The sequence below is a fragment of the Pseudoalteromonas sp. SWXJ133 genome, from assembly GCF_015864365.1.
Lineage (GTDB): Bacteria > Pseudomonadota > Gammaproteobacteria > Enterobacterales > Alteromonadaceae > Pseudoalteromonas > Pseudoalteromonas arctica.
In genome coordinates, this window is record NZ_JADYXJ010000033.1 from 1 (window position 1) to 44,518 (window position 44,518).

The 44,518-nt window shown below is 40.4% G+C and carries 39 protein-coding genes and 1 pseudogene; 21 read left to right on the forward strand and 19 right to left on the reverse strand.

Annotation, left to right across the window (positions count from 1 at the left end; genetic code table 11):
• Positions 1 to 175: 175 nt before the first annotated feature.
• Entirely contained in the window at positions 176 to 841 is a 666-nt protein-coding gene (locus tag I6F40_RS18335; RefSeq protein ID WP_166379189.1) for a hypothetical protein, read from the reverse strand.
• A 181-nt stretch (positions 842 to 1,022) separates the two neighbouring features.
• The gene (gene typA, locus I6F40_RS18340) at positions 1,023 to 2,846 is read right to left on the reverse strand and encodes a translational GTPase TypA (RefSeq protein ID WP_010554793.1); all 1,824 of its coding nucleotides are present in this window, start codon (positions 2,844 to 2,846) and stop codon (positions 1,023 to 1,025) included.
• A 507-nt stretch (positions 2,847 to 3,353) separates the two neighbouring features.
• Between typA and glnA the strand changes: the two genes are divergently transcribed.
• From glnA to I6F40_RS18365, 5 genes are all read left to right on the forward strand, one after another.
• The gene (gene glnA / locus I6F40_RS18345; protein WP_010554792.1) at positions 3,354 to 4,760 is read left to right on the forward strand and encodes a glutamate--ammonia ligase; all 1,407 of its coding nucleotides are present in this window, start codon (positions 3,354 to 3,356) and stop codon (positions 4,758 to 4,760) included.
• A gap of 113 nt (positions 4,761 to 4,873) precedes the next feature.
• Positions 4,874 to 5,395: a DUF4124 domain-containing protein gene (locus I6F40_RS18350; RefSeq protein ID WP_166379187.1), complete on the forward strand. Its 522-nt coding sequence runs from the start codon at positions 4,874 to 4,876 to the stop codon at positions 5,393 to 5,395.
• A gap of 82 nt (positions 5,396 to 5,477) precedes the next feature.
• The gene (gene glnL, locus I6F40_RS18355; RefSeq protein ID WP_010554790.1) at positions 5,478 to 6,548 is read left to right on the forward strand and encodes a nitrogen regulation protein NR(II); all 1,071 of its coding nucleotides are present in this window, start codon (positions 5,478 to 5,480) and stop codon (positions 6,546 to 6,548) included.
• A 14-nt stretch (positions 6,549 to 6,562) separates the two neighbouring features.
• Positions 6,563 to 7,948: a nitrogen regulation protein NR(I) gene (gene ntrC, locus I6F40_RS18360; protein ID WP_007582175.1), complete on the forward strand. Its 1,386-nt coding sequence runs from the start codon at positions 6,563 to 6,565 to the stop codon at positions 7,946 to 7,948.
• 29 nt (positions 7,949 to 7,977) lie between these two features.
• Positions 7,978 to 8,436, forward strand: coding sequence for a cyclic nucleotide-binding domain-containing protein (locus I6F40_RS18365; protein WP_010554789.1), 459 nt, complete (start codon positions 7,978 to 7,980; stop codon positions 8,434 to 8,436).
• A 1-nt stretch (position 8,437) separates the two neighbouring features.
• Here the strand turns inward: I6F40_RS18365 and I6F40_RS18370 are convergent, their stop codons facing one another.
• Together I6F40_RS18370 and I6F40_RS18375 are read right to left on the reverse strand one after the other, a co-directional pair.
• The gene (locus tag I6F40_RS18370; RefSeq protein ID WP_166379185.1) at positions 8,438 to 9,103 is read right to left on the reverse strand and encodes a hypothetical protein; all 666 of its coding nucleotides are present in this window, start codon (positions 9,101 to 9,103) and stop codon (positions 8,438 to 8,440) included.
• Positions 9,104 to 9,159: 56 nt separating this feature from the next.
• Complete coding sequence (locus I6F40_RS18375) at positions 9,160 to 9,447, reverse strand: hypothetical protein (RefSeq protein WP_007582180.1); 288 nt, start codon at positions 9,445 to 9,447, stop codon at positions 9,160 to 9,162.
• 245 nt (positions 9,448 to 9,692) lie between these two features.
• Between I6F40_RS18375 and I6F40_RS18380 the strand changes: the two genes are divergently transcribed.
• From I6F40_RS18380 to I6F40_RS18395, 4 genes are all read left to right on the forward strand, one after another.
• Complete coding sequence (locus I6F40_RS18380; protein ID WP_010554787.1) at positions 9,693 to 10,076, forward strand: RNA-binding S4 domain-containing protein; 384 nt, start codon at positions 9,693 to 9,695, stop codon at positions 10,074 to 10,076.
• Positions 10,077 to 10,177: 101 nt separating this feature from the next.
• A complete protein-coding gene (locus I6F40_RS18385) occupies positions 10,178 to 10,606 on the forward strand; it encodes a hypothetical protein (protein WP_166379183.1) in 429 nt (142 codons plus the stop codon).
• A gap of 202 nt (positions 10,607 to 10,808) precedes the next feature.
• Positions 10,809 to 13,553, forward strand: a complete 2,745-nt coding sequence (acnA, locus tag I6F40_RS18390) for an aconitate hydratase AcnA (protein WP_166379181.1) — start codon at positions 10,809 to 10,811, stop codon at positions 13,551 to 13,553.
• 136 nt (positions 13,554 to 13,689) lie between these two features.
• Positions 13,690 to 13,944, forward strand: a complete 255-nt coding sequence (locus tag I6F40_RS18395; RefSeq protein ID WP_166379179.1) for a hypothetical protein — start codon at positions 13,690 to 13,692, stop codon at positions 13,942 to 13,944.
• On the opposite strand, the gene I6F40_RS18400 is transcribed toward I6F40_RS18395, so the two are convergent.
• The 4 genes from I6F40_RS18400 to I6F40_RS18415 all read right to left on the reverse strand — a co-directional run bounded on the left by I6F40_RS18400 (position 13,945) and on the right by I6F40_RS18415 (position 18,995).
• On the reverse strand, positions 13,945 to 14,493 hold the full coding sequence (locus I6F40_RS18400; RefSeq protein ID WP_166379177.1) for a DUF4124 domain-containing protein: 549 nt from the start codon (positions 14,491 to 14,493) through the stop codon (positions 13,945 to 13,947). It lies immediately after the preceding gene.
• Positions 14,494 to 14,637: 144 nt separating this feature from the next.
• A complete protein-coding gene (locus I6F40_RS18405) occupies positions 14,638 to 15,378 on the reverse strand; it encodes a phosphoadenylyl-sulfate reductase (RefSeq protein ID WP_007582191.1) in 741 nt (246 codons plus the stop codon).
• Positions 15,379 to 15,421: 43 nt separating this feature from the next.
• Entirely contained in the window at positions 15,422 to 17,119 is a 1,698-nt protein-coding gene (cysI, locus tag I6F40_RS18410; protein ID WP_166379175.1) for an assimilatory sulfite reductase (NADPH) hemoprotein subunit, read from the reverse strand.
• Between the two features lie 61 nt (positions 17,120 to 17,180).
• A complete protein-coding gene (locus I6F40_RS18415; RefSeq protein ID WP_121955326.1) occupies positions 17,181 to 18,995 on the reverse strand; it encodes an assimilatory sulfite reductase (NADPH) flavoprotein subunit in 1,815 nt (604 codons plus the stop codon).
• 303 nt (positions 18,996 to 19,298) lie between these two features.
• On the opposite strand from I6F40_RS18415, the gene I6F40_RS18420 reads away from it, so the two are divergent.
• Positions 19,299 to 20,927 carry an endonuclease gene (locus I6F40_RS18420; protein WP_197193308.1) on the forward strand — a complete coding sequence of 543 codons (1,629 nt, stop codon included), beginning with the start codon at positions 19,299 to 19,301 and terminating at the stop codon, positions 20,925 to 20,927.
• A gap of 88 nt (positions 20,928 to 21,015) precedes the next feature.
• Here the strand turns inward: I6F40_RS18420 and I6F40_RS18425 are convergent, their stop codons facing one another.
• Positions 21,016 to 22,002, reverse strand: coding sequence for a hypothetical protein (locus tag I6F40_RS18425; RefSeq protein ID WP_197193309.1), 987 nt, complete (start codon positions 22,000 to 22,002; stop codon positions 21,016 to 21,018).
• 418 nt (positions 22,003 to 22,420) lie between these two features.
• On the opposite strand from I6F40_RS18425, the gene I6F40_RS18430 reads away from it, so the two are divergent.
• A complete protein-coding gene (locus I6F40_RS18430; RefSeq protein WP_197193310.1) occupies positions 22,421 to 23,920 on the forward strand; it encodes a DUF3360 family protein in 1,500 nt (499 codons plus the stop codon).
• 91 nt (positions 23,921 to 24,011) lie between these two features.
• Here the strand turns inward: I6F40_RS18430 and leuD are convergent, their stop codons facing one another.
• The 5 genes from leuD to fabR form a co-directional block, all read right to left on the reverse strand.
• On the reverse strand, positions 24,012 to 24,611 hold the full coding sequence (gene leuD, locus I6F40_RS18435; RefSeq protein ID WP_010555450.1) for a 3-isopropylmalate dehydratase small subunit: 600 nt from the start codon (positions 24,609 to 24,611) through the stop codon (positions 24,012 to 24,014).
• Positions 24,611 to 26,011, reverse strand: coding sequence for a 3-isopropylmalate dehydratase large subunit (gene leuC / locus I6F40_RS18440; RefSeq protein WP_166379169.1), 1,401 nt, complete (start codon positions 26,009 to 26,011; stop codon positions 24,611 to 24,613). Before leuC ends, leuD begins: the two co-directional genes overlap by 1 nt.
• Before the next feature lie 60 nt (positions 26,012 to 26,071).
• The gene (leuB, locus tag I6F40_RS18445) at positions 26,072 to 27,148 is read right to left on the reverse strand and encodes a 3-isopropylmalate dehydrogenase (RefSeq protein WP_166379167.1); all 1,077 of its coding nucleotides are present in this window, start codon (positions 27,146 to 27,148) and stop codon (positions 26,072 to 26,074) included.
• Entirely contained in the window at positions 27,145 to 28,698 is a 1,554-nt protein-coding gene (gene leuA / locus I6F40_RS18450; protein ID WP_008171909.1) for a 2-isopropylmalate synthase, read from the reverse strand. The genes leuB and leuA overlap by 4 nt, the downstream gene beginning before the upstream one ends.
• Positions 28,699 to 29,103: 405 nt before the next feature.
• Positions 29,104 to 29,727 carry an HTH-type transcriptional repressor FabR gene (gene fabR / locus I6F40_RS18455; RefSeq protein ID WP_010555448.1) on the reverse strand — a complete coding sequence of 208 codons (624 nt, stop codon included), beginning with the start codon at positions 29,725 to 29,727 and terminating at the stop codon, positions 29,104 to 29,106.
• 126 nt (positions 29,728 to 29,853) lie between these two features.
• Between fabR and I6F40_RS18460 the strand changes: the two genes are divergently transcribed.
• Both I6F40_RS18460 and sthA read left to right on the forward strand, forming a co-directional pair.
• A complete protein-coding gene (locus tag I6F40_RS18460) occupies positions 29,854 to 30,987 on the forward strand; it encodes an acyl-CoA desaturase (protein WP_165729571.1) in 1,134 nt (377 codons plus the stop codon).
• Between the two features lie 13 nt (positions 30,988 to 31,000).
• Entirely contained in the window at positions 31,001 to 32,431 is a 1,431-nt protein-coding gene (gene sthA, locus I6F40_RS18465; protein ID WP_033040546.1) for a Si-specific NAD(P)(+) transhydrogenase, read from the forward strand.
• 107 nt (positions 32,432 to 32,538) lie between these two features.
• Here sthA and hemE read toward each other — a convergent pair whose 3' ends face one another.
• Positions 32,539 to 33,603, reverse strand: coding sequence for a uroporphyrinogen decarboxylase (gene hemE / locus I6F40_RS18470; RefSeq protein WP_002961084.1), 1,065 nt, complete (start codon positions 33,601 to 33,603; stop codon positions 32,539 to 32,541).
• Between the two features lie 530 nt (positions 33,604 to 34,133).
• Between hemE and rsd the strand changes: the two genes are divergently transcribed.
• Positions 34,134 to 34,604 (forward strand): sigma D regulator, encoded by a 471-nt coding sequence (rsd, locus tag I6F40_RS18475; protein WP_166379165.1) that lies wholly within the window; start codon positions 34,134 to 34,136, stop codon positions 34,602 to 34,604.
• 62 nt (positions 34,605 to 34,666) lie between these two features.
• Here the strand turns inward: rsd and fkpA are convergent, their stop codons facing one another.
• Complete coding sequence (gene fkpA / locus I6F40_RS18480) at positions 34,667 to 35,416, reverse strand: FKBP-type peptidyl-prolyl cis-trans isomerase (protein ID WP_166379163.1); 750 nt, start codon at positions 35,414 to 35,416, stop codon at positions 34,667 to 34,669.
• Between the two features lie 215 nt (positions 35,417 to 35,631).
• On the opposite strand from fkpA, the gene I6F40_RS18485 reads away from it, so the two are divergent.
• Together I6F40_RS18485 and I6F40_RS18490 are read left to right on the forward strand one after the other, a co-directional pair.
• Positions 35,632 to 36,630: a WD40 repeat domain-containing protein gene (locus I6F40_RS18485; protein ID WP_166379161.1), complete on the forward strand. Its 999-nt coding sequence runs from the start codon at positions 35,632 to 35,634 to the stop codon at positions 36,628 to 36,630.
• A complete protein-coding gene (locus I6F40_RS18490) occupies positions 36,617 to 36,832 on the forward strand; it encodes a SlyX family protein (protein WP_007378900.1) in 216 nt (71 codons plus the stop codon). Before I6F40_RS18485 ends, I6F40_RS18490 begins: the two co-directional genes overlap by 14 nt.
• A 32-nt stretch (positions 36,833 to 36,864) precedes the next feature.
• On the opposite strand, the gene I6F40_RS18495 is transcribed toward I6F40_RS18490, so the two are convergent.
• Entirely contained in the window at positions 36,865 to 37,068 is a 204-nt protein-coding gene (locus I6F40_RS18495; RefSeq protein ID WP_007378899.1) for a YheV family putative zinc ribbon protein, read from the reverse strand.
• 132 nt (positions 37,069 to 37,200) lie between these two features.
• Here I6F40_RS18495 and I6F40_RS18500 point away from each other — a divergent pair, with 132 nt between their 5' ends.
• The 5 genes from I6F40_RS18500 to I6F40_RS18520 all read left to right on the forward strand — a co-directional run bounded on the left by I6F40_RS18500 (position 37,201) and on the right by I6F40_RS18520 (position 42,771).
• Entirely contained in the window at positions 37,201 to 39,123 is a 1,923-nt protein-coding gene (locus I6F40_RS18500; RefSeq protein ID WP_166379159.1) for an ATP-binding cassette domain-containing protein, read from the forward strand.
• Positions 39,107 to 39,529, forward strand: a complete 423-nt coding sequence (locus I6F40_RS18505) for a TIGR02444 family protein (protein WP_166379157.1) — start codon at positions 39,107 to 39,109, stop codon at positions 39,527 to 39,529. The genes I6F40_RS18500 and I6F40_RS18505 overlap by 17 nt, the downstream gene beginning before the upstream one ends.
• A 737-nt stretch (positions 39,530 to 40,266) precedes the next feature.
• The gene (locus I6F40_RS18510) at positions 40,267 to 41,259 is read left to right on the forward strand and encodes a hydrolase (protein WP_007582255.1); all 993 of its coding nucleotides are present in this window, start codon (positions 40,267 to 40,269) and stop codon (positions 41,257 to 41,259) included.
• The gene (locus I6F40_RS18515) at positions 41,256 to 41,510 is read left to right on the forward strand and encodes a YheU family protein (protein ID WP_007582257.1); all 255 of its coding nucleotides are present in this window, start codon (positions 41,256 to 41,258) and stop codon (positions 41,508 to 41,510) included. The genes I6F40_RS18510 and I6F40_RS18515 overlap by 4 nt, the downstream gene beginning before the upstream one ends.
• Before the next feature lie 64 nt (positions 41,511 to 41,574).
• Positions 41,575 to 42,771, forward strand: a complete 1,197-nt coding sequence (locus tag I6F40_RS18520) for a dipeptidase (protein WP_166379155.1) — start codon at positions 41,575 to 41,577, stop codon at positions 42,769 to 42,771.
• 426 nt (positions 42,772 to 43,197) lie between these two features.
• Here the strand turns inward: I6F40_RS18520 and I6F40_RS18525 are convergent.
• Both I6F40_RS18525 and tuf read right to left on the reverse strand, forming a co-directional pair.
• A pseudogene (locus I6F40_RS18525) lies at positions 43,198 to 43,317 on the reverse strand (elongation factor Tu); the annotation flags it as partial.
• A gap of 178 nt (positions 43,318 to 43,495) precedes the next feature.
• On the reverse strand, positions 43,496 to 44,518 hold a 1,023-nt coding region (gene tuf / locus I6F40_RS18530; protein WP_121955492.1), incomplete at its 5' end, for an elongation factor Tu.

A 44,518-nucleotide genomic window follows, 5' to 3' on the forward strand; every position in this document is an offset into this window, starting at 1 on the left:
GGAAGTCAGGGCTCAATCTACGTCACAGCATTTTCACACTCTGGTTGGGTACGAGCTCACTGTCTTCCCGATGTGACAAGTGCTAGCTAAACACTCATCAAGAAGAGATACAAGGTTGGGTTGAGCGAAGCAAAACCCAACGAAAAAACATCTTATCAAAGAATAACTTTATTTATTATTTTAATTGGTTACGCAAAGAAATTTCCTTAATAAGTTCTGGAAGTTGTTTGGCTAATTTATGAATTTGCTTTAAATGAGCTGAAATTATTTCTCGTTTCTCTTCATTATAGCCACCACCTATAATCGATTTACCGGACTTAAGTATTAAAGAAGAAAATACCATTTCAGAAGCATGGCTATAACCATTATAAAAATCTTTAGCTTGTTTGAGCCAACCTTTCCCCGATGTAACGCCTAACACGCTTGCATTTCTTACTACTAAATCAATTGATAAGTGCGCTTTAGTGAAGGCATCTTTATTTAAATAGCCAGAATAAAAATCTATTTCTTTTTGTTGTTTACCACGACCAACTTTTAACCTTACTGGGGATGAAAGCAAGATAGACATACAGAGAGATTCATAAGATATTCTCATAGTATTACCAGCGGCATTAATATGACCTTCGGCTAATAATCTCAATGAAGTAACCGAAGTCTCTAAAGACAAGAATACATATTCTTGAACCCACTTAAATTTAGGGTTCTCATTTGTAAGTATGAAATTTTTGAAAGCGGTCTCACAAGTATTTAAATGTTTCAAAATCTGAATTACGTCAATCTCAAAATCAGATTTAAAACCTGCAATAGTTCTATCACCTAAAATTATTTCATCAAATTCCATAATAACTCCCATAGCAATTTAGCAGTGTATTCTTAGAAATAATACTTTGTTTCTAAAAGCGACTCTAGCCTTGCCGCAAATAGTTGCCTTGACTTTAAAGCTTCTCTTTGTCACAAACACAAAAAAGCCGCTGTATTTTACAATACAGCGGCTTTTAAAATCATTATTCTAAATTAATAGATTATGACTTAGGTCCACGACCTGCACGTTTACGTTCGTTTTCAGTAAGGTAACGCTTACGAATACGAATGTTTAGTGGAGTTACTTCAACTAGCTCGTCATCATCGATGAACTCAAGCGCTTGCTCAAGTGAGTAGTTAAGGTGTGGAGAAAGCGTTTGCGCTTCATCAGTACCAGATGCACGTACGTTAGTTAACTGCTTGCCTTTAAGGGCGTTAACTGTAAGGTCGTTATCACGGTTATGAATACCGATAACCATACCTTCGTATACTTCAACACCGTGACCGATGAATAGACGGCCGCGTTCTTGTAAGTTGAATAATGCGTTAGTAAGTGCTTTACCAGTTGCGTTTGCAATCATTACGCCGTTCTTACGAACACCGATGTCGCCACCTTTGTGAGGACCGTAATGATCGAACGTATGGTACATAAGACCAGAACCCGAAGTAAGCGTCATGAAATCAGTTTGGAAACCAATTAAACCACGGCTAGGGATCATGAAGTCTAAACGCATACGGCCTTTGCCATCTGGAGTCATGTTAGTAAGTTCACCTTTACGTAGGCCAACTTGCTCCATAACAGAACCTTGGTGCTCGTCTTGACAGTCAATAGTCACTGTTTCAAACGGTTCTTCTAGAACGCCATCTACAGTACGTAAGATAACTTCTGGACGAGAAACTGAAAGCTCGTAACCTTCACGACGCATGTTCTCGATTAAGATACCTAGGTGTAATTCACCACGACCAGAAACACGGAAGCTATCTGGGCTACCAGTATCTTCAACGCGAAGTGCTACGTTGTGTACTAATTCTTTGTCTAAACGTTCACGGATATTACGTGACGTTACAAACTTACCTTCTTTACCACAGAAAGGTGAGTTATTTACAGAGAATGTCATTGTTACAGTTGGCTCATCAACACTTAGTGGTGGTAATGCTTCAACGTTTCCTGGGAAACAAACTGTATCAGAAATCTTAAGCTCACCAATACCTGTTACAGTTACGATGTTACCAGCGTAAGCTCTGTCAGTTTCGATACGTTCAAGACCTAGGTAGCTTTGTACTGCGCCAATTTTACCATTACGTGTAGTGCCATCAGCACTGATAATAGTAACTTGTTGGTTAGGAGCAACAGAACCACGTTTAATACGACCAATACCAACTACACCAACATAAGAGTTGTAATCTAGTTGAGAAATTTGCATTTGGAAGTCACCTTCAGGATCTGCATCCGGTGGTGATACTTCGTCAACGATCATCTTGAACATAGGTTCCATGTTGTCTGATGGCTCGTCTAAATCTAGTGTTGCCCAGCCGTTGATAGCTGAAGCGTAGATTACTTTAAAATCTAACTGTTCGTCAGTTGCGCCAAGGTTGTCGAATAAATCAAAGATTTGATCCATAACCCAATCAGGACGTGAACCTGGCTTATCAATTTTATTGATAACTACGATTGGCTTTAAGCCTTGCGCGAATGCCTTTTGCGTAACGAAACGCGTTTGTGGCATTGGACCTTCTTGAGCATCAACAAGTAATAATACTGAGTCAGCCATCGAAAGTACGCGTTCAACTTCACCACCGAAATCGGCGTGTCCCGGAGTATCTACGATATTGATATGGTAGTCGTTCCAAGAGATGGCTGTGTTTTTAGCCAAAATGGTAATACCACGTTCTTTCTCAATGTCGTTTGAGTCCATCACGCGCTCTTCGTTACCGCCGCGTGTTTCTAATGTACCTGATTGCTCAAGTAGTTTGTCAACCAGAGTTGTTTTACCGTGGTCAACGTGCGCGATAATCGCTATATTTCTTAACTTTTCGATGCTCATATATTTACTCAGAGAAATTAAATTCTCAATGATCCTGCAAGATCTACGCACTCATCCACGCTTTCGCGAGATGTCCCAGCATAGGATTTAAAAGGGCGCATATTATCCCTCATTAATGACATGGATGAAAGTTTATCCAATACATATTTTAAAACTTTCTCAATACTTTTACTAAGTATCTGTTTTATATATGACAATTATATGAATTAAATTTCAATATTTTTTTGAAAAACAGTCTTTTTGGCTATTTTTCCGATCTTTTTGTTACTCTTTTACATTTAGGTTATGCTAATTTCAGCTGATTAAATTAACAACAAATTACGCTCTGTAAATTTTGCACTAAAATGGAATATTTACGCACCAACATGGTGCGTTTATATATTCCATTTTGATGCAATGATATTTTTTTAATTTATAAACAGCCAGTTACAATAATGGCACAAAATCAGCTTAGTAAATACCAAAGCAATTATGCAGCAATAACAAAACCCAATAGTTGGAGGACACATGTCACAATCGGTTTTAGATTTTATTAAAGAAAATGACGTCAAGTTCATTGATTTACGCTTTACTGACACTAAGGGTAAAGAGCAACATGTATCGATTCCTCATCACCAAGTTGATGAAGATTTTTTCGAAGACGGTAAAATGTTCGACGGTTCTTCAATTGCAGGCTGGAAAGGCATAAACGAATCAGACATGGTATTAATGCCAGTTCCTGAGTCAATCAAACTAGACCCTTTCACTGAAGAAGCGACATTAATTTTACGTTGTGACGTAGTAGAGCCTTCTACACTACAAGGCTATGAGCGCGACCCGCGTTCTGTTGCTAAGCGTGCTGAAGATTACATGCGTTCTACAGGCATTGCAGACACTGTTTTATTTGGCCCTGAGCCAGAATTTTTCGTATTTGACGATGTTAAATACAAATCAGATATGTCTGGTTCTATGTACAAAATCGATTCTAAGCAAGCTGCTTGGAACTCAGATAAAGAATATGCAGATGGCAACACTGGTCACCGTCCAGGTGTTAAAGGCGGTTACTTCCCAGTTGCTCCAGTTGATGACTTCCAAGATTGGCGTTCAGCTACGTGTCTAGTTCTAGAAGAAATGGGCCAAGTAGTAGAAGCACATCACCACGAAGTAGCAACAGCAGGTCAAAACGAAATCGCTACTCGCTTTAATACAATGGTATTAAAAGCGGATGAAATCCAAGAAATGAAATATGTTATCCATAACATGGCTCACTTATACGGTAAAACAGCAACGTTTATGCCTAAGCCAGTTGTTGGTGATAACGGTTCTGGTATGCATTGTCACCAGTCTTTAGCTAAAGACGGTGTAAACCTTTTTGCTGGTGATAAGTACGGCGGTCTTTCTGAAGATGCACTTTACTACATTGGCGGCATCATCAAGCATGCTAAAGCAATTAACGCTTTTGCAAATGCGTCTACTAACTCGTACAAACGTTTAGTACCAGGTTTTGAAGCACCAGTTATGCTTGCATACTCTGCACGTAACCGTTCTGCATCAATCCGTATCCCAGTGGTTCCATCTGAAAAAGGTCGTCGTATTGAAGTACGCTTCCCGGATCCAACTGCTAACCCATACCTTGCTTTCTCAGCAATGCTTATGGCTGGCCTTGATGGTATCAAAAACAAGATCCACCCTGGCGATGCTATGGATAAAGATTTATACGACTTACCAGCTGAAGAAGCAGCAGAAATTCCAACTGTTGCAGCATCACTTGACGAAGCACTATCTGCACTTAGCGCAGACCGTGAATTCTTAACTCAAGGTGGCGTATTCACTGATGACTTAATCGATGCTTACATCGAACTTAAGTCTAAAGAAGTTGAAAAGCTTAACATGACAACTCACCCAGTTGAGTTTGAAATGTACTACAGCTGTTAATTAAGCTGTAAAAAATATGTGTGTTCTCAAGCCCGCTTTGCGGGCTTTTTTAATGGTAAAATTAGTCAATCTCCACTAAAGTTAAGTTACCGATAAAAATGCAGGGCTGCAGAGTGAATAACAAGATTTTATTACTATTAATTACTTTAGGATTAAGTAATTATGGTTATGCCGGTGAAACAAAAATATACGCTTGGAAAGATAAAAATGGCGTATTAGTGTTCTCAGACACCCCTCATAAAGGGGCCCAAGAGGTAAAGCTCACCAGCCAAGATCTTAATATGCCTGCAACAAATACTGACATTTTTGACGGGCAACCTCAGCCTCAACAAGCGGCCTTTAGTATTGCTATTTCCTCACCTGATCATAACCAGACTATTCGTGAAAATACCGGCACTGTTTATGTAACTAGCCGAATAAAACCACGCTTTGAAACTGGTTTTACTATACAACTTTTTATTGATGGTAAAGCACACGGCCCAGCCAGTGACAGCTCAACCTTTGCAATTAGAGATGTAGAACGTGGTCAGCACACACTACAATTAAAGCTTTTTAATAGTAAAAACCAAGTTATTGCTACAAGCGAACCCTGCATATTTTTTATGCACCGAAAAGGGCTAAACCTAGGTAACTAAATTGGGGCATTACTAAACGTGCAGCAGTGTATTTAACCATATAACTTGCTTGCAAACATCCACGCACTAAAATGGTGCAGCTATGATTAATAATAAAAACTTTAGCCCTGAGCTACTCGATGCCATTTGGCAAAATCAAACAACCGCTATCATGTTACTTGATAAAAACTTCACCGTTGTATATGCCAATACCAGTACCAGCGAGCTGCTTGGCCTTGGTAATAAGCGCCTATTAGATCAACCGTTTGATAGCCTTTTTAACTACCATTCAATCGATTTACAGCGTATAGAACAATACTCACTAGTTGAAGGCGTAGATTGCCAGCAGCATAGAGCTGACGTGGTTTTTAGCGATTCTCGCCATGCAAAAGTAGCCGTAAGTACACGACAAATTAAGTTTAATGGCTCGCTTTACATTTTATTTGAGTGGCGCCAAACCGATGACGAAATTAAGCACGACCAAGCGTCTAATCAAATGCATCAATATCAAGCTGCCCGAAACCTAATTAGAGGGTTAGCTCACGAAATTAAAAATCCTTTAGGTGGAATTCGCGGAGCGGCGCAGTTATTGCAGTATGAGGTTGATCAACAAGAAAGAGATCAATGTGCTGAGCTCATCATTGAGCAAGCCGACCGATTACGCGAACTAGTAGATAGGCTTTTGGGGCCCAATCAACTTCCGCAAAAATCGTATGGCAATATACATCAATCACTTGAATCAGTTGCAAGGCTAAGTACGTTAGATAATTGTTCTAACATTAGCTTAGTTAAAGATTACGACCCGAGTATTCCTGATGTATACATTGATCAAGGCAAAATTCAGCAAGTGGTATTAAACATTGTTCGAAATGCCCAACAGGCGCTTGTAGATGGCGGTGAAATAACAATAAAAACCCGCATTAATCATCAACATCGTCGCCCAGGTAAAGCACCTAAAAAAGCCTTGTTGATCCAAATATCTGATAACGGACCAGGTATTGATCCCAGTGTACGCGAAACACTGTTCTACCCTATGATCACCAATAAAGAAGGTGGCTCTGGGTTAGGACTCTCAATAGCGCAAACACTGATAGATCAACATGATGGCTATATAGAATGTGATAGCTGGCCTGGACATACTGAATTTAATATCTATCTGCCCTTTGCAGATTAATGTTTGGAGTTTGCATGAAAACAGTTTGGCTTGTAGATGATGATGCTTCTATTCGATTTGTACTTGAAAAAGCACTAACCCGTGCAGGGTTTAACACAGAGAGCTTTGCTAATGCGCAAGATGTACTAAGCGCCCTAAAGTTTAGCCAACCTACTGTTTTAGTTTCTGACGTACGAATGCCTGGTATGGATGGTATGGCGTTGCTTGAACTTATTGCAGAGCAAAACCCTGGGCTGCCGGTTATTATAATGACTGCGCACTCAGATTTAGACTCAGCTGTAAATGCATTCCAAAAAGGTGCTTTTGAATACCTCGCTAAGCCGTTTGATTTAAACGAAGCAGTGGCGCTAGTCGAAAGCGCATGCAGAGCAAACTCCACTAAAAAAACTAAACGCAAGCAAGCTCCACCAAAAAGTGCCCACATAATTGGTGAAGCGCCCGCAATGCAAGAAGTGTTTAGAGCGATAGGTAAACTATCGGCCTCTAGCATGAGCGTATTAATAAATGGCGAATCTGGAACAGGTAAAGAACTTGTCGCCAGTGCGCTGCACAATCATAGCCCACGTAAAGAAAATCAATTTATTGCACTTAACATGGCAGCCATTCCAAAAGAGCTTGTTGAGTCAGAGTTATTTGGCCACGAAAAAGGCGCATTTACGGGCGCCGACAGCGTGCGTAAAGGCCGCTTTGAGCAAGCCAATGGCGGCACACTATTTTTAGATGAAATTGGTGATATGCCACTTGATGTACAAACACGTTTATTACGCGTTCTTGCCGATGGTGAGTTTTATCGCGTTGGTGGCCATCAAAGTATAAAAGTAGATGTGCGTATTATTGCGGCTACGCACCAAAACCTTGAAGATTTAGTTAAACAGGGCAAGTTTAGGGATGATTTATTCCATCGTCTTAATGTTGTGCGCCTACGTTTACCTGCTCTTCGAGAGCGCACTGAAGATATAGAAAGCTTATCGCAACACTTTTTACATAAAAGCGCTAAAGAGCTACAAGTAGAAAGTAAAGTGCTGAGCCCTAAGGCAACTGAGCAATTACGCTTATTTAATTGGCCAGGCAATGTACGCCAATTAGAAAACACCTGTCGCTGGCTTACTGTAATGGCACCGGGTGAGCTTGTAAGCGAGCAAGACTTACCGCCAGAGATTCTGGATGCTTCGCCAACCCAGGAAGAAGGTGATTGGCTAGATGCGTTTCAGCAATGGCTTAATCAAGAGCTTAAACAAGGCAAAGAAAATATTTGGCCTGACATTCAAGCCCAGCTAGAAACTCGCTTAATTAAAACCGCACTGGCTAATTGTTCTGGTCATAAGCAAGATGCTGCTATAAAAATTGGTTGGGGACGCAACACGTTGACCCGAAAATTAAAAGAGCGCAATATTAGCTGATTAAACGCTTTTAACACATTTGGTTATTGATGAAGCTAATCGAACATATTCCATTATTCAAACAAATGGAAATTATAAACAGGCTGCACTTTTTTAAAGAATTTACGCTCAGCGAGCGCCAAGTCTTATTAGAGTCGTTCGGCCTGTTATATTTAGTAAGTCAGCATCAATTTTTATTTAAGCAATACGATAACGACAAACGTTTGTACATTGTACTTAGCGGCGCGTTATTAGTATTTAAACATAATCATTTGCTAGAACTTGGCACTATAGAGCCCGGTGAATTTATAGGTGAAGGTGCCTTTATAAATAACCGAGAGCGTAGTACTAGCGCTCGCGCTAAAACCGACAGTATAGTCCTCGCTATTACCCCTGAAGCACTCACTCGTTTACCTAATGTTATCCGCGAAAAAATTAAAGACCGAATTATAGAAGGTATGAGTCTGCGCATTGCCAAACTAAGCGAGCATATAGAAACTCACGGTTAGTTCAGTCCATATAAATAATTTGTAGTGAGCAATCAAGCCAGCTGGGGTTATTAACGTGAGCTGTAAACCTGTAAGTATCGGATGGTTTGGCGCCAAAGGGCGTATTTATAAGTGGTTGTGAGTAACTGTATGTTTGCGAATAGGTTTTATAATAAATGACAACGTAACCGTATAAAAACTCCCAACCTAACCTTACAACAGCGCCACTGGGTAAGCTAAAGTCAGCATATTTATCTGTAAATGTGACGAGTAAATCATTGTACTTGTCTTCACTGCATTGAGTTGTTCGTAACTTTTTAGGCATAATAAAGGTTGTACCCGCCACTGCATTTTTTAGATAAAAGCCTATATTGCCATCACCATAAAAATGATTTGAACGCGTTGCATAGTTAACTTGTGGCTCGTAACCTAGCCCCTGCATAATAGTAGCTAACTGCTCAGTCTCTTTTGGGTAAATTTTGTCACTTGATAAGAGTAATGTAGCTTCACCAAAATCAGGTGGGATTGCCAGCTCTACATATTCATAAGGGAGCGATTGTGCTTTTAGCGCAGCATCGAGCTGATTGCTCTGTTCATCTTGCAAGTTTTCACTAAATACATACACGGTAGGTTGTTGGCACGCAGCTAATAGTAATGCCAACACACATATTAAAATTCCACTTTTCATAGTTACCCCTTTTTGATTACAATTGTAGTCTATTAAAGGTAACTATTTATCGCAATTTAATTTGTTTGGCTATCTAACCAAGCATCAACACTTTTGCGAGTATATAAAACTTCTTTAAATAAACGATGACGTTCAAATTCAAGTTTTGTTTTTCTCGTGGCATCACCACTAACTAAACGGCTATGGGTATCATTGAATTTTGAAATTACAGAAAAACCGCGCTCATCTTGATCAGCTTGCTTTTTTACAGAATTAGCAAGGTGCTCTCTAACATCGTCAGCAGTTAACATACCTGAATTGTCTAATCCCATTAGCTCTTTTTTCATTGCCAATCTTACGCCCATTTCCTACTCCATTTAATGAAAACTATTTAATCCGCCAAAGTTTTAGCAATTAGCAGGCCATACGTAAAATTAACTGCTGCAAAGGTTACTCTTCAATTGCTTCAGTTTTTTTAAAGACAGATAAAATACATAAAAAATTTCATAGCTATTTACGTATTACAATTAGCGAAAGTCACTTGCTTTGGTGCAAAAGTAGCTGCAAGCCTTTATACTACAGCTTGTGCGTTACCCCACCGAGAGCAAATATGAACGAAGAATACATAGAAATAGAATTAGAAGAAGAGCCGATTGAGCTCTGTAAATTATTAAAAGTACTAAACTTAGTTGAAGGTGGCGGCCAAGCTAAAAACCTAATTACCGAAGGCTATGTGGGTGTTAACCATGAAATTTGTACAATAAAGCGGAAAAAATTATACAGTGGCGATGTATTAGAATTTGATGGCGAATTTTTTAAACTTGCGCTAAGTGAAGACGCAACCCCTGCAGAAAAACCTGCGGTACAAACTCAAGCAGAGTCAAAGCAAGCTGCACCACAACCAACAAATCAGCCAGCTAAAAGTAAGCGTAAGCGAACTAAAAAACCAAAAGTAGATGATAAAACAGGTCGTCGTCCTATTTCATTTGGTTAAGCATTTAAAAGCCCTCTTTTTATATAAAAAGGTCAACTTGTATAGTTGGCCTTTTTACTCTTTAATAACCTAGTTAATAATAATAAAAACAAGGTTATAAAATGTCTGTCAAAACACCTAAAAATTGGTTTAAGTCCGTTGTATGGGCGGCACTCGTATGGAACTTACTTGGCGTTATTGCATTTGCTATGCACATGATGATGACACCCGAAATGATAAGTAAACTTCCACTAGATCAACAAGCTGCCTACTCTAACGTTCCTATTTGGTCAACCATTGCATTTGCTATAGCTGTATTTGGAAGCACTTTTGGTTGTCTGTTTTTACTTGCTAAAAACGCGCTGGCAACACCTACTTTTGCGCTATCGCTCGGCGCTATTTTAATTCAGCAATATTATAATTTTGTGGTCATAAACAGTATTGAGCTACTTGGCGCAAGTGCTGTATTTATGCCTATTTTTGTAATCGTTATTGCCATCGCTTTACTTTGTTTGAGTATTAAAGGTAAGCAACAAAGTTGGTTACAGTAATTAATAAGGGTCGAAATAACTTTTGACCCTACCTCTTTCAAATCATCTCTTGAAATTAAACTTTTCAGCATCATCTCTACTATATTAACTGTATAAAATTCGTTCTCTAAACACGATTTTTTACACTGGTATGTACTTTGCAACTCGAACACTACAGAGGTCACTCTTCAAAATATTTTTCTAATTCATAAAGGGGCAAATAATGAATAATAGTTTCGATACCCAACATCAGCTCACAATAAATGGTGAGCAATATCATATTCATTCTCTAAAAGGACTTGGCGACAAAGCGAAACGACTGCCCTTTTCCTTAAAAGTATTACTTGAAAACCTTCTTCGTAACGAAGATGGCGCAAATATAAAAGAACAAGACATTCAAGCCCTTCTTAATTGGGATCCTCAAGCAAAGCCTGCATCTGAAGTTGCCTTTACTCCCGCCCGTGTTGTTATGCAAGATTTTACCGGTGTACCCGCTATTGTAGATTTAGCCGCGATGCGTGACGCAATGGAAAAACTAGGTGGAGATCCTGCAAAAATAAACCCGTTATCACCTGCTGAACTTGTTATTGACCATTCGGTACAAGTAGATGGCTACGGAAATGATGGTGCATTTGATTTAAATGCAAAACTTGAATACGACCGAAATAAAGAACGTTACGAATTTTTACGTTGGGGACAAACCGCTTTTGATAATTTAAAAGTAGTGCCACCAGCAACCGGTATTGTCCACCAAGTAAACCTAGAATACTTAGCGCGCGTTGTTTTTAATGAAGAGCGCGACGGCAAAAAATTCGCTTACCCAGATACGCTTGTAGGGACTGACTCTCACACCACCATGATTAATGGCTTAGGTGTACTTGGTTGGGGTGTAGGCGGTATTGAAGCCGAAGCAGCCATGCTTGGTCAGCCAATTAGCTTACTCATTCCACAAGTAGTCGGTATGAAGCTAAGCGGCCGCTTACCTGAAGGTACTACCGCTACAGATTTAGTGTTAACGGTAACCGAAATACTGCGTAACCATGGTGTAGTGGGTAAATTTGTAGAGTTTTATGGTGATGGCCTTGCCGACTTACCACTTGCCGATAGAGCAACCATAGCGAATATGGCACCAGAATACGGCGCTACGTGTGGTATTTTCCCAATTGATGATGAAACCATTAACTACCTTCGCTTAACAAACCGCGACGAAAGTCACCTAAAGGTAATTGAGGATTACGCAAAACACCAAGGTTTATGGCGTAACGATGGTGACGAAGCTAGCTATACCGATACACTCGAGCTTAAACTAGGTGATGTTGTACCAAGCCTTGCAGGCCCTAAACGACCACAAGATAGAATTTCCCTAGACAAGGCTGGTGAAGTGATTAGCCAGCATTTAAAAAACTTTCAAGATGAACGTATGGCTCGTCGTGATAATAGCGACGAAGAACAAGCTCGTATTGAAGGCGAAGGGCCAACAACAAATCCAGATGAACCAGTCAACGAAGCGCAGTTTATGGGCGCCGCCAAGGTTAAATTTAAAGGGCAAGAGTTTGAACTAAACGATGGTGCTTGTGTTATTGCTGCAATTACTAGCTGTACCAACACCTCTAACCCAAGTGTTATTTTAGCTGCTGGTTTGGTTGCCAAAAAAGCAAAACAGTTAGGTATTAATGTAAAACCTTGGGTTAAAACATCACTTGCACCAGGCTCTAAAGTAGTTACCGACTACCTAGAAAAAGCAGGCCTGATGGATGACCTAGAAAGTTTAGGCTTTAACTTAGTAGGCTATGGCTGTACTACCTGTATTGGCAACTCAGGGCCGCTTGCAACTGAAATATCAGACGCAATTCAAAAACATAAATTAGTAGTGAGCTCTATTTTATCGGGTAACCGTAACTTTGAGGGGCGTATTCACCAAGATGTTAAAATGAACTTTTTAGCCTCCCCTCCGCTTGTTGTAGCTTATGCCATTGCAGGTAGAACCGATATTGACGTATACAACGAACCCCTTGCTCAAGATGCTAACGGTAACGATATTTACCTTAAAAACATTTGGCCAAGCGTTAAAGAAGTAAGTGACCTAGTTAAAGAAACAGTAACTAAAGAAATGTTCGAAAAAAGCTACGCTAACGTTTACGAAGGCGATAGCCGTTGGCAGCAAATTAAAATACCAGATGGCAAACTTTACGATTGGGATGACGCATCTACCTACATTAAAAAAGCACCATTTTTTGATGGTATGAAAGTAGAACCACCGGGCATTCCTACTATCGAAGGTGCACGTTGTTTAGCTAAGCTTGGGGATTCAGTAACCACTGACCATATTTCTCCTGCGGGCGCTATTAAAGCAGATGCACCAGCAGGTTTATACTTGCAAGAAAATGGCGTAGATAAAGCGCAGTTTAACTCGTACGGTTCACGCCGTGGTAATCACGAAGTAATGATGCGTGGCACGTTTGCTAATGTTCGTCTTAAAAACTTACTAGCACCAGGTACTGAAGGCGGCGTAACACGTACTCAGCCTGGCGATACGCTAGAGAGTATTTATGATGCAGCAATGGAGTATCAAAAAAATAATACGCCACTCATTATTTTAGCGGGTAAGGAATACGGTACGGGTTCATCTCGTGACTGGGCGGCCAAAGGCTCACTTTTACTAGGCGTTAAAGCGGTTGTAGCACAAAGCTATGAGCGAATTCATCGCTCTAACTTAATTGGTATGGGTGTATTACCGCTGCAATTTAAAGAAGGTGAAAGCTACGAGTCACATGGGTTAACAGGGCAAGAACAATTTGATATTGATGGCCTGTACGATAAAACCGATGAAGTAACCGTTATTGCTACAAATGCCGAAGGTAAAAAAGTAACCTTGAGTGCTGATGTACGTATTGATACCCCTAAAGAGTGGGATTACTACAAACACGGCGGTATTTTACAATATGTACTGCGTAATATGCTCGACTAACAAAGACAGTAGTTAATACATTTAAAAGCCCAGTTTAGTAATAAGCTGGGCTTTTTATGTGTGCTGTTTGTTGTCTTAAATCAATGCTAAGCATTTAAAGCGTGCCTACACTATAGCGACTATTAGTGAGGTAACTATGTCGCAAACGATGATAATTAGGCTGCTTAAAACATCAATAGTGCTTGGGTTGTACCTTATTGTGACTGGCCACACTTTAATTGTGTCGAGTTACTTCACTGTTAATCATGGTATTAAAGGAATAATTATAGCCGCGGCATGCATTGCTGTAGGTGTACTGCTGTCGCTTCCCACTAAAATATATTTAACCGTATTATTGATGGAAGCCGAAAAACGTTATTTAAAAAACCATAAAAGCACGCACTCTAAATAATTAGAGTGCACTTAAATTATTAATTTCTTTATTACGTTTTTCTAGTTTGTCTTTTACATTTTCGGCATCATTAAATAGCTTTTTAACAGAGTCTGGGTTCAAAATACTGATCCCCTCTGGTGCAGCCGACATTGTATTTGTACTTGGAGAGGTATTTAAAATAGACGTGTCTTCTGCTGCAATAACAGTAATATCTTTAGGATCGAGTTTTACTTCAATACTTTTTGCATGCGGGTTAGGTGTATCAGAAAAGTGCCATTGGCCTGTTTCGTCTTGCCACTTAAAAATTTTGCTGCTTGAGGTAGTACTTTCAGGCATTGGTTCATCAGAAATACTGCTCGCAATTTTATCGCCAGCTTGCTTAACGCCCTGCACTGCTTGGTCCAAAGTATTGCTAGATAGCGCAACCATTTTTTCTTTAATTTGCTGAGATTCATTGCTAATTGATGATGCAGAAAGCCATGTTTGACCATCGGGCTTTTTTAAATAAAACAAAGAGATAACTGCAATAGCCATGATTGATATAGCTAAGTAGGTAAAGTATTTCATAGCGTTCCTGCTTTAATTAATCCTTTATTGCCTTGAGTCTAATAAAAAATACTTAATTTGGCAATTTTTTGTACCCTAATAAAAGAAAATAAAAACGCAGCCGAAGCTGCGTTTTTATTTGCATTTAACTACACCGTAGTCGCGTTAAATACCGTCACCATCCATGTGTAGTCCGCATTCTCGGTTTAAACCAAAAAAGCGAGTTTCTTCCTCTGTCATTCCTGGTTCTAACTTACGTGTTGTATGTACGTCTCCCATAGACACATAACCTTGCTCCCATAATGGGTGGTAAGGTAAATCGTGCTTGGTAAGATACTGATACACGTCGCGGTTAGACCATTCAATAATCGGGTACACTTTAACGGTACCACGGCTAATTTCTACAAACTGTTTATCAGCACGTGTAGATGATTGATCGCGACGCAGACCACTAAACCACGTGCCCGCTTCTATTTCTTTTAACGCGCGGGTCATCGGCTCTACTTTATTAAGCTGATTATATTGCTTAATGCCGTCTTCGCCTTTCTCCCATAGTTTACCAAATTTAGCCTCTTGCCATGCTGGGCTAAGCGGCGCTCTATACACCTTTAAGTTAAGTGATAAACGCTCACTCATTTGCTCAATAAACTGATACGTTTCAGGAAACAAATAGCCTGTATCGGTTAATACAACGGGAATATCTGGACGTTGTGAGGTCATTAAATGCAGCATTACTGCCGCTTGAATACCAAAGCTAGATGATAAAAAAGCCGTATTAGGCAAGTTATCAAGCGCCCATGCAACACGCTGTTCTGCGCTCATATTCGCTAGTAAACCATTAGCATCAGCTAACATAGCCGTTTGGCTTTGTTTATCTAGCTGTAAAATGTTTTTAAATTCACTCATGGTAAATTCCAAACCTCACCAGCGCCAAAGCGCTGGTATTTAATTAAGCGTGAAAATCGGTTACTGATACTTTTACTTCAGCAACAATGCCTTTGCGTATAACAAAGTCACCAAAACACTCACCGTCATTGCGCTCGCTTGCCCATTGGCCAATTAGCTTATCGAATGCTTCTAGGTAAACGTCTTCGCCTACGTTCTCAAGGTACAATTTAGGAATACGTGTGCCTTCTAAATTACCACCTAAGTAAACGTTGTACTTACCTGGGCCTTTACCTACTAAACCTGCTTCTGCAAGCATTGCGCGGCCACAGCCGTTCGGGCAACCTACAACGCGCATAATAATGCTGTCATCGGGTATACCGTGCTTAGCAAGTAATGCTTCAGTTTTTTCTACTAGGCTTGGTAAGTAACGCTCTGCTTCGGCCATTGCAAGTGGGCACGTTGGCAGTGAAACACACGCCATAGAATTTTTACGCTGCTGCGAATCTGTGTCGTCAATCAGACCATGGCTACGAGCAATTTCTTCAATCACGGCTTTTTGATCTGCAGGTACGCCAGCAATAATTAAGTTTTGGTTTGCCGTCATACGCATGTCACCTTGGTGAACTTCTGCAATTTTACGACAACCTGTTTTAAGCGGCTTGCCTGGATAGTCTAAAATACGACCACTTTGAATAAATAGCGTTAAGTGGTGCTTACCATCAATGCCTTCAACCCAACCAATGCGGTCGCCACGGTGAGTAAACTCAAACGGGCGACTTGGTGCAAATGTAACGCCTGAGCGCTTTTCAACTTCTGCTTTAAATACATCAACACCTACACGGTCTAATGTGTATTTAGTTTTTGCATTTTTACGGTTTGAACGATTACCCCAATCGCGCTGCACAGATACAACATGCTCTGCAATTTTTAAGGTATCTTCTAGCGTAATAAAGCCAAAGTCATCAGCCTTACGCGGATAAGTTGCTGTATCGCCGTGCGTCATCGCAAGGCCACCGCCCACTAATACGTTAAAACCAACAAGTTTGCCGTTATCAGCAATTGCCACAAAGTTTAAATCGTTAGCGTGTACATCAACTTCGTTGTTAGGTGGAATAGTCACCGTGGTTTTAAACTTACGCGGTAAGTAATTAGATCCTAAAATTGGCTCTTCTGTGGTTTCTGCTTTTTCGCCATTTAACCAAATTTCGGCATACGCTTTCGTTTTTGGTAATAAATGTTCAGAAATTTTTGCAGCCCAGTCGTAAGCTTCTTGATGTAGCTCAGACTCAACGGGATTAGTAGTACAAAGCACATTACGGTTAACGTCACCCGCTGTAGCAATAGAGTCTATATCTACGCTATCAAGCATTTGGTGCATGCCTTTAATATTTGGCTTTAACACTCCATGAAACTGAAACGTTTGACGCGTTGTTAAACGAATGCTGCCGTAGCTTGTTTTGTCATCTGCAAACTTGTCGATTGCTAACCACTGCTCTGGCTTAATAATACCGCCAGGCATACGTGCACGTAACATTACATTATGTAGCGGCTCTAGCTTTTGCTTAGCGCGCTCACCACGTATATCGCGGTCATCTTGTTGGTACATACCGTGAAAACGTATTAACTGAAAGTTATCGGCTGTAAAGCCACCAGTAATTTCGTCTGTTAAATCTTTTTCTATGGTGCCACGTAAAAAGTTACTTTCTCTTTTCAAACGTTCGTTATCAGAAAGTTTTACGTTTTTATCTTGTTCGCTCATTTTAAATCCTAAATTTGTTACAGTGACGGCTGCTAGCTGTTAAATAAAATAAGAAACGTGATTAATACACGTCTTTCTGATAGCGGTTTGCGCTACGCAAATCTTTTAAATATTGCTCTGCGTCTTCATTGCTCTTGCCTGTGTTTTCTTTAACAATATCAAGCAAGGCGTTGTGTACATCTTTTGCCATGCGATTTGCATCGCCACAAATATAAAAGTGAGCGCCAGCTTCTAGCCATTCAAACACGTCTTTACTGTTACTGCGTAACTTATCTTGTACGTATACTTTTTCTGCTTGATCGCGACTAAATGCAACATCTACTTTGTTAAGTAAACCCGATTTTAAATAACCCTGTATTTCTACTTGGTATAAAAAGTCTTGAGTGAAATGTGGGTTACCAAAAAACAACCAGTTTTTGCCTTGTGCTTCACGCGAATCACGCTCTTGTAAAAATGCACGGAACGGCGCAATACCCGTACCAGGACCAACCATAATCACAGGTGTATCATCGTTAGTGGGTAGACGGAAATTGTCGTTGTGTTCGCTAAATACTTTAACTTTACAACCTTCTTCTGCACGACGAGTTAAGTAACCAGTACAACCACCTAAATGCTCGCTATCAAATGCATCAAACTGCACTAGACCTAGTGTTAAATGTACTTCGTCTTCAACCTCAGCTTGGCTAGATGCAATTGAGTACAAACGAGCTTGTAGTTTACGTAGGCAGTCTACTAATTTTTGTGCATCAATTTTTGCAGGGTTTTGGCGAATTACATCAAATATTTGGCGAGGTTCAATATACGCACGCATTGCGGCTTTATCTTCTACAAGCTTTAATAATTCAGGCGTACCAGTTGCTATTGCGTATTTTTCTACAAAACCAGGGTATGACTGAGTCAGCTCTAGTTTTTCAATAAGTGCGCCGCGTACGCTTAGCTCTTCATCACCTACTTTTACAATGCTTGTTGCATCTATTTGAGTAAGTGTAAGTACTTCATCAACTAATACATCATCATTTAAAAAGTACACACCTAATGAATCACCAGGTGTGTAAGTAATGTCTGAACCTTCAAGCGAAATTTCAACGTGGCGTACATCTTTAGTAGAGTCGCGACCGGTAATTTTTTGAACTGTTAATAGCTCTGCTTCAAATGGATTTTGTTTTGTATATTGGCTTGAAGCGGTCATTGGTGCGCCAAATGGCATTGATACAACTTGACCACCAGCGGCTTCTTGCTGCGCTTTTAAATCAGGTTCGAATGCATCAACTGCACCGGCAATCCATGTTGCAGCTTCATCTTCGTAATCTACATCTAAATCAGCACGTTGATATATGGTTTGCGCACCGAGTTTATTTAAACGCTCTTCAAAATCTTTTGCTGTTTGGCAGAAAAACTCATAGCTAGAATCACCTAAGCCAATAACCGCTATTTTTACATCGTCTAGTTTTGGCGCTTTTTTAGTGGCTAAAAATTCGTGAAGTGTTTCTGCGTCTTCAGGTGGCTCACCTTCGCCGTAAGTAGATACAACGATAGTTAAAAACTTTTCTTTTTTCAGGGCTGTTGGTTTGTAATCTGACATGCTAACAAGCTTAACTGCTAAGCCTCGCGACTCAGCCTGCTCTTTCATTTTGGTAGCTACACCTTTTGCGTTACCTGTTTGCGAACCATATAAAATAGTTAGCGCTGCTGCATCACCCGCAGCCGGTACGCCTGCCGTAGAAGCACCTAACGCAGCCGAATTAGCATTTGCAGCTAAGTAACCACTTACCCACGCTTGTTGAATTGGATTAAGTTCAGCCACTAAACCTTGCAGCTTTTGTACTTGATCTTGCGATAGCGGGCTTGCCGCAGCATTTAGTTGACCTAACAACATGAATCGATTCCCCATAACCCTGAAAATTAAACACAACACACTTTGTGTATTGTTAAAAATGAGTTTTACCTCATCCAGAGCGTATCTGTTGAGGTTTTCTAAGTATGTAGGATAACGGGCTCTGCATAGATAAAAAAAGAATAGAATCTGCTTTGATATTCCATTTAGTTATTAATTTATAAAAATACCTTCAAAAACAGATTAAAGGACGATTATTGCCTTTTACAGCACTTTAAATTAACAATTTTGTAACCTAACTAATGTAGGGTATATTCCTCATTCAAAATAAAAATAGGAACAACTATGTTACACGGGAAATATAAAAATAAACTACTTAGTACCGCATTATTACTTGGCTCATTACCTGTAATGGCCAATGTAGCTAATGGCGGCTTTGAACAATGGTCAGGTAATACACCTGATGCATGGACTACGATAGATAGCGGAATTGCTTTAACGCGCTCAACCAGTACAGTTAAAAGCGGTAGTAGCTCTGCTGCTGCAAATGTAACAACAGGATCGCAAAGTAACACTGATTTACTACAACAGGTTGCTGTAGAAGCAGGTAAAACCTATAACTTTTCGGCTGATGTTTACCACACCGAAGGTAAAATTAAAGCTCGCTTGTATGTAGATGGTTATCAAGGCTATTCAAATCAAGCACAAACTAACCAATGGCAAACAGTTAGCCATAGCTATACAGCAAATAGTGATAAAACAATTAGCGTAGGGCTTAGGTTTTATGATGTAAGTGGATTTGATGGAAGCGAAACCGTATACGTAGATAACTTTTTACCAAATGCTGATGGCAGCGCATCAACAAGTTGTACCGACAATAGCCTTACACTAACGCTTAATACCGATAATTACGGTAGCGAGACTAGCTGGGCCGTTAATAACAATCAAGGTAGCGCTGTTGCTAACGGCAGTGGTTACGCATCAAACACTCAGTATGATGAGCAAATATGCCTAACTGATGGAACTTACACACTTGTTATTAACGACAGCTACGGCGATGGCATGTGTTGTTCAACAGGTAATGGCAGTTATGCGCTTAAGCAAGGCTCTACCACACTTGCTAGCGGTGCAAGTTTTAATAGCACCGACGACAGCACAGCATTTACTTTAGGTAGTGGCTCTGGTGATGGCGGCGGGACCACCCCAACACCCACTGGCTACTATGTTACTGCTCAAGGGTTATCGGGTTATGCACTAAAAACTGAGCTTTATAATATTATTAAAGATCATAATGCACAGGGTTACTCGGCTATTTGGAATTTTTACGACTCATCTGCACGTGATAAATACTTTGAAAACGATAACAGCATTTTAGATATGTATAGCGAAAAACCAAACGGCTCTGACAGCTACAATTATGCTGCGGTGAGCGATCAATGTGGTAACTATAGTGGAGAAGGCGGTTGTTACAACCGTGAGCATTCATTTCCTAAAAGCTGGTTTGGCGGCACTATTGAGCCAATGAACTCAGATGTGCATCATATTTACGCAACCGACGGTTATGTAAACTCAAAACGTAGTAACTTCCCATTTGGTGAAGTAGCAAGCGCTTCATTTACATCAACTAACGGAAGTAAATTAGGTTCTGCCGCAAGTTCGTTAAATTACTCAGGTACTGTATTTGAGCCAATTGACGAATTTAAAGGTGACTTTGCTCGCGCTTATTTTTATATGGCAACGCGCTACGAAAATGTAATAGGCACTTGGCAAACAAAAACGACCTCAAGTAATGCTGTACTTAATGGTTCAAGCAACCAAGTGTTTGAAAGCTGGGTTGTAGCCATGCTGCTTAACTGGCATAACAGCGATCCTGTAAGCCAAATGGAACTTGACCGTAACCAAGCAGCGTTTGAATTTCAAGGTAATCGTAACCCGTATATCGACCACCCTGAATTTGTAGAAATGATCTGGTAAAAGTTAGCAGTTAAAACAAAAGCCTTTGCAAATGCAAAGGCTTTAACTTTTAGCGTGTAATATTTTTTTATAGTCACAATGGTTTAAGCTAATTATAAGAAACAGCTGCGATAAGTGATTTTTCAGCTCTGTTTTTCATCAACGTTAAAAGTGAATGATGAAAATCTTGAAATATCACCTCACCCCATATTCGCGAATAAATACCAAAATTTGTATTATCTTGCACGGTCGTTTTTAACGTTAAAATCGTATTGCCGCTTTTATCTTCACTTAACTCATATCCACCGTAAAGAGGTGAAAAGTATTCACCGCCTAGTTTTACGTGTTTATCGAGTGCGTCATCGGGGATAGCATCTGGGTCTATATCAAATCTATAATGCATTTTTTTGTTTGGCTGCCAGTCGGTTATTACTTCTTCAAACACAACGCCTTTTTGCCAAGTACTTGTGCGAACAGCGCCTATACCGCTAGCATTCATACTTGCCTTTAATGGCTTTGGTACACCAATTAATTGAGTGAGTGAAAAAGGCACTTCCTGTGGTTTTATGTCACTCACATTAGCTAACTGCTGCCACACAACATTGATGGGCGCGTTAATAGCTATTGAATTTGTTACTTCGTATGTTTTTGATAAATGTAAAAAGTTAACTTCAATAGGTGAGAGCAATATAGGTAACAACGCGATTGATAATAAAGAACTATTCGCTTTTTTTATTTTACGTTTTCTAACAAAGCCCGCAAGTAACCCACCAATGCTGGCAAAAAACATAAAAGCAGGCAAAGCCATTGCCACACAAATGCTCCCTTCAAGCAAAGTAATTACACTTACAAATAAAAAAACAAAAATAGGCTGCCAAGCAATCGTGATCATTTGCCTTTTAGTTAATGTTTTTGATTCGTTGTACTCAAAGTGAATACGAATATAGCCAATAGCAACAGGCACTAAAAACATAAATGATATAGAGACTAAGCTACCTAAATTGTAAGCATTGACTAGCTCTACAAACAGCCGCATAAATATGCCGTAAAGCGTACCAAGTAAAATACCAATTGATTTAGGGGAGTTGAGTTGCATCTCTATTCTTTATTGTTGTTATTAACAATCCGAAAGTAACAGAAGTATTATTTCACCACAAATAAAACGAAATTAACGGCTGCTACCAATAAGCTTTTCAAACAAAGCGGCTTTTACAGCCACTAAGACTAAAGGATAATAACCTGCCATTAACACTACTTCCCGCTATAAACAGTGATCAAACTCCTTGAAATAAAAAACAAACCATTGATTTGTAATAACTTTAAATCATTTTGTGTAATTTTATAATTTTTAACGTAAAGCTGACTGTCAGATTAACTGTATTAAAAACAACCATGCACGACCTTTTGCCTATACATCCCAGCCTAAAAGCTGATTTACCCTGCATGTTCAATATTCATTTGCTTTAACAAAAGCCGTATTTATTTGATTAAGCAACAATGTTGCAGGAGAACGCATGCAAACTACACCACCCGGTGATGCACCATCAAACACGCACAAGGATGCTCAAAGCTACGAGCAACTTCACAAGCCGAGTTCAGAGTTTAATACTCGCGACGAGTACCTCGAACATGAATTACAAATTATGCAGCCTAAGCGCTGGCGTCCTAATTTACCGTCTAGAGATTACCGATTTGAATTTGAAGACACTATACCTGCAATGGCGGGCACTATTGGTAAAGTCGTTATGGTGGGGGCTATTGCAGCAACCTTTGCGGCGCCTCTTGGATTAAGCGATGCCTTTGTTTTAGAAAATGTGCGCTACGAATTACTCATTGTTTCTATTTTTATCATCTTATTCTCAGGCTTTATTTTACCTACAGCCAACTTGGCTGGTACTCACGGCCCGCTTATTCCGTTAATTCCTATTGTTGTTGCTGCTGGCGGCCATCCTATGGCGTTTGGCTTACTCATTGGTGCCTTTGGTTTTATTTTAGCCATAACCAAGGGAGGAAGTATGCTCGCGCGCCTAACCAGTAAAGGTGTATGTGGCGGGCTACTTATTTATTTAGGCTTTATTGGTACTATTTCGCAAGTTAAAAAGCTGTTTGCTTGGGCTGAAGCCATTGATATGGCACACATTGCGTTTATTGTTATTTTAGCCACCATTTTACTATATGCACTGTTAGAGCACTTTAAAAAACGTTGGTTAGCCGTGCCGTTAAGCTGCCTTATTGGTGGCGTGGTTGCCTTTGCCTTAGGTGCACCGTTTGAGTTTCATACTGCACCGGGTTTACCAAATATGAACCCAGCTTACTGGTGGGGCGAAAACACGGGTTGGATGCTAGGTTTACCAACACTTGAAAGCTTTGTTGTTGTACTACCATTTGCAGTGCTCGCCGTTGCTATGTGGTCTCCTGATTTTTTAGGCCATCAAGTATTTCAAAAAATAAGCTATCCGCAACGCACCGAAAAAGTACAAATGAATATAGACGACACCATGCTAAGCGCATCGGTTAGACAAACATTTGGCTCACTTGCCGGTGGTGCTAACTTTGCCTCGTCTTGGGGTACTTATATTGTGCCTGCCGCTATTGCTAAGCGCCCTATTCCTGCTGGCGCTATTTTAACTGCATTATTTTGTATTATTGCTGGTTTATGGGGTTACCCTATGGATTTAGCAATTTGGCAGCCTGTATTGTGTGTAGCGCTTATTGTTGGGGTGTTTATCCCGCTACTTGAAGCTGGCATGGAAATGACGCGCGAAGGTAAAACGACGCAATCAGCCGCTATTGTGGTGTTTGCTTCGACCTTGGTTAATCCTGCTTTTGGTTGGTCACTTACTATGTTACTTGATAACTTAGGGCTGATTGGCTGTAAAGAGCGCAGCGCTGAGCTAACTAAAATGAGCCGCTGGGTGATTCCACTTATCATGTTTGTGCTACTTACCACTGTAATGGCAATTGTAGGTATGTTACCCGGTATACCTGCGTTAATGGCTGACTTTAGGCATTAAGCCTTAGCTACCACATCTCATATTTACCCACAAAAAAGCACGGCAATTGCCGTGCTTTTTAATACGTGATTCTTAATTACAGGTTAAGAAATTACTGCCAAGAACGCTCAGTAGCTAGTTGTTTTTCAAACGCATCAATTTGTGGGTTTAGTGTTTCGGTTACACCAATAAAGTCTAAACCACTTAACAAACGTTCTTTTACCTCTTTACTAATATCAAAACTAATTGGTGCAAACTTACTGCTTGTTAGTGTTTGATTTTCAAGATCGATTTCAATGTTAATATCGTCGTGCTGCTCGCTAAGTACAAACAATTGCTCAAGCGTGTCGGCAGGTAACGCTATGGCTAACATTTGGTTGTTACCACAGTTATTAAAGAAAATATCTGCAAAGCTTTCAGCTAAAATAACTTCAAAGCCATATTGCTTCAGCGCCCATGGCGCGTGCTCACGAGATGAGCCACAACCAAAGTTGTCGCGCGTTAATAATATTTGCGCGCCTTGGTAACACGGGCGATTTAAAATAAAGTCAGGGTTTGGCTCGTCGTTATCTAGGTAACGCCAATCATAAAACAATGCCGCATCAAAGCCTTCGCGGCTAGTTGATGTTAAAAACTGCTTAGGGATAATTTGGTCAGTATCTACATTGTTTTTATCAAGTGGGGCCATTAAGCCACTAAAAAATACGCTCATTAGGCTTCTCCTCTAATATCAACAAAGTGACCATGTATTGCAGCGGCTGCCGCCATTGCAGGGCTAACTAAATGGGTACGCCCGCCACGACCTTGGCGACCCTCAAAGTTACGGTTAGAAGTAGATGCACAACGCTTGCCTGCTCCTAGGCGGTCATCGTTCATCGCTAAACACATAGAACAACCCGGTTCGCGCCATTCAAAGCCAGCGGCTTTAAAAATATCGGCTAAGCCTTCGTCTTCGGCTTGTTTTTTAACTAAGCCAGAGCCCGGTACAATTAACGCCTCTATGCCGGCTACAACATGTTTGCCTTCAACAATTTTTGCAGCAGCGCGCAAGTCTTCAATGCGGCTATTTGTACATGAGCCAATAAATACCGTGTCTACTTTCGCGCTTGATAATTTATCGCCCGCTTTTAAATCCATGTATTTAAGCGCGCTGCGAATAGCATCGGCTTTAATTAAGTCTGGTTCTTTATCTGGATCGGGTATGCACTCATCAACACCAATTACTTGCTCTGGGCTTGTGCCCCAGGTAATTTGTGGCTGAATGTCGTCGGCATTTAGCTCAACAACTAAATCAAAGTGTGCGCCTTCATCTGTTTTTAATGTTTCCCAATATTCAACGGCTGCATCAAAATCTGCGCCTTTTGGTGCAAACGGACGACCTTTTAAGTAATCATAAGTAATTTGGTCAGATGCAATTAAACCCGCTTTTGCACCCATTTCTATGCTCATATTACATAGCGTCATACGGGCTTCCATTGAAAGCGCTTCAATGCCTGCACCACAAAACTCAGCTACATAACCTGTGCCACCAGCGGTACCTAACTTGCCAATAACCGCCATAATTAAATCTTTAGCCGTAACCGTTGGACGCAATACACCGTTAATTTGAATTTTTAACGATTTCGCCTTTTTTTGCTGTAGCGTTTGCGTTGCTAATACGTGCTCAACCTCAGACGTACCAATACCATGCGCTAATGCACCAAACGCACCATGTGTAGAGGTATGGCTATCGCCACATACAATGGTTGTGCCTGGCAAGGTAATACCTTGCTCTGGGCCCATTACGTGCACAATGCCTTGGTTAATCGAGTTTAAATCGTAAAGTACAATACCAAACTCTTTACAGTTTTTATCAAGCGCCATTAATTGGTTTTTAGATACTTCGCTTGCCGCATCAAGTGATCGGCTCTTAGTCGATACGTTGTGATCCATCGTTGCAAAAGTTTTTTCTGGGCAACGTACAGTACGGTTTTTTTCACGTAGACCTGCAAAAGCCTGCGGAGAAGTAACTTCATGCACTAAATGGCGGTCAATATAAAGTAAGTCGGTTTGCTCATTTATGCTGGCAACGGTATGTGCTTGCCAAATTTTTTCGTATAACGTTTGGGCCACTTGCTAATTCCCTAATCTGTTTGAGTTGCAGCATAACGGTGCTGCAACTTTACTATGTTATTAAATGCGTGAAACGATGGCTGCAGCCACATCGCTTGTGCTGTAACCTGCATTTGGATATATATCTGGTGTGCCAACGCCTGCTTCTACGGCTTCTGCTACTGCTTTTTCAATGGTGCGTGCAGCTTCGTCTTGTCCTAGCGAGTAACGTAGCATTAATGCAGCACTTAAAATTTGTGCTATTGGGTTTGCAACGCCTTTACCTGCAATATCTGGTGCTGAACCGCCTGCTGGCTCGTACAATCCAAAACCCGATTGATTCAAGCTTGCCGATGGTAATAAGCCCATTGAGCCTGTGATCATGGCGCACTCATCTGACAAAATATCGCCAAATAAGTTATCGCAAAGTAATACATCAAATTGGCTAGGCTGCTTAACTAACTGCATAGCGGCGTTATCTACGTAAATGTAATCTAAGCTTACTTCTGGGTAGTCTTTGCTTACTTCGGTTACTACTTCGCGCCATAATACGCTTGATGCTAATACATTGGCTTTATCAACAGAGGTAACATGGTTACTACGTAGTTTTGCAGCTTCAAAAGCAAAGCGTGCAATACGTTCAATTTCTTTACGCGAGTATGTTTGCGTATCAAATGCAAACTCTTCTGCGCCTTCACCACTGCGGCCTTTTTCACCAAAGTAAATGCCGCCAGTTAGTTCGCGCACACATAAAATATCAAAACCTTTTTCGCTGATATCAGCGCGAAGTGGCGACGCTGCACTTAATGCAGGTAATAACTGTGCAGGGCGTAAATTACAAAACAAACCAAAGTGCTTACGAAGCGGCAATAACGATGCGCGCTCAGGCTGCTCGTTTGGTGGTAAGTTTTCCCATTTAGGACCGCCTACCGAACCAAATAAAATAGCGTCTGAGTTTTCGCACGCAGTAAGCGTGCTCTGTGGTAATGCTTTACCAAATTCGTCAATGGCTGCACCGCCAATTGCATAATGCTCGCGGTTTAGGGTAAAACCAAACTTATTGCTTACAGCATCAAGTACTTGCTCTGCTGCTGCCATGACTTCTGGGCCAATACCGTCGCCAGCCAATACCGCAACGCTGTAGTTTGTTTTACTCATCCTGCTTTCCTTTGTTGTTTTAAATCAGACACTTTTTGTGCACGATAAATTAAGTTATAAACACGGATCATGGCGCGTACCGACGCTTCAACCACATCCGCTGCAATACCCGCACCGTGGTAAGGTCGGCCATCGTATTTAGCTATAATATTTACTTGGCCTAATGAGCTTGCACCTTGACCTGTCGCTTCTAAGTTATATTCAATCATTTCAACGCTCATACCGGTTAAGCGCTCAATAGCTGCAAACGAGGCTTCTACTGGACCATTACCTGTCGCGGCTTCTTGTTTAGCTTCGCCATCAATTCGCATTCCAATCGTAGAACTTGCTACCGATTGTGAGTTAGAGGCTGAGTTAACAAATTCTAATTGGTATTTTTCGTCTTTGTCGTTAATTTGATTAAAGTAAATCATCGCCTCAAGGTCGTAATCGTATACTGTGCCTTTTTGGTCAGCCAATTCGATAAAGCTTTTATATAAGCCATCCATATCGTAATCAGATTTTTGATAGCCTAACTCTTCTAAGCGATGCTCAATAACATGACGGCCCGAACGCGAAGTCATATTTAATTGGTTGCTTGGCACACCCACGCTTTCTGGCGACATAATCTCATAAGTATTTTGCGCTTTTAATACACCGTCTTGGTGAATGCCAGAACTATGTGCAAAGGCGTTTTCGCCAACAATCGCTTTATTTGGTTGTACTGGCATATTACAAATCTTAGCCACTTGGCGAGATGCACGGTAAATTTCTTCACTTTTAATATCGGTATATACTTTTAAGTGGTCGTGGCGCATTTTCATGATCATCGCCACTTCTTCAAGCGAGCAGTTACCAGCACGCTCACCAATGCCATTAATAGTACACTCAATTTGACGTGCTCCGGCTTGCACTGCAGCCACCGAGTTTGCTACTGCTAGGCCTAAATCGTTGTGGCAATGCACACTTAAGCGCGCTTTATCAATATTTGGCACGTTATTCATTAAATGGCGGATCATCGCGGCGTATTCGTCTGGCGTTACAAAACCAACGGTGTCTGGCAAGTTAATAGTTGAAGCTCCGGCATTAATTGCCTGCTCAACAATTTTACATAAATCCCAATGCGGCGTACGACCGGCATCTTCACACGAAAATTCAACATCATCAGTATAGTTACGTGCCAATTTAATTGATTTAACAGCCATTGCCGTTGCATCGTCTAAGCTCATACGTAATTTATGTTCAAGGTGCAAAGGGCTTGTAGCAATAAAAGTATGAATACGGCTTTGCTGAGCTGTGCGAAGTGCTTCGCCACAGGCTTCAATGTCTTTAGCAACTGAGCGTGCCAAACCACAAATAATCGGGCCTTTTACTTCGGTTGCAATACGTTGCACCGAGCGAAAATCAGCAGGGCTCGAAACCGGAAAACCCACTTCCATCACATCCACATTCAAGCGGCTAATTGTATGTGCTAATTGAATTTTATCATCTTCAGTAAGGCTCGCTTTGAGTGCCTGCTCACCATCACGTAAGGTGGTATCAAAAATCCATACTTTATCTTGCTCTTGCATAACTGCCCCTCATTCCTATGTTACCCAAATTTCAATTAATCCCAGCCGCGAGATAAAAAAAACCCCGCAATTGCGGGGTTTTTAGTGTTCAACTCGATGCAAACACACTAATCCCCGCTCACTGACCATAGCAGTAAGAGGTTAAGTTTTAGTGTAATTAAACGAATAATATGCATCTTGTTTTCTTGTGTGTGTGTTCAGTGAAGCCTATTTTTAACATTACAAAGCGATGGAAGCAAGCATAAAAATTCCACAAAACAGATTTAAAAACGATTCAATTGGGTTTTTTAATTCAAACAAGGTACCTATAAGGAATTAAAATAACAAATACGTAACCAGCGACGCTTAAATTAATAAGCACTGCAATATACCGTGCTTATATTAACTTTTTGCAATTTTTTTAAGCTATGCTTCTTTATTCGTTTCTCTTACGTAATGCCCGGCTCCACGAGTAATATAACGCAGTTGCCAAATAACGCGCTCAATCAATTCGTCGCGTTGCAACCCTTCTATATCGAGCGCCTCTGCACCCGCATTAAATACGAGCGTTACCATAGATTCAGCCTGAATATAGGCATGCATAGCATTACATTTAGTTTCACTTTCTAAATAATGAGCCAGCTCTAAAATAAAATGTTTTACCTCGCGGGCTACAGCGGCTCTAAATGCTTTAGAAGTCCCAGAGCGTTCTCGCAGCAACAACCTAAATTGGTTACTTGAGTTATCAATAAACTCCATAAAAGTAACCACTGAGGTATTTATAACACTGCCGCCATCGTTTGCTATTCGTCTGCGTGCTTGACGCATTAGTTGACGAAGGGTTAAACCGGCTTCGTCTACCATGGTTAAACCTAGCTCATCCATGTCTTTAAAATGACGATAAAAAGAAGTTGGGGCAATACCAGCTTCTCGTGCTACTTCGCGTAAACTTAAATTCGAAAAACTATGATCAGCACTCAGCTGATTAAATGCCGCTTGAATTAACGCCTGTCGTGTTTTTTGTTTCTGTTGCGCTCTAACACCCGACATCAACAGCTCCCTGAATTATTTTATATGAATATTTAGTGATATTAGCTCAATTGTCCAGTCTAATACTTGACGACGAGAGTTTGAAATACTATTTTAGCTTACAGTTGTACGCTGAGATTGAGAATTATGAATAAACCACCGATTATTTGGACAAACGTCCTATTTTTTAGCCTAACCTTTTTGGCGGCTGCCACACTTGTACCTTGGTACGCCATTAGCTACGGATTTACCAGCGCGCATTGGATTGCTTTTGTTGGCTGCATGTTTTATGCAGGCTTATCAATTACTGCCGGCTACCATCGATTATGGGCACATAAAACCTATAACGCACACCCTGCTGTTGAATTTATTTTTGCGCTTGGCGGTGCTTTTGCACTACAAAACAGTGCTTTGCATTGGAGTAGCGATCACCGTATACATCACGGTCAAGTTGACGACCCAATAAAAGACCCTTACGCGGCTACCAATGGTTTTTGGTATAGCCATATCGGCTGGATGTTACGTGACTACCAAGGCGATAGCTACAACGACTATAGTAATTGTCGTGATTTACAACGAAATAAAGTCGTTATGTGGCAACATAAGCACTACTTAAAACTAGCTGTTGCTATGAACGTAGGTTTGCCTCTTGCACTTGGTTTATTGGTTGGTGATGTGTGGGGTATGTTAATTCTTGCAGGTTTACTACGCTTAGTACTAAGCCAACACTTTACCTTTTTTATAAATTCGGTTGCACATATTTGGGGCTCTCGCCCATACACCGAAAAAAATACGGCACGCGATAACGGCTTTTTAGCGTTATTTACATACGGTGAGGGGTATCACAACTTCCACCATATTTTTGCAAGCGACTACCGTAACGGTATTAAATGGTTTCATTACGATCCAACAAAATGGATGATCCGCTCTTTAGCCGCTGTTGGTTTAGCTAATAAATTGAAGCGTACACCTGTTGAACGTATCGAAAAAGCAAAGGCCGAAACGCTAATGAGCAAAACGCAAACGCGTCTTGCAAAATTGCCTTTAGCACAAGATAAGATTACATTATTACAACAAGAGTACGATTTACTGCTGAAAAAACTGCAAAATTATTGTTCACTACAAAAACAAGTGTTAGAAGTTAAAAAAAATAACATGGCAAAGCAGTGTGAACGCTCAGCATTAATGGCACAATACCATGAGTTGGAAGCCGCCTGGGAAAATCAAAAACAGGCATGGCTAGCACTTAATGCGAGGTTATTAAAAGCCTCTTTTAATTAATTTAGGAGTGGCTGTGGCCAAACAACCAGAACAAAAAAAAGTACCCGTGACATACCAATATGATGCAATAATTATTGGCACGGGTCCTGGCGGTGAAGGTACCGCCATGAACCTTTCAAAAAATGACAAAAAAGTAGCGGTTATTGAACGCCAAGAATCAGTTGGTGGCGGTTGTGTGCACTGGGGAACAATTCCTTCAAAAGCGCTTCGCCACTCTGTTAGCCGCTATATTGAATACAAAGCAAATCCGTTATTTAATGTTGGTGAGCGCCCTAGCCGCTTAACATTTCCTGATATTTTACGTCACGCAAGTTCTGTTATTTCTAAGCAATCTAATTTACGTAGCAGCTTTTACGATCGTAACCGCATTCATATGTTTCAAGGTGATGCGAGCTTTGTAGATAAGCACACAATTGAAGTAAAAAGAAATGATGGTTCAACTGAGCGACTGACTGCTAAAACAATTGTTATAGCAACCGGTTCACGCCCTTATCGCCCACCTGAAGTCGATTTTACGCATTCTCGTATTTATGAGAGCGACACTATTTTAGGTCTTAAACACGACCCTCATCGCGTACTTATATACGGCGCTGGTGTAATTGGTTGTGAGTACGCTTCTATATTTAAAGGTTTAGGCGCTAAAGTTGATTTAGTTAATACACGTGACCGCTTGCTTGCTTTTATGGATGCTGAAATATCTGACGCGCTTAGCTATCACTTTTGGAACAGCGGTATTGTTATTCGTCATAACGAAGAGTTTGACCGAATAGAGACCCGTGACGACTGCGTTATTATGCATTTAAAATCAGGCAAACGCGTAAAAGCTGACTGTATTTTATTTGCTAATGGCCGTACTGGTAACACTGATACATTAAACCTTGAAGCCATTGGTTTAAAAGCCGATAGCCGTGGCCAATTAAAAGTTAACGAAACATATCAAACAGAAATTGATAACGTTTACGCTGTAGGTGATGTAATTGGCTATCCAAGCCTTGCAAGTGCTGCGTTTGACCAAGGTCGCATAGCTGCTGATGCAATTGCATGTGGTAACTGCGATGACAGACTGATTGTTGATATTCCGGCTGGTATTTATACCATTCCAGAAATGAGCTCAGTAGGTAAAACAGAGCAAGAACTTACAGCCGCTAAAGTACCGTATGAAGTTGGCCGTGCTCAGTTTAAGCATTTGGCACGTGCGCAAATTGCTGGTACTGAAGTAGGTAGTTTAAAAATATTATTCCACACTGAAACCAAAGAAGTACTTGGCGTACATTGTTTTGGCGAGCGTGCATCTGAAATTGTTCACATTGGCCAAGCTATTATGGAACAAAAAAATGGTGGCAATAATATCGACTACTTTGTAAATACCACATTTAACTACCCAACCATGGCTGAAGCCTACCGTGTTGCGGCATTAAATGGTTTAAATCGCTTATTTAAATAACGGCTTAATTAAGAAGTTTTAAAAGCCTTTATAAATAGGTAACAAAAAACCCGCAACTTAGCGGGTTTTTTACTTTTAAACAGTTTTAAAGTTTATTTAAGTAGCTATTACTTATGGTACTTAGCACTTAGCTCATGTACTGCATTAATGAATACACCAGCATTTTCAGGGTCTACATCTGGCGTAATACCGTGGCCTAAGTTAAACACGTGGCCATTGCCTGTACCGAAGTCTTCTAAAATAGTGCCTACTTCTTGGCGAATACGCTCTGGTGTACCGTGTAACATAGATGGGTCCATATTACCTTGTAGAGCTACTTTATCACCCACACGGCGCTTAGCGTCGCTAATATTAATAGTCCAATCAAGACCAATTGCATCACAACCAGTTGCTGCAATAGCTTCAATCCATTGACCACCATTTTTAGTGAACAAAGTAACCGGTACTTTACGACCATCGTATTCACGAATTAAGCCATCTACAATTTTATGCATATATTGCAGTGAAAATTCGTTGTAATCGCGCGGGCTTAATACACCACCCCACGAGTCAAATACCATTAGCGATTGCGCGCCAGCTTTAATTTGAGCATTTAAGTAATCGATAACTGAATCAGCTAACTTATCGAGTAATAAATGAAGTGTTTGCGGCTCTGCAAACGCCATTTTTTTGATTTTACCAAATACTTTGCTGCTACCACCTTCAACCATATAAGTTGCGAGGGTCCACGGTGAACCAGAGAAACCAATGAGTGGTACTTCACCTTTAAGTTCACGACGAATAGTGCTTACTGCGTTCATTACGTAGCCAAGCTCGTCTGTAGGGTCTAACTTTGGAATTTTTTTAACATCAGCAAGTGATGAAATAGGACGTTCAAACTTAGGGCCTTCGCCTGTTTCAAAGTAAAGACCTAAACCCATCGCATCTGGAATCGTTAAAATATCACTAAATAATATAGCGGCATCTAACGGGTAGCGACGTAATGGCTGCAGTGTTACTTCACATGCAAGCTCAGCATTACGGCACAGGCTCATAAAATCGCCCGCTTGTGCACGTGTAGCGCGATACTCTGGTAAATAGCGTCCTGCTTGGCGCATCATCCATACCGGAGTTACATCAACAGGTTGTTTTGCAAGTGCACGTAAATAACGGTCGTTTTTTAATTCGCTCATGGCGTAAATGATCCTAAGACTTGTATAAATTGTGCAAGATTGTACCACCATATTCTCCGACCCTCTATTGCTTAGGGACGAAAACAGCTTTACCTAGAGGCAGATCAATATAATGGAGTGCTTTAATCCATTTTGACTATAAAATAAGCAAAAAAGAATAACATTTAAAACTTTTTATTAATATGTTTGCAACATCACAAAAACCTTGTTATTGTTTGTCCCGCGTTAACAAAAACAATAATAAAAATCTTAAAACAATAAAAATAAATGTTTTAAAATAATAACAATAAAAATCATCTCATAAAAATAAGAAAGCTTGTTATAACAAGTCACTGAAAGAAATTAGACCACCGTAACTGGTGGTTTTTTCTTGCCTAAAATAAAATCTCTCGCCTTAGATTATATAAAAAGGTACACCCCTCAAAGTAGCTCAACTTTACTTGTTGATATACTCGCAAATTAAATATATCTTGATGTACATAAACTTATTATATTCTAATTGAAAGACCAACCCAGCTAGGAGAACAGTTATGCTGACGCGTGTAGAAAAAGCTCAACAAAAATGGGGTGGTAGCCACACAGTAATTGATAAATGGCTAAACGAACGCCAAGACCTTATTGTACTTTATTGCAAAATTGCAGGTTTTACGCCGTACGAAAAACAAGATCAAGCATTGCCAGAGCCAAAACTAATTGAATCATTTTGCCAACTTTTAATGGATTACCTATCTGCAGGCCATTTTGAAGTGTATGACGGTATAGCAAAAGCATGTGAAAAAAAGGGCTTACAGAGCCAAGAACTTGCAAACTCTATTTACCCGCGTATTTCTAGTACAACCGACATAGCGTTAGATTTTAATGATAAGTACGCTGAAGTAGACAAAGAAGACTTATTAAAGGGCTTTGATGATGACTTATCTATTATTGGTGAGGCATTAGAAGCACGCTTTGCACTTGAAGATGAGCTTATTGATAACTTGTTTTCTAATCACGCAAACTAATATGTTATTTACGTGTATTAAAAAAGGGACCTAAGGTCCCTTTTTGCATTTACACAATAAGCTTATTCTTGTGCTGATGTTTCTTCATTTTGAATTTCAAGTAATTCAACTTCAAATACAAGTGTTGAATTAGCTGGAATTTTACCTAAGTCACGGTCGCCGTAAGCAAGTTCTGAAGGAATAGTGAACTTGTACTTAGAACCCACTGACATAAGTTGTAAACCTTCAGTCCAACCAGCAATTACGCGGTTAAGAGGGAAAGTTGTAGGTTCGTTACGTGCATATGAGCTATCAAACTCAGTACCGTCTAATAAAGTACCTTTGTAGTGTACTTTAACTACATCAGTTGCCACTGGTTTTTCGCCTTCGCCTTCGCTAAGTACTTCGTACTGTAGGCCAGACTCAGTTACTGTAACGCCTTCTTTTTTAGCGTTGTCAGCTAGGTATTTAACACCCGCTTCTTTGCTTTTTTCAGACTCTACTTTTGCTTTTTCTTCTTGCTTAGTACGTACTGATGTATCTAATTCAGTTAATACTTCGCGAATTTTTTCTTCGTCAATTTTTGCATTACCAGCAAGTGCATCTTCAAAACCACGGATTAGAAGTGCTTGGTCTAGCTCAATACCAATTTCTGTTTTGTCTGCTAGGTCTTTATTTAAAAAGTTACCTACAGATGCACCAATACCGTATGCTTGTTGCTGTTCTACAGTGTCTAATTTAACTTCAACTTGTTCTTTTTTTGCTTCTTGATTACAAGCTGTAAGCGCTAAAACTGACGCTGCAATCAATGACAATCTAATCGTCTTTTTCATTTTAAATCTCCGACACACTTTGCAGTTGTCATTTTAATGTATTATTACTAGTTAAAGATTAACGGCCTACATGATAGGCTGCTTGTTTAATGACTAAATTCCACATTGTTAGCTAAACTAAAAACATATCCAGTGATTAGACAAACAACCTAGGCATTCAACGCGTCCTAGTCTAACCTCTCAGTCACTAAGAGTTAAGAGGAAATACTTGTAACATGTCGATATTTCGTACTTTTTTAATCGTATTAAGCTGTTTTTTAGCTATCGCTTGTACCGATAAAAAACAATATGCTGTAGCAAGCTACGAACATGCCGCGCAAGGTGCATTTTCATCGGCGCTGTCAACCGATGGTAAGTACAGCTTAATCTCCTCTATAAACCATGGGGTCGCCCTATGGGATAATCAACAGCAGGTACTAAAATACCAATGGTTTCAGCAGCAAGATCAGGACAGTTTGGTATACGCCGTTGCTATTGCTTTTGATAACAGCGTGGCTGTTACCGCCGAAAAAAACACGTTTGCTGTGTGGGATATAGCCACAGGCAAAAATAAAGGTTATTACAAAATACAAAAAGCCAGTATTCGCGATATTGCCATTAGCAATCAAGGCCGTAGTGTTTTATACGGCCGTAGCGACGGCGTTGTCGTATTTGTAAACCTAGAAACCGGACGTCGTATTGAGTTTTTAGGTCATCAAGATAAAGTTAATACCGTTGACCTGTCACCTAACGGGCATTACGCATTAAGTGGCTCTAACGATTATGTTGCTTACTTTTGGGACACACGTACAGGGCAAGTAATTCATCGTTTTAATCACCCAACGCGTGTTACCCAAGTAACGCTCGATCCACAAGGTCGCTATGCGTTTACGGCCGACAGTATGGCACAAGCAAATGTATGGAAGCTGACTACAGGTGATCTTGTGAGTAAACTGAAGTATATTGCGCGTCAGAAAATTTTTACTGCTGTGCGTTTTAACGAACAAGGCACTTTGCTTGCAACCGGCTCGCCAAATAAGCGCGTAGATTTGTGGCAAATACCAAGCGGTGAAAAAATTCAAACTTGGCAGGTTACCCCGCGCGAAGGCAGTAAGCCTAAATCGGCGGTGGTGCTAGATGTGACATTTACAGATAACGGTAAGTCGTTGTTAACCGAAAGCTCCAGCGGTATCGCAGAGCGATTTATTATACGAGAGAATAATGAACACAATTGAACATCGCTTAATGGAACTTGAAGCCAAAGTGGCTTTTCAAGACGAAACAATTGAAGTCTTGAATGATGAAATAAAAGTGCACCAGCAACTGTTAGCAAAAATGAAACGCCAAACTGAGCTGCTAGCAGAAAAAATTAAAGAGTCGCAGTCATCATCGTCTATGATGTCTGAAGCACCTGAGCCGCCTCCACCGCATTACTAAAACCGGTAAAAATTAGGCAATAAAAAACCGGGTTAGTCGCCCGGTTTAAATACACCAATTACTTGTTCAAATTGACGAGTAGACGCCTGAACAGCGTTATCGGGTTGCGCCATTTTATGACCACACTCAACACACTCTACTTTTTCAACATCATGTTCTCTGTATAGCATCATAGTATCCATGGCTTTGCAGTCAGGGCAAGATGCACCAGCAATAAATCGCTTCTTTTGTCTCACAACATTTTTCCTGTGGTTTGAACTGCCGCTATTTTATCGTATAACTTCACTTGTTGATACGCTTGATAAGAGCATTAAGTTCTATGTTATGATAGCGCCAACTTAACAAGGGCACAGCAAAGTAACGCATTCATGATCCAAATCTCAGAAATAGAACTACTTCGTGGCGGTAAAGCCTTATTAAAAAACGCATCAGCTACATTATTTCCAGAGCACAAAGTAGGCCTTGTTGGCGCTAATGGCTGCGGAAAATCAACGTTATTTGGTTTACTAAAATCAGAACTGCAACTAGATGCCGGTAACTGCAGCATTCCAAAAGATTGGTCTATTGCCTCTGTTAAGCAAGAGACACCTGCACTTGAAATAAGCGCGATTGATTATGTACTTCAAGGCCACCCAGAATACTACGCAATGCGCATAGCACTGCGTGAGGCCGAGCAAAACAACGATGGCGACACACAAGCCAAAGTACATATTCAGCTTGAAAACATTAAAGGCTACAGCATTGAATCAACCGCAGGTGAGCTATTACACGGCTTAGGCTTTGCCAATAACCTAATAGAAAACCCTGTAAGCTCGTTTTCGGGTGGTTGGCGTATGCGTTTAAACCTTGCCCAAGCATTAATACGCGACGCCGATTTACTATTACTCGATGAGCCAACAAACCACCTTGATTTAGATGCCGTTTATTGGCTTGAACGCTTTTTACGTGCTTATACCGGCACCCTTGTACTTATATCGCATGACCGTGAGTTTTTAGATGCGGTGGTTGACCAAATTTGGCATGTAGATAAGCAACTTATCAATGTGTACAAAGGTAACTACTCGCAGTTTGAGCGCCAAAAAGCAGAGCGTTTACTACAACAACAAGCAATGTTTGATAAGCAGCAAGATCAAATTGCACACTTAGAGCAATTTATAACGCGCTTTAAAGCAAAAGCCAGTAAAGCTAAACAAGCACAAAGCCGTGTAAAAGCGCTTGAACGCATGGAAAAACTAGCGCCAGCACATGCCGACTCGCCATTTAACTTTGAGTTTGCAGAGCCAAAAGCATTACCAAACCCACTAATGACAATAGATAAAGCCAAAGCGGGTTATGGTGACGTCACTATTTTAAATAATATAGAGCTAAACCTTGTACCAGGCAGCCGAATTGCTTTACTTGGTCGAAATGGCGCGGGTAAATCAACGTTAATTAAACTGCTTTCTGGTGATTTAGAGCCGCAAGCTGGCGAAGTTATTCAGCATCACGGATTAAATATTGGTTACTTTGCGCAGCATCAGCTTGAATCTCTTGATTTAAAAGCCAGTGCAATAACGCACATACAACGACTAGACCCAAAAGCCACTGAGCAATCACTACGTGACTTTTTAGGCGGCTTTGCCTTCATTGGCGATAAGGCACTTGAGCCTGTAGCCCCATTTTCGGGCGGCGAAAAAGCACGTTTAGTACTTGCCATGTTGGTATATCAAAAACCAAATTTATTACTACTCGATGAGCCAACTAACCACCTTGATTTAGAAATGCGCCATGCACTTGTTATGGCACTGCAAGGTTTTGAAGGCGCTATGGTTACCGTATCGCATGATCGCCACATGCTTAAAAATACCGCCGATGAGTTTTACCTTGTAGATGACGGCAAAGTGACCCAGTTTGGCTACGACCTAGATGCATATTACCAATGGCTACTTAATGCGAATAAAGAAGCGGTTAAAGCGCAGCAAAACGACGAGCCTAAAGCAAACCCAGGTGTTAATCGTAAAGAGCAAAAGCGCTTAGAGGCTGAGTTTAGAAAAGCCATCCAGCCACTTAAAAAGCAAATTGAAAAGCTTGAAAAGCAACTCGATAAATTTACCGCCGAATTAAGTGAAGTTGAAGTGACCTTAGGTGATAACGAACTCTACAACGACGACAACAAAGCCAAGCTTAAAGAGTTATTAGCCAAGCAAGCAACCCTTACGCCTAAGCTTAACGACGTTGAAGAAGAGCTACTTATGGCACTTGAAGAAATGGAAGAAAAAGAGCAGGCATTCGCCGATGAACTTGCTCAATAGCGACCATTTTTGGCAGTTTGCGTGCACCTTGTACGCAAAGCCTGATCAACAAACAACCTTGCTGGCACTACAAAACCAGCAAGGAAAAAACGTTAATTTATGCTTATTGCTACTTTATTTAGACTCATTAAATTTAAGTATTAATACCCAACAGCTAAATGAGTTAACGCAAGTAGTTAGTGAATTTGATACTTATGCATTACAGCCTCTGCGCGCTGCTCTTAGCTATTTAAAAGCTAATCAGAATACGATAAGTGATTACGCCACAATACGCGCAGAGTTACTAAGCGCTGAGCTAAAGCTTGAAAAGCAACAGCAACATATGTTGATTGAAGCAGTAAATGAGTTTGAATTAATCCAGCATGCAGAACCAAACAATATTGAGCTGTATATGAAAGCCACTTAGGCTGCGACTTTTTATACCCTCCTCTACTGCTCATTCTCTTTTCTTTGTGCAAAAAACCTTTAAGTAAATAATTCACAAAGAGGTTAAGAGGCGCTTCGCTTTTAGAGGAAAACAAACTAGATTACTTAGATAAAAATATAAATATTGAGCGGCTGTTTAGCTCAGCATTTTATTACCCTGCCCCCATTTGCTTCTCTTTTTTTCTCTTCGTGCAAAAAATCTTTAAGTGGTTTACTCAAAAAAGTTAAAAGCGCTACGCTTTAGGGGAAGTGAAAAAACATGGATTACAATCAGCTCACTATTTCAAGCGAAAAACTCTCTTAGCTCTCAGTGGTATAACTTAGTAGCCTTTAAAGCATGATCTAAATCAACTTAGCTTCACCCCTATATCTGCTTATGTAAATAACTTGATCTCGATCACGTTGCGACCTGCAAACACCGCCTATGATTAATCCATCAACAACGAGGGGAACAACTCATGAACGTATTCTTTAGAGACTTTTTTACAGATCCAGTTTTATTTATGTCTTTTGGGTTTTTAACCATCGTTGTTTCTTTGTGTATCTTTTTTGCTTTTTTCTTTTTGAAAAAAATACATGATGCAGAAATCCCCGAACAAAATTAAGCACGACGCACTAAAGCGCCTTATTAGTTTACTAGTTAGGCGCTTTTTATTTTCTGAAGCGAAAAATTTGGTACACTAGCTTTTCGTTTAATACAAAGTGCGTAGTACAAACATGATCTCTCAGTTCAAACCAGCATGGTGGATGACCAATCGTCACGTTCAAACCATAATGCCGCGTTTTTTCCGCCCATTTCACCACACTCGCTACGAACTTGAGCAACTTGATACACCTGATGGTGACTTTATTGAGCTCGCATGGTCACTTCCACATAACGAAACCGCTCCACTTGCCGTTGTTTTACATGGCCTTGAAGGCAATATAAATAGCTTTTATGCCAAAGGCATGATGAAGGCGTTAAAAAAGCAAGGTTATGCAGTTGTGCTTATGCACTTTAGAAATTGCTCAACTGAAGTCAATCGCCTGCCACGTGCTTATCACAGCGGTGACACCGCCGATTTAGCCTTTTTTATAAATCACTTAAAGCTGCAATTTCCTGAGCGCACTATGGTCGCTGTAGGTTTTTCGTTAGGCGGTAACGTACTGGCCAAATACTTAGGTGAACAATCACAAGCATGCCCACTAAGTGCTGCAGCGGTGGTATCTGCTCCTTATGATTTGTCGTCATCAAGCGATGTTATTCGTAAAAGCTTAGGTAAAATTTACCAAAAATATCTGCTCGATCGCATGAAAAAATCAATGCAGCGAAAGCTGCCACAAATTAAGCAGCAAATTTCATTAACGCCAAAACAGTTAATGAAAATTGACGATTTATTAGAGTTTGATAATCAATTAACAGCCCCCCTGCATGGTTTTGAAAACGCACACGATTACTATCGCAAAGCCAGTGCAATGCCGTACTTAAAAGATATCGCTATACCTACACTTATTATTCATGCCAAAGACGACCCAATGCTCTCAATTAAGGCCGTACCAAGTAGGCAAGACGTAAGTGAGCATGTTACGCTGCGCATCTCTGACAAAGGCGGACACGTTGGTTTTATTAGCGGTAAAAATCCGTTTAAGCCTATATTTTGGTTAGAGAAAGCCGTGCCATGCTATTTTGGGCAACATGTTTTAGGCAACGCAAACAAAGAGCAATTATGATTATCCCTTTTGAACAACTCGATAAAGATACACTATATAACCTAATAGAAAGCTATGTACTGCGCGAAGGCACCGATTATGGCGAAGTAGAAGCAAGCATCGAATCTAAAGTTAACCAAGTTAAGCTACAGCTTAAAAATGGCGAAGCAATGGTGTTTTTCTCTGAATTACATGAGTCAGTTACTATTATTTCTAAGGGCGAATTTAAAGCGCTGCAAAGTGAAGAGCATCAAGCAGAGGCGTTTGATTAAGGTGTAGTACTTGTAACTTTTGAATTGAACGTACACAATGGCTTTTTACCCAAAGAGCCAAAACATGATAAAACTCAGCACTCTAGTGGTAGCCATATCACTAGCTTTAACTAGCCAAGCCCAAGCAGAACAAACAATAACAGCATCTGACAAGGCAATTAAACTCGCTAAAGACACCATTTTAATTGATACCCATATCGACGTACCTTATCGAATTCACGAAAATTGGGTTGATGTAACTAAAGCAACAACTGATGGCGATTTTGACTACCCTCGCGCTGTAAAAGGCGGTTTAAACGCACCGTTTATGTCAATTTATATTCCTGCGCATTTGGAATTTGAAGGTAAAGGAAAAAGCTACCAGCTAGCCAATCAAATGATTGATAGTATGGAAGCCATAGCCCAGCGCGCACCCGATAAGTTTGCTATTGCTAGCTCAAGCACTGATATAGAAGAGCAATTTAAACAAGGCAAGCTTTCTATAGCGATGGGTATGGAAAACGGCTCTCCAATCGAAGGGGACATGAAAAACCTTCAGCACTTTTACGACCGTGGTATTCGCTACATCACGCTAGCGCACTCGCAAAGCAACCATATTTCGGATTCATCTTACGATATACGCCGTAAATGGAAAGGCTTAAGCCCATTTGGTAAAAAGCTTGTCACTGAAATGAATAATATTGGTATGCTAATCGATGTATCGCATATTTCTGATGATGCGTTTTATCAGGTTATGGATCTATCTAAAACACCCGTAATTGCCTCACATTCATCACTTCGTAAATACACGCCTGGCTTTGAGCGTAATATGAATGACGATATGCTATTGGCACTTAAAGAAAATGGCGGCGTTATTCAAATTAACTTTGGTTCAAGCTTTGTTACCGCTAAAGCAGGCAGTTGGGGCAAGCAGTTAAAAAACACAAAAGAGTCCGTTAAAAAAGACGGCACTAAATTAAGCAAAGATTTTGATGCTGCATACCGTGCTAAAAACCCATACCCATTTGCAAGCCTTGAGCAAGTACTTGACCATATTGATCACGTAGTTGAGCTAATTGGTATTGATTATGTAGGTATTGGCTCTGATTATGATGGAGTTGGCGATTCATTACCTATCGGTTTAAAAGATGTATCTAGCTATCCTAATCTTGTTCAAGGTTTAATGGACAGAGATTACAGCGACAAAGATATTAAAAAGATTCTTAGCGGTAATTTATTAAGAGTTTTAAAACAAGCGCAAGAGTATGCTAAAAAGCATTAAAGCTTTTATCATATATTAGTAATTGGCTAAAAGACCAAGAGCTAACTCAATATAAGCGCGGCCTAGCCGTGCTTTTTATTGGTACTAATTTTATTAAAAGCATGATCATTTTAACGTATTAAATAGCCCATTAATTGCGTAGTTATCTTCAGCACTATTTCTCCTCGGGTTTCGTAAAACTCAACCCAAGCTACGACAAGAAAGTTATAACTCAAAGCTAATCACTTTTCTTTAGGCATTAAAAAAGGCCACCTGAGTGACCTTTTTCTAACAATTAACTTTAACGTTAATTATTACGCTTTGAACGTTGCTACAAAGCACCTACGCCTAAGGTAAGAGCGCCACCTTCATATGACACTTTTCTTCAGGCATTAAAAAAGGCCACCTAAGTGACCTTTTTCTAACAATTAACTTTAAAGTTAATTATTACGCTACGATAGTTGCTACAACACCAGCACCTACAGTACGACCACCTTCACGGATAGCAAAACGAAGACCTTCATCCATCGCGATTGGTGCGATTAGAGTTACTGTCATCTTGATGTTANACTAAGCTCGGGCTTTTTGGTAACAATTAGCTAGGCTAATAATTACGCTTTGAACGTTACTACAACGCACCTACGCCTAAAGTAAGAGCGCCACCTTCATATGACACTTTATTCTAGACATTAAAAAGCCCGAGACTAAGCTCGGGCTTTTTGGTAACAATTAGCTAGGCTAATAATTACGCTACGATAGTTGCTACAACACCAGCACCTACAGTACGACCACCTTCACGGATAGCAAAACGAAGACCTTCATCCATCGCGATTGGTGCGATTAGAGTTACTGTCATCTTGATGTTATCACCAGGCATTACCATTTCTACGCCATCTGGTAACTGTACGTCACCTGTTACGTCAGTTGTACGGAAGTAAAACTGTGGACGGTAACCTTTGAAGAATGGAGTATGACGACCACCTTCATCTTTCGAAAGTACGTATACTTCTGAAGTGAATGTAGTGTGTGGGTTGATTGAACCAGGCTTAGCTAGTACTTGACCACGTTCAACGTCTTCACGTTTAGTACCACGTAGAAGTGCACCGATGTTTTCGCCAGCACGACCTTCGTCTAGAAGCTTACGGAACATTTCAACACCAGTACAAGTAGAACGAGTTGTATCATTGATACCAACAATTTCTACTTCGTCATTGATGCGGATGATACCAGCTTCAACACGACCAGTTACAACAGTACCACGACCCTGGATTGAGAAAACGTCTTCGATAGGCATGATGAATGGCTTATCGATGTCACGCTCTGGCTCTGGGATGTAAGTATCAAGTGCGTTTGCAAGCTCAACAATCTTATCTTCCCACTCTTTCTCGCCTTCTAACGCTTTAAGCGCAGAACCAGCAATTAGAGGTAAGTCATCACCTGGGAAATCGTATTCTGAAAGAAGTTCACGAACTTCCATTTCTACTAGTTCAAGTAGCTCTTCGTCATCTACCATGTCACATTTGTTCATGAACACGATGATGTAAGGAACGCCAACTTGACGAGAAAGAAGGATGTGCTCACGCGTTTGTGGCATAGGGCCATCAGTCGCAGCAACTACTAAGATCGCGCCGTCCATTTGAGCAGCACCAGTGATCATGTTTTTAACATAATCGGCGTGACCAGGACAATCTACGTGTGCGTAGTGACGTGAAGGAGTATCGTATTCAACGTGAGACGTTGAAATAGTGATACCACGTTCGCGCTCTTC

Bases quoted from the DNA above. Each gene is read 5' to 3' on its own strand.
- I6F40_RS18335 (WP_166379189.1), bottom strand. From the start codon at position 841: ATGGAATTTGATGAAATAATTTTAGGTGATAGAACTATTGCAGGTTTT.
- typA (WP_010554793.1), bottom strand. From the start codon at position 2,846: ATGAGCATCGAAAAGTTAAGAAATATAGCGATTATCGCGCACGTTGAC.
- glnA (WP_010554792.1), top strand. From the start codon at position 3,354: ATGTCACAATCGGTTTTAGATTTTATTAAAGAAAATGACGTCAAGTTC.
- glnL (WP_010554790.1), top strand. From the start codon at position 5,478: ATGATTAATAATAAAAACTTTAGCCCTGAGCTACTCGATGCCATTTGG.
- ntrC (WP_007582175.1), top strand. From the start codon at position 6,563: ATGAAAACAGTTTGGCTTGTAGATGATGATGCTTCTATTCGATTTGTA.
- I6F40_RS18365 (WP_010554789.1), top strand. From the start codon at position 7,978: ATGAAGCTAATCGAACATATTCCATTATTCAAACAAATGGAAATTATA.
- I6F40_RS18370 (WP_166379185.1), bottom strand. From the start codon at position 9,103: ATGAAAAGTGGAATTTTAATATGTGTGTTGGCATTACTATTAGCTGCG.
- I6F40_RS18375 (WP_007582180.1), bottom strand. From the start codon at position 9,447: ATGGGCGTAAGATTGGCAATGAAAAAAGAGCTAATGGGATTAGACAAT.
- I6F40_RS18380 (WP_010554787.1), top strand. From the start codon at position 9,693: ATGAACGAAGAATACATAGAAATAGAATTAGAAGAAGAGCCGATTGAG.
- I6F40_RS18385 (WP_166379183.1), top strand. From the start codon at position 10,178: ATGTCTGTCAAAACACCTAAAAATTGGTTTAAGTCCGTTGTATGGGCG.
- acnA (WP_166379181.1), top strand. From the start codon at position 10,809: ATGAATAATAGTTTCGATACCCAACATCAGCTCACAATAAATGGTGAG.
- I6F40_RS18395 (WP_166379179.1), top strand. From the start codon at position 13,690: ATGTCGCAAACGATGATAATTAGGCTGCTTAAAACATCAATAGTGCTT.
- I6F40_RS18400 (WP_166379177.1), bottom strand. From the start codon at position 14,493: ATGAAATACTTTACCTACTTAGCTATATCAATCATGGCTATTGCAGTT.
- I6F40_RS18405 (WP_007582191.1), bottom strand. From the start codon at position 15,378: ATGAGTGAATTTAAAAACATTTTACAGCTAGATAAACAAAGCCAAACG.
- cysI (WP_166379175.1), bottom strand. From the start codon at position 17,119: ATGAGCGAACAAGATAAAAACGTAAAACTTTCTGATAACGAACGTTTG.
- I6F40_RS18415 (WP_121955326.1), bottom strand. From the start codon at position 18,995: ATGTTGTTAGGTCAACTAAATGCTGCGGCAAGCCCGCTATCGCAAGAT.
- I6F40_RS18420 (WP_197193308.1), top strand. From the start codon at position 19,299: ATGTTACACGGGAAATATAAAAATAAACTACTTAGTACCGCATTATTA.
- I6F40_RS18425 (WP_197193309.1), bottom strand. From the start codon at position 22,002: ATGCAACTCAACTCCCCTAAATCAATTGGTATTTTACTTGGTACGCTT.
- I6F40_RS18430 (WP_197193310.1), top strand. From the start codon at position 22,421: ATGCAAACTACACCACCCGGTGATGCACCATCAAACACGCACAAGGAT.
- leuD (WP_010555450.1), bottom strand. From the start codon at position 24,611: ATGAGCGTATTTTTTAGTGGCTTAATGGCCCCACTTGATAAAAACAAT.
- leuB (WP_166379167.1), bottom strand. From the start codon at position 27,148: ATGAGTAAAACAAACTACAGCGTTGCGGTATTGGCTGGCGACGGTATT.
- leuA (WP_008171909.1), bottom strand. From the start codon at position 28,698: ATGCAAGAGCAAGATAAAGTATGGATTTTTGATACCACCTTACGTGAT.
- fabR (WP_010555448.1), bottom strand. From the start codon at position 29,727: ATGTCGGGTGTTAGAGCGCAACAGAAACAAAAAACACGACAGGCGTTA.
- I6F40_RS18460 (WP_165729571.1), top strand. From the start codon at position 29,854: ATGAATAAACCACCGATTATTTGGACAAACGTCCTATTTTTTAGCCTA.
- hemE (WP_002961084.1), bottom strand. From the start codon at position 33,603: ATGAGCGAATTAAAAAACGACCGTTATTTACGTGCACTTGCAAAACAA.
- rsd (WP_166379165.1), top strand. From the start codon at position 34,134: ATGCTGACGCGTGTAGAAAAAGCTCAACAAAAATGGGGTGGTAGCCAC.
- fkpA (WP_166379163.1), bottom strand. From the start codon at position 35,416: ATGAAAAAGACGATTAGATTGTCATTGATTGCAGCGTCAGTTTTAGCG.
- I6F40_RS18485 (WP_166379161.1), top strand. From the start codon at position 35,632: ATGTCGATATTTCGTACTTTTTTAATCGTATTAAGCTGTTTTTTAGCT.
- I6F40_RS18490 (WP_007378900.1), top strand. From the start codon at position 36,617: ATGAACACAATTGAACATCGCTTAATGGAACTTGAAGCCAAAGTGGCT.
- I6F40_RS18500 (WP_166379159.1), top strand. From the start codon at position 37,201: ATGATCCAAATCTCAGAAATAGAACTACTTCGTGGCGGTAAAGCCTTA.
- I6F40_RS18505 (WP_166379157.1), top strand. From the start codon at position 39,107: ATGAACTTGCTCAATAGCGACCATTTTTGGCAGTTTGCGTGCACCTTG.
- I6F40_RS18510 (WP_007582255.1), top strand. From the start codon at position 40,267: ATGATCTCTCAGTTCAAACCAGCATGGTGGATGACCAATCGTCACGTT.
- I6F40_RS18515 (WP_007582257.1), top strand. From the start codon at position 41,256: ATGATTATCCCTTTTGAACAACTCGATAAAGATACACTATATAACCTA.
- I6F40_RS18520 (WP_166379155.1), top strand. From the start codon at position 41,575: ATGATAAAACTCAGCACTCTAGTGGTAGCCATATCACTAGCTTTAACT.